The following is a 47,930-nucleotide window of genomic DNA, read 5'->3' as shown; positions in this document are numbered from 1 at the left end:
GCCGAGATTGCCAAATACCACTACGTCTTCAACACCCTCCCGACCGCCACTAACACCTCAACCACCACCACTCGCACCCTTGCCGCCGACTCCTACGCTACCCAACAGGGCTTAAACACTCTCTATGTGGTGGCGGAGGATGTGATCGGGAATGCTGACTACACTAACTATGCCTCGGTGGATTTTTATGTCACAACCGAAGCGCCCGATACGCCAGTCATTATTGAAACTTTTGATGCGAGCAATCGCGTTTTGCAATCGTATAAGGTGGCGATTACCTGGACGGAAGCAGACGTAGCCGATGAGTCGGGTTTTGGAGGCTATACCGTTGAACGTTCAACTGATTGCGTAACGTATGAGCAGATCGCGACGACCTCAAACGTAAGTTACGTTGATTCAGGCCTAGAATCCCGCCAATACTGTTACCGTGTTCGGGCGCGCGACGATGCCGGCAAGGCGAGCGCCTATTCAACGGTGACCACGATTACCCCAACGGGCCGGTACACGACGGCGCCGGGGTTAACTGAAAAACCGATCGCGACCACCACTTCGTTTGCCGCCACGATTAAATGGGAAACCGATCGCGAGGCCGCGAGTTTTGTGGAGTATGGCGTCACCCAGGATAAAATCGGCCAAAATAGCGGCGGTTATACTCAAGGCAAGCTCACTCGCACCTTGAATCATAGCGTGACCTTAACCCTCTCGCCTTCGACAACTTATTACTATCGCGCGGTTTGGCGCGATGAGGATGGGAATGAGGGCAAAAGTGATATTTTTGCTCTAACTACAGGCGCCAAGCCGGCGATTACCGACGTGCAGATTTCCAATATTACGCTTGCGAGCGCGACGATTAGCTGGGCAACTACGACCGTCGCCAGTTCAGAAGTGCGCTATGGCAAGTCGACAGCTTATGGTCAGGTGGTGGTTGATCAATCGGGTTCCACTTCTACTAAGCACTCATTAACGCTCACCGACCTTGATCATTCCTCAACCTATTTTTTTCAAATTATTGGCACGGACGCGGATAATAATACGCTGGCGTCTGATGGTTATACCTTTGCGACTCTTATTAAGCCTGCAATTAGCGGTTTGAGCGTGGAGCCGGTGGCGGATGCGGCAAACTCAACTCTCAAATTGACGTGGACAACGAACGTGCCAACGACGAGCGTTGTCAACTATCAGGCAAGCGGCACCGCGGCGCTTTCAAAATCGAGCCCGGATTATGCTACTCAACATGAGATTGTAGTCTCGAATCTGGCCGATCAGAGCACTTACCGTTTGACTGCGCGTGGAGTCGATGAGCACGGGAACGAAGCGGCAAGCAATGAAATTAACTATACGACACCCAACGATACCCGCTCGCCGAAAGTGAGTAATTTACGGATTGAGATTCGTTCGACTGGAGTGGGAGAGTCGCAGAAGGCCCAGATTGTCGCCAGTTGGGAAACGGATGAGCCGGCCACCAGTCAGATTGAGTTTGGGTCGGGAATTTCATCGAATTCATACAGCGCGAGTAGTCAGGAGGATGCAACCCTGACGACCAACCATGTTGTGATTGTTTCGGAACTCGCGGCTTCAGAAATCTATCACTTGCGAGCAGTTTCGCGAGATGCGGCTAAGAACACCGGCTATTCAACCGATACTACCGCCGTTACGGGCAAAACCCAGCGAGATATTATTGGGTTGATTATGAACTCTCTTGAGCGCTCACTCGGTTTCTTGAGCAAACTACCCATCTTCGGCCGCTAAAAACCACCACCTCCCTACTTACACCTACGAGGTGTTCATGAGAGGACTGTCAATGTTTGGGAGATAAGGGCTACTAATGATAAAATTATAAATATGGAGATGAATATATGGCGCTGACGACAGATGATTTTCAAAAGATCAAAGCGATTTTTGACGTGGGAATCAAGAATCTCAAGAATGTTTTTGAAGCCCAAGTATCTGCGCTTGAAAACAAGATGGCAACCAAAGAAGATGTTGCAGGGCTTGAATATCGACTAGTAAATCAAATTAATTCAGTGAGAAAGATGCTTGAGGGCGATCATGCGGCTGTCGTGGAAGATGTAATTGAACTCAAAAAATTTCCCAAACGTGTTCGGCGGATTGAAACAATCTTGGGCATAGTCCCTTCAAGGAAATGATGCGTGAACTCTTTCATAAATTTTCCGCCGCAATTTCAGTGGCTGTTGGGTCGCCTTACGCTTTTGTAGTCGCGGTCGCGGCGATTATCATTTGGTGGTCGCTTGGCAAAACTTTCAACTACTCGGATACTTGGCAACTTGTAATCAACACCGCCACAACAATTATTACATTTTTGATGGTGTTCTTGATCCAAAATACCCAGAATCGCGACGCCAAGGCAATCCATTTAAAGCTTGATGAATTACTGCGCGCCATGAAAACGGCTGACACGAGCCTCGTTAATTTAGAGGAATTTACCGATGACGAGCTCGAAGAAATCCATAAGCACTTCGAAACTTTGGGCGCAAACGCCGCGCCGCACTCGGTGCATGCGCTTGGCAAGCGTATCCGTGCGGTCCGCACCGCCCGCACGGGTAAAAATGGATCGGAATAAATATATCTATCGTGTCGGAAAGAGCCGGCCGATTTTTGTGGCCGCTTCAGGCCGACGAATTGCCAGAGCGAATCTACCGGCACACTTAGCACATCTAGCGGTACCGCCTGCTTGGACGGATGTTGAGCTTGTCACGAATCCTCGCGCCAAAATTTGGGCGACCGGTCACGACGAGGCTGGGCGAAAACAGTATATTTATAATCCGACCTTCCGGGCAAAACGTGAAGCAGAGAAGTTTGATCGGATTATTCTCTTTGCCGAACAGCTCTCGCCGCTTCGTGTCACGACTCGTCGTCACCTTGCTCTCGAAGACCTCTGTCGCGAGCGCGTTCTAGCCTGTATGGTGCGCTTACTTGATCGTGCGTATTTTCGGGTTGGAAATCGGGAGTACGCGTGTGAAAATAAAACCTATGGCCTGACGACTTTGCGAAGTCGCCACCTGAAGATTCGAGGTGATAGCATCATCTTTGAGTTCATTGGCAAACACGATGTCGAACAAAAACACGTTGTGGCCGACAAAAAACTCGCCGAGATTTTGCGAGAACTTTCCGAGGTGCCTGGTTATCATATCTTTAGCTATTTCACCAAGGCAGGTGATAAAGTTGATGTAGCGAGCGAGCATCTCAACGAATACATTCGAGAACTGATCGGCGAGGAATTTAGCGCTAAGGATTTTCGCACCTGGGCCGGAACACTAATCGCCGCCACCACGCTCGCTGACAAGTCTGAACCAGAAGATGAGAAAGCGCGAGCGCACAACATCGTTCTGGCTGTTGAGCAAGTAGCCTCCAAGTTAGGCAATACGCCAGCCGTTGCTCGTTCTTCGTATATCGATCCAAGAGTGTTCGAATTTTATGGAGAAAATGTGACAATCGGGGCTTTTATGCGCAAAAATGTTCGCGCTCACGAACGCTTACTCAAGCGAGAACTTAATCTTAAAGAACTGGCCCTCTGGCGGATGCTAAAAAGCGCGTAGTAAGAGATAGAAGCCAGTGAACTCATTGCATAATTATGTTGGTAGCTGCAACGGTTTCATGCGGGTTACACGCCGAAAACGACTCGTCACCGATACGGTGGCATCGTCTCCTCACCGTTGCCAGCGTTCGCACCGCCCGAATCCATTTCGCTCCTAAAAGAATTATGCAATGAGTTCAGTGTGTAATTATATTGTAAAGCCCTCGATCCGCACCAATTCGCGATATTTTTCTTTAAGCGGCGCGAGTTCTTTGATGAGCATTGGGAGCGAAAAGCCAGGACTGGCAATCGGAATTAAAAGCAACTGCTTTTTGTGGGTAAATTTTTTGCCCCAACCATGATCGCCAAAGGCAATCTGGGTAGCAATTTTCATCTCTGAAAGCGGTTGATCGGCGGCCGTATGGAGCGATCGCGTGATTCCAAAGCCCAAAGGAAGTTCCGGAACTTTTAAGGGATTAAACGTTCCGGTTGTGTCGTAGTAGGCCGCCCAAGCGGTGTGTTGATGGGCTGGCCGCGTCAATTTGTCGATCTCAATGTGGCCAGCGTAATTGAGACCGGCTTTTTGGGCGATCGCTTGCACATGGTACGCGCCATACTGATCGGCGTCTGCTATCGGCCAGCCATTTTGTTTAGCAGAGAGCTTGGCGGCGCCGCAATTCGAATGACTCATGAGGCCTTTGATTTGATTTTGATGCAGAAGCTCAATCAGCTCATCTTCATTCTCAAATAAGATGCCTGAGCCGGCCAAATGCACACCGCCAGGCGTTCCCTCGTCGATACAACGCACAATGCCGTCGCTTGGCGCAAAGGCCGGCGCCACGTCGATTGTTTCGAGAAAATGCTCAAGCGCCATTCCATTTTGAAGTGGATGCGCTTCTATCTCTTCCCAAGTTTCGTACATTTTTTCCTTTCAACCTTCCGACACTGGCACTCTGACATTAAGTATCGGTAGTGGCGGTAGCCAGGTGTCGATAGTTACCTCAACAATTTAATGAACACATCCGAGGGTATGTCGACTTTCCCAAGTTTGCGCAAGCGTTTTTTACCCGCTTTTTGTTTTTTGAGGAGTTTGTCTTTGCGCGTTCGGTCGCCGCCGTAAAGTTTGGCCGTTACATCTTTGCGCATCGCTGGGATTGTCTCGCGGGCGATAATTTTGCCTCCGATTGCCGCCTGAAGGGCGACTTCAAATTGCTGTCTGGGAATGAGGGTTTTTAATTTGGTCACGAGCGCCTGCCCGCGCTCAAACGCTTGCGTCCGATGGACGATCTGGCTCAATTCTTCAATCGAATCACCCGCGATCAGAATGTTGAGTTTAATTAAATCCTCTTCGCGATAATCGAGCGGACTATAGTTGAGTGAAGCATAGCCTGAAGAGACGCTCTTTAAGCGATCGTAAAAATTTACAATGACCGATGCGAGCGGCAGTTGATAACGTAAAATAACTCGTTCGCGTTCGGCATTTAGATCGCGCAAGTATTCGGTTTCCTGTTCCTGATAAATTCCGCGTTCAATTTGGGCAAGTTCCATCACCGGCCCGATCCAGCGCGTCGGCACGATGATTTCAGTCTTCACCCAAGGCTCGGCGTAGATTATTCGGCCGCCTTCGACGCGTTCATGGTAGGCAACAGAGGGCGTTGTCACGATCAATTCCAGATTATATTCACGTTCAAGACGTTCGGTGATAATCTCTAAGTGCAGGAGGCCAAGAAAACCGCATCGAAAACCGAAGCCAAAGGCCTGCGAATGATCCGGCTCGTATTGGAGCGCGGCGTCGTTGAGTTTAAGTTTAGAAAGCGCCTCGCGGAGCGCTTCTGGCTCACCGTTAGTCGAGAAAATACCCGCATAGACCATGGGCGTAATTTCTCGGTAACCGACAAGCGCGGTTTGAGCGCGAGGCAAACTGGTGAGAGTATCACCCACTCGCGCTTCCGAGACATTTTTCACTCCAGTGACAACGTAGCCGATGAGTCCGGCTGAAAGTTCAGAGGCGACTTTGAGCGCGGGTGTAAATATGCCTACCTCGAGCGCTGTATCACATCTTTTCGAATGCATTAGTTCAATCGGTGCGCCCGCGGCCAGCGTTCCTTCCATGACGCGCACGTAACTGATCACGCCTCGGTATGCGTCGTAAACCGAATCAAAAATGAGCGCCCGGAGCGGTTGGTCAGTCTCGCACGCCGGGCTTGGGACGCGTTCAATAATTGCCTGCAAAAGCGCCGGCATGCCTTCGCCGGTTTTACCCGAGACAAACAGAATCTCATCGAGTGAACAGTTAAGTATCTGGACGAGTTCTTGCGCCGTCTGTTCGGGTTCAGCGTTTAGTAGATCAATTTTATTCACAACTGGAATGAGCGTCAGGCCGGCGTTTTGCGCTTGGTGCAAAGTGGTTAGAGTTTGCGCTTGCACACCTTGGGTTGCGTCGACCAGCAAGATCGCGCCTTCAACTGCCGCGAGCGAGCGTGAAACCTCATACGTAAAATCAACGTGGCCAGGAGTGTCAATTAGATTTAAGACATAACCTTGATATTCCATCTTGACTGGTTGAAGTTTAATCGTAATGCCACGTTCTCGCTCAAGTTCCATCGTATCGAGGAGCTGGGCGCGCATCTCGCGCTCGGAAACAGTTTGGGTTGCCTCAATAAATCGGTCGGCAAGCGTGCTTTTGCCGTGATCGATATGGGCGATAATACAGAAGTTGCGAACTTTACCCTTTACAAAATTTTGCATACAATAAATTTAATTATGTTAGAGTTAAACTGATAACGCAAAAGGAGGATGAATGCTTCGGCGGAAGATGCTGTTGTTTGTTGTCGTGACGCTGGCGTTTCTAGGCGGCGTTATTCTGCTCTATGGCCAACGAACTGGCAAGCTCACAATTTTTGGCGATGTGCCGAACGTGCCTGGCCAGCTGACTATTTCAAGCCCGGTTGACTTGCAAAAAGGCATTGATGCGGGCGATAAAAATCTTGAGCTCGTTGAAAATATGATCAAGCTCAAAAAAAATACCCAGTTCTCTAAATGGACAAATTTGGGCGTTCAAAACCCAACCGAGTTCATGGTTTTTTCCGGTTTTAGAGCCTATCCTCTAACAACGAGTTTTGATGAAGTGGGCAAGAAGTTTTTTGTTCATCGCAAAATGGATGTGTACACATTTGACTCTACCGGCAAGAGTTGGCAGAAGGTGGGAAATAATGTGGCATTCTGGGCTTCGTGGTCTAACAAGCTCAAACGCATCGTTGGCTTGCAAGGCACTGGTAACCTGCAAACACCTTCAAACGTTGTTTCACTCGACGCGAATGGTGGTGGCGCCCAGGTACTTGGAAGCAATCTTGGCTTTATGCCCGAGCATGCCGAAGCGCTTTATCACGATTCTGTTTCCGACATGCTGGTGGGGGTTGGCCAAATAAACGTCGCCGCGACAGGCGAGTTTGACAGCGCGCTTGGATATACCGGAGGCGCCTGTTTGCCAGGTACGCCAACGACGGGGATTTCTTGCGGCACACCTGTGTATCCTAAATACGTTCATTGGTTTGACATTGGTTCCAAGCAATACAATGTTTATCAGGCGCAATCCAGCGATGCTTGGCCAGAACCTAGGGTGGGCGGCGCCGCGGCCTATGATCCGGTTAAAAAAGAAATCCTATTTTTTGGCGGTTTCACCGTTGGCGCGCCGAATTTTTCGAATAGAGGATTGACTCACTATACTCTTGCGCCGGCCTCTTTACTCTGGGCATTTGACACTAACACTAAAACCTGGTCGCAACGAATAGCTTCAAATCAACCACCTGGTCGCGCGTTTTCGAAAATTACCTATGATCAAAAAAATAAGCGCTTTGTCATGTTTGGCGGATTGACAAATTTATCAGTTGTCCCAGGCGGTGGGTTTGGCGTCAAAACAACTACTTTTTCGACAAGCAATGATCTCTGGGCTTATGATCCAGCCGCCAATACTTGGCAACAGGTCAATATAACAACACCGCCAGAAGCTCGTTTTGGCCATGGCTTCGGTTACGACAGCGTTAACCATACCCTGCTCGCCTTTGCCGGCCAAAAAGGCGCAACTACTCAAGCAACCAATATTGGTCCGCCTCAAATCAACGATGCCTGGCAGGCTTCGGCGAGCGGGTATCCTACTAGTGGCACCTGTCAATTGGATTTAGGCGGCGCTCAAATCACTAAACTTTACCGCATCCGAACGATCAAGCCGGCTGATTTTCCGGCGAGTACGGGTATTAAGCTGGCCTTTGCCGGATCTTTAGACGGTTTAAGCTACAGCGGTTTTTCGACACCGGTTACGCTTGATTCGGCGCAAAATGTGGCTGATTCCTTTGAACTTGCGAACCTTATTCCAGCCAATAGTCGTTTTGTGCGCGTTCAATGCACACTAGAGAGTTCCGATCCGACTGCCACACCTTCGCTTGGCGGTTTGATCCTGGATTACGAGTCGGGCGCGACACCACCGCCACCTGGGACACCGAATGCAACTTTGAGCACTTCAAAGAGTGTTTATGCGCCAGGCGAGACGGTCGCGTTTACATTTACCAATACAGGCACAACCGATTTAACCTGCCCAAATAAAGATCCGTACGTTGTCAGGCAGGGCGAGACTAAAATTTTTGAGCCAGCCATTGCCGCCGCTGATGATCCAACTCTCTCGCCAGCGGAAACGCGGAGCTGGAACTGGGATCAAAAGAATACAGCCGGCGTCCAGGTGCCGGTCGGCGCCTATATTTTAACTGTGACTTGTGACCAAATTACTCGGAGCGCCGCCTTCACGATTGCTGATAATACACCCCCGCCACCGCCCCCCGGAGTCTTTAAGGTTGAGCCAACGAGCGGAGTCGCGCCGCTTGAAGTGACGGCGACATATACTGGCACCGAAGCCAATTTGGTCTGGGATTTTGACGATGGCGCCACGGTTCCCGTTGCGAAAGGCCCATCAACCCAAAAACACACTTTCAGTCGACCTGGTATTTATAATGTGACTTTGCGTGGCGCAACGCTCCTTGGACGGCAAAGTGTCACGGTGACTGCGCCAGCCAGTCTTAGTGGTGGAACGAGCGCTGGCGGTGGAACGAGCGCCGTGCTTATCAATGGCACAACCCCGGGAACAAACGCAACGCTTGCCAACTCAACGACCGCGACCGATGCCACCAAGCCCACGACGTTGGTTTCAACCGGCAATCCAGCGTGGCTAATTGGTTTAATCGCCCTTTGGATCGCCGCCACAGTCACGATTTTTGCCAGCCGCCATAAAATTCAAGGTGCGTAAATGTGAATGGCGCTGTTCTTCGAACATTTCTCACTTTTTTGGCGGCCGGTTTAGTCGCTTATTCAGTTCTAACCGCGCCAACCTATTGGAAACGTTTTCAATATTGGCGCGAGCATCGAGGCGCACCCAATATTGCTGAACGTGTGATCGCGACCGACCTTGAAGGCAATTCGTTTTCAGCCGCTGTTGGCGCCGCTCTAACTCAGCCCACGTTTGCCAAGGCGCCTCTTGAGGAAACTCCAAAAGAGCAAGTCTCAACAGTTGAGACGCTTGAGCTTGGAGAGAATATTCTTTTAGTGCCTAAAATCAAGGCGCGGGCGCCGATCGTTTGGCGCTCCTCTTCGGATGAAAAAATTATGCTTGAAAACCTCCAGTCGGGCGTTGCGCACTATGGTTTTACGGCATTGCCAAATGAAGAAACCGGCAATGTTTTTATCACCGGTCATTCGAGTTACTACTGGTGGGATAAGGGCAAATATAAAACCGTCTTCGCCTTGCTGGATAAATTAGTGGCTGGCGACCAGGCGTTAATTCAATTTGAAAATAAAGTTTATGTTTATGAGGTGCGCGATTCGGTGGTTGTCAAGCCAGCCGATGTCAGTGTAACGGATGCGACTGAAAAACCCATTCTATCGCTCATGACATGCGTGCCGGTTGGCACCTCGCTTAATCGGTTAATTGTGAGATTTGACTTGAAGCGAGTCTATCCAGCTGAAAGCGGCGTTATAACCGCGCCCGCGTCAGTTGAATCGGACCTCCCATCTGCTGTGCCCGCGGAGCAATCTGAAGATTATGTGCCAACTGAACGCGATATTATTAAATTAATCCCAGGCTTATGAATTAAGATGTAGTAAGTTATTCTTGTTCTGGTAGGATTGCTTTGGCCGAAAGTGCTCCGGTCTGAAAATCAACACCAGAAATTCCAAACGGAGTGAGGTCGAGGGAGGTTGGCATTCGCAGAGTTTCCGCAACTGATCGAGCAATTTCGATCGGCAAATTCAGATTACCCAGATATAATTTTTTAAGTTCTAAACTGTTTCCAGTCCTGCTCGGCACAACAATTGCTCGCACGATCATTGGTTGATTGGCCACAAGAGTAACTTGACCATAAATTTCAGCTTGGTCATCATCAATTGACACTTGGCCCTGCTTGAGCGCCAATTCACCACTCTGACTTGGCTCGCGCAGAGCAGCAGTTATTTCCTGTTCGGTAAGAATGAGCTTGCCAGTTTTCAGACCATTCATGAGTTTTTGTTCAATTAGATCATCGATATTTTCCGTTCCAGCCGGTGCGACGACTCGAATTGGCGTTGGCGGTTTGTAAACCAGTTTCGTCATCAAAGGTACTTCAAACCCAGTCAGGGCAATCACAAAGAGAATGCCGGTGATCGCGGCGAGCAAAATCAGAATTAAGATTCCCAAACAGCCCGAGCAGGAAAAACAAGTAAAACGTTTTTTGGCGCGATCGAGGTCGGCGTAGAATTCTTTATCTTTCTGACCTTTATTCCTTCTCTTCGGTTCGGCTGTCGGATCGAATGACTGTTTAACAACTACCATTTCGCTCCTTATATGAGAATCATAATCAGGCCTATGCCCAGGATAAGCAGTGTACCGAAGAGCAAGAAAAAACTCCAGACTGTACAGCATGAACCCCGGCCTTGGTTTTTGACCGTATCTAGATCAGCGTAAAATTCTTTATTATCACCGTCCGCCATTTAAGCGAGTCCAAATAAATTTTGGCACCTTCTGAATTTCAGTCACTCCAAACCAGGAAAGGACCAGACTATAGCTGATGCTTCCGGCGAGAATCGCACCCAGAGTCTGTGCGAGGACTCCCCAAAATCGATCCATGTCGACAACGCTGGCGAGACCTTCCTTGGTAAATTGCACGCTCACAATGAGCGCTAAAATTGCGGCGGCGAGTTGGCCAAATAGAACCAGGAAGTCTCCCTCATATTCTTTGAGAATCGGAGTCTGGGCCCGGAGTTTGCAATACAGCAAAAGACTGCTCAAGAGATTGCCGAGCACAAACGCTAGAGCGAGGCCGGGCACGCCTAGATTGAGGCCCTCGGGACGAGTCAAGAAGTAGCCGGAAACAATGGCGCAACTGTAGCCCATCACCATCAGGAGAGTTGGAGTGCGGGTGTTGTGGAGGGCGTAGAACGCTCGCGAAAGAAGTATGGTTAGGGCATGAAAGATCAAACCAAGAGCAAATAAACCCAGCGTGTCGGCCGTGGCGATGGTCGCTTCCCAGCCGAAAAACCCGGTGCCAAGGATTAAACGAACGGTTTGCGCTCGCAGAAGAATCAGTCCGATCCCTGCCGGAACTAAAATCACAAATAAATAACGGATGCCGTCGGTTAAGAGTTGGCTGAAACGTCTTTTGGCAAGTTGCGTAGTTGATTCAGAGAGGGTTGGGTAGAGCGCGGTGATAAACGCCAAGCCGAAAACGGCCGTTGGCATAGTTTGAATGTTATCTGCCAAATTATAAACCGCCACTGAACCACTGCCGAGCGATGAGGCGATGGCTGTGAAGGCGATCAGCATGAGCTGTAAAGCGCCTAAGCCAATGGAACGAGGAATCATTAAGCGGACGATCTTGCGGACCGCTGGATGCGCAAGAGAAAAATTTAAGGCTGGGACAAAGCCCACTCGGCAAGCCGCCAAAAATTGAATGAACATGTGTAAAAATGAACCTATAACGACGCCCCAGACGGGCGCATAAACTCCAAACTGATCCGCAAATAGAACCGTGGCCAGAATGATAACACTCGTATAAACCAGTGGCGCCAGGGCATAAACAAAGAAACGCTTAAGCGCATTTAAGATGCCTGAAAATAGATAAGAGAGACCAAAAAAGATCGGTTGGATTAAGAGCAAGCGTGTCAGTTCGAGAGTAAGCCGTTGTTTTTCGGGTGAAAATTTGGGCACGATCAGCGGGATAAGCCAGGGCATGGCGATGCCAAGAAGAAGGGCGAGTATAATTAGGACAATAATGCTAATAGTGAAGATGCTTTGGGTAATCCGCCAAGCTTCGGCCTCGCTTTTTTTGCGATATTCCAGAAAAACTGGAATAAAGGCGGCGGTGATCGAGCCCAAAATTAAGAGATTAAAGATAAGATCCGGAATTCTGAAGGCGGCAAAGTAGGTGTCGAGAAGGTCGGTTGGAATTTTTTGGGCGAAAAAGCGATCTCGTAGAAGGCCGAGAAAATTTGAAGCGAGCGTTGTGCCAACCAAAAGCAGAGTCGCTCCCAAGAGAGAATTTTTATGCGTAACTAAAGATCGTAAAGCTTTTAACATATTTTTTTAAGAGCGTTTCGAAGCCGATTCAAACTTTTTGCGCGGCCAAGTGCCCAGAGGCATTCCGCTGGCGCCGGTGAACGTTCAGCGCCGGTGAGCGCTACGCGGACTGGCCAGAAAACGTCGCCGTTCGCGAGTTGGGTTTGCGAGACGACTTGGTCAAGAAGCGAGGCTAACTTGGGTTCAGCTTGCCAGGTTGCGGGTGCGGTTTTTTCGAGTGCGTCAGACGCGGCTTGCAAGCCAGTGCGTGTATTTTCGCGAGTTGATTTTCGAAAAACCAAGAGTTCGGGTGGATATTCGGACAGTGTCAGAAACGAGGCAATGAAACTGGGAAAGTCAGCCAGTGGCCCCATGCGATTTTGGGAAATTGTAATGAGTCTGCTAAGGAAGGCTGAATCGATTGTTTGAGGCAAAAAAGTTTTGAGCTGGTCGGCGAGTTTTTCAATCGGATAGGTCCGAACATAATGGGTTTGAAAGGCATCAAGCTTTTCTTGGTCAAATTTAGCGCCGGCGAGGTGGATACGCTCAAGGGAAAAAGAATTGATCAATTCTTCCAGGGTAAAAATTTCTTGGTTGCCGCCCGGATTCCAGCCGAGCAAGGCAAGATAGTTAATCAGCGCTTCCGGCAGATAACCACGTTCGCGATAAGTCGCAACCCAAACTGAAGCGCCATGCAGACGCTTGCTAAGTTTCTTGCCATCGGGCGCCAAGATTAAGGGGAGATGCGCGAATTCAGGCAAAGACCAACCCATCGCTTCATAAATAAAGAGATGCTTGGGCGTGCTTGAGAGCCATTCTTCCGAGCGAAAAACATGGGTGATCTTGAGATCATGGTCATCTGTCATTGCGGCCAAATGATAGGTTGCCAGACCGTCGCGTTTAAGTAAAACGGTATCATCAACCGTAGAGTAATCAAAAGTTATCTTGCCTCGAACTTGGTCCTTGAGCATGCAGGCGCCTGATTGAGGTATCTTAAGACGGATTGCAAAGAGCGCGTTTTGGGCTTTTTCCTTAGCCTCTTGAAGTGGCAAATCGCGATCTTGGCCGCGGTAGACGCCGCGACCTTGGCGATATTCAAGGTCGGCATGTTTTTCGCCGGCGCCTAATCCCTCTGAAAAATCGTAATAAGCCGCGCCGCGTTCAATTAGTTCCTGCGCAACCTCCAAGTGTCGGTCGCGGCGTTCCGATTGGATATATGGTCCCTCATCGGGTTTTAAGCCAAGCCAGGCTAAGTCCTTGAAGAATCGCTCCATACTGCCTGGCACATAGCGTTTTTGATCGGTATCTTCGATGCGAATAATAAAAACGCCTTGATTTTTTTTGGCAAACAAAAAATTGTAGAGCGCGGTGCGCGCGCTTCCAAGATGCAATTCACCCGTCGGCGAGGGGGCAAATCTAACTCGAACCTGACTGGCATGTTTTTTCATCGCTCACATGGTATCACGTTATAACCCGCCTCGCATTTTGAGCGCGCGGGCAACGCGCTCAATAGCAACCAGGTAAGCGGCTTTGCGCAGAGAAGTTTGATGACGTTTGGCGGTTACGAGCAGGGTTGCGAGCGCTTGCTCCATTTTTTGCGTTAAGCGCTCGAATACCAGCTCGCGCGTCCAAGAATCGCCTGTTAAATTCTGAACCCACTCAAAATAGCTCACCGTCACGCCGCCAGAATTTGCGAGAATATCCGGAATCACCGTAACATTTTTCCGAGCAAGAATCGCATCGGCTTCGGGCGTTGTCGGTCCGTTGGCGAGTTCTAAAATGATCGAAGTTTTAATCCGCGCCGCATTTTCTCTGGTGATTTGATTTTCAAGCGCCGCCGGAATCAAAATGTCGGTCTCAAGTTCCAGTAAGTCGGTGTTGCTGATTTTGCGACTTTTCTCAAATGCGCTCACACTTCCATGCGTTTGTTTTGCTTTTTTAATTGTTGCTAGGGTTTCAAGATTGAAACCCTCGGTTGCATAGATGCCGCCTTTTGAATCAGAAACGGCGATAATTTTCATTCCTTTTAAAGTTAGAATTTGAGCGGCGTGTTCGCCAGCATTGCCAAAGCCTTGGATGACAACTCGCAAACTCTGCGCTGATCGTTTGAGTGTTTTTAAGTACGCCAGTAAAACCTCGACTCCGCCTTGGGCTGTGGCTATGTCGCGCCCAAGCGAGCCGCCTAATTCGAGGGGCTTGCCAGTAATGACGCCAGGCGTAAACTCTCCTTGGAGTTGGCTATACTCGTCGACCATCCAAGCCATGATTTGACTGTTGGTGTTCACATCTGGCGCCGGAATATCCCGTCGCGGGCCGATGACGGAGGCTAGGGCGCGCACAAACGTTCGACTCAAACGCTCTTTTTCAGCGGCTGATAATGTTTTCGGATCAACCACGATGCCACCCTTACTACCGCCGTAAGGAATATCGGCAACCGCGCATTTCCAAGTCATCCAGCCGGCGAGCGCCTTGATCTCGTTCTCGTTGACGTCGGGATGAAAACGCAGTCCCCCTTTATAGGGTCCACGAACGTTAGAATACTGGACGCGGTAACCTTGGTAGATATTTACCTCGCCGGTGTCGCGGCGGAGCGGGAGGCTAACATGAATCACACGCTCCGGAACGAGCAGGTGTTCGAGGATTCCAGTTTCAAGTTTAAGAGTTTGAGCCGCTTCGCGCACCAACTCGCGCATACTTTCAAATGGATTTTCACCCGCCATATTCCTCCTTGAATTCAAATATATTATTGAATGACTAGAATTCTCTCTTGACCAAGTTGTTTTTGCAACACTGATAAAAGTTCATCTGAAACCGCGACCTGGAGATGGGTATCTAATCGACGAGCATGTTTGCCACTTAATGTGCAATAAACCGGCGTTTGGCCCGGAGTTTGAGAGAGCGTCTCTTTGAGCGTTGCAAGCGACATTTTGTCTACGTTCGTATCAAGTATAAGATGAAGTTCGCGTGCCGCACCGCTCATTGCTTGCGTTGGCGCAACACTCGTCGGCAAAGTTTTTTTCTGTCTAGTTCGAATGATCGCTTCTGACAGATCGGTTGCGCTCTCAACTAAAATTTTCTTTTGGCCATCTTTCTCATTGATCTTGCCTCGCACTAAAAGCAGACGATCTACCCGCCAGATAGTTAGGTTTTCCTTATAGGTTCGCGGAAAGACGACTAATTCAACGTTTCCGGTGTAGTCTTCTAGCGTGGCGAACGCCATTGCATCGCCTGCCCTCGTCGTTATTTGTTTAACGGTCGTTAAAATTCCGCCGATCGTTATTTTTTCCTCAACTTTTTTACTTGCAAGATCGCTGATTTGAGTCTCTACTTTGGCCAATTTTTCCTTGAATTCATCTAGTGGGTGTTCGCTTACATAAACCGAGAGAAGTTCTCTTTCCCAGGCGAGTCGTTGCTGTTTGGGCGCTGGTGTGCCGGCTACAAATTGTAAATGGGCGAGCGGCGCCGAATTATCTTTTAATTCTCCAAACAAACTCACTTGAGTACTTGAACGCTGTTTTTCAAGTGTGTTAACAAATTTGAGAATCATGTCGACGTTGTCGAGAATTTGTTGGCGTTCTCCCAACTCATCAAGTGCGCCGCACATCGCAAGCGTTTCCAAGGTCTTACGGTTGATTGAATTTGCGCCCAAACGACTTGCAAAGTCTTCTAGACTCGCATAGCGATTACTCTTCTTACGTTCGTTGACAATTTGTTCGGCAACGGCATCGCCAATATTTTTTATGCCAGCTAATCCGAAGCGAATCACTTCTCGCTTTCCTTCGCTCACAACACCGAACTCCACAAAAGATTCATTCACAGATGGCGGTAAAACTTTCAAGCCCATTTTTTCAGCCTCGGTGATTTCAATTGAGATGCGATCGAGGTTATGAATGTCCGAAGTCATCAGCGCCGCCATAAACTCGGCGGGGTAGTGAGCTTTGAGATAAGCAGTTTGATAAGCGATTAAAGCATAACAAGCGGCATGACTTTTATTAAAACCGTAGCGGGCCCAAGCTAGCCATTCTTGCCAGAGCTGTTCGGCTTGAGCGCGTGTTAGATAACCAACTTTAATGCAACCCTCGATAAACTTGGATTCAATTTTATCGAGCAAGGCCTTAATTTTTTTACCAACGCCTTTGCGGAGCGTGTCGGCCTCGCCTTGAGTGAAGCCGGCTAGGAGGCGCGAAAGATTCATCATCTGCTCTTGATAAATCATAATGCCGTAAGTGGGTTTGAGAACAGTTTCCATACTTGGATGAAGATAATTTATCGCTTTGCGACCATGCTTACAGGCGATAAAATCCGGAATGAAATCCATCGGACCGGGGCGATAGAGAGCGCACATCGCAATAATATCCTCAAACTCACTTGGTTTAAGCTCCTTGAGATAGCGCTTAATGCCCTCTGATTCCAGCTGAAACACACCGGTTGTTTCACCGCGCGATAGGAGTTCGTAAGTTGGCTTATCGTCGAGCGGCAAATTATCGATCTCGACTTCAATTCCGCGGCGTTTGCGAAGAATGCGCAGAGCGTTTTTAATGACGGTTAAGTTCGAAAGTCCGAGAAAGTCCATTTTTAAGAGACCAATTGCCTCACAGTCTTTCATGCCAAATTGAGTTAGAGCCTGCATGGGCCCCTTCTGATTGGTGGCAAGCGGGAGATATTCAGTCAGGGGTTTGTCCGCAATTACGACGCCGCAGGCATGTGTGGAGGCGTGGCGCGCAACGCCTTCGAGTTTCATCGCCATATCTAGGAGGTGTTTCATTGGCGGCTCGGCGTCGTAGATTGCTTTAAGTTCTTTAACATCGGCCAGAGCGCCTTTAAGAGTTGTACCTGGCTTACTTGGGATTAACTTGGCGATTCGATCGCCGTCGGCGAATGTAAGACCAAGCGATCGCGCGACATCGCGCACTGAACCGCGCGCCGCCATCGTGCCAAAGGTAATAATTTGCGCCACTCGATCTTGGCCATATTTATTTTGCACATAAGTAAGCACTTCGTCGCGTCGATCGTCGGCGAAGTCGATATCGATGTCCGGCATTGAGACACGATCGGGGTTTAAGAAACGTTCAAAGAGTAAGTCATATTTAAGCGGATCGAGGCTGGTAATGCCCAGACAGTAAGCGGCGATCGAGCCGGCAACTGAACCTCGCCCCGGGCCGACAACGATGCCGTTCTGCTTCGACCAATTAACAAAATCTTGAACAATCAAGAAGTAGTCGGCAAAACCCATTCGTCCGATCACGCCAACTTCATATTCGAGTCGATCGGCGGCGGTTTGATTTTTTTGACCATAGAGGCGTTCAAGCCCTTTCCAAGCCAGTTCTTTGAAGTAGGTTTGTGCTTCGATTTGCTCTTTAGGCAGGGGAAACTTCGGCAAGATATTCTGCCCAAGCTCAAACTGGAGATTAACTGATTCGGCAACTTTAAGCGTATTTTCAACCGCTCCTTCGAAACCTGAAAATTTGGTTTTCACCTCGTCAAGGCTGGCAAGCGAAAGGTCGACATCTTTGAGCGACATGCGATCAGCATCGTCGGCGTCTTTGCCGCCTGTTGAAACCGCCAGTAAAATTTCATGCGCCTCTTGGTCGTCGTGGTTTAAGTAATGACTGTCACCCGTAGCGACAAGCGGCAGTTTTAATTTGCGGCTCATTTCCGCCAAGACGAGATTAACTTTAATCTGATCTTGCAGGGCAGGGTGATGCTGGATTTCAAGATAAACATGCTCGCGGCCAATCGATGTCATGTAGTATTCAAGGAGTTCTCGAGCGGCTTCGAGCTGATTGTCGATGATTAAACGCGACAACTCGCTGTTAAGACATCCTGTCAGTACAATAATACCTTCAGCCGAGTGGGCGAGTAGATCTTTATCGATCCGCGGCCGATAGTAAAAACCCTCTAAATGGGCGATTGAGATCATTTTGATCAAATTTTTATAGCCGGTTTCATTGCGCGCCAGTAAGGTTAGATGGTGGGGTCGGCTGTCGAGTCGCGCCTCGCGATCGTGGAGCGTGCGCCGCGCCATGTAGGCCTCAACGCCGATGATCGGTTTGATTCCCGCCTGGGTTGCCTTCTGGTAAAATTCGATCGCTCCATACATTACGCCATGATCGGTTAGCGCGAGCGCCGGCATGCCAAGATTTTGAGCACGTTCAATCAGGCCATCAATTTTTGAAAGGCCGTCGAGGAGTGAGTAGTGGCTGTGAGTATGCAGGTGGACGAAGCTCATATTTTTATCAAAATGATCAAAGATACAATCAACGATTATATTATTTTGCCGGGTCGAGTACCACGGCTTTCGCTCGAAGAAATTCGAGCGATGTTGCGTGTGAGTCGATTGCCGATTTCTAATCTCACGCTAACAAGCGACATCATTCGCGTCAAAACGCCTCGCGTTCTGGATACTGAATGGTTTGATGCATTAGGAGGCGCCGTTAAACTTGGGCAAGTTGAGGCAATTACTTCGTCGAATCTCGCTTCCGTTCTTGTGGCTTTGGCTAAAGTGCTCAAGAAGCCGGGTCGAACTCTTGGCGTCTCAATATTGCACTCTAAGTTATCGCCTCAAAAAATCGGTCTTGGCTTGAAGAAACTAAAACTCATTCATGCCTTTAAACTGCCTGCTCGCGGCGCACTCATTTCGGCGGCGCAGGCAAAAAGTTGTACTGAAGAAGTGTTAATTCTGGGTGAAGCTCAAAGCGCGGTGATTATTTTAATCCAAGCCAATCAAGATATTGATGCTTTCACGAAGCGCGATCGCGCTTTACCGCGCATCGATGTAAAGCGTGGGATGTTACCCCCAAAGCTTGCCCGTATTATGGTTAATCTTGGCCGCGGTCTAGTGTCGAACCAAGCCCAGCCATTCGTCCTTGATCCCTGTGTCGGCGCCGGACGAATCTTAATTGAAGCGCGACTCGTCGGCGCCCAGATTTTAGGCGCGGATAGCGACCCACAGGCGCTCCAAGACACTCGCGCAAATTTAAGTTGGCTCTCGAAAGAATACCACCTGTCGCTACCGGGTGAATATCTGATTCAGGCAAGAGTTGAAAAACTGTCGGAGGCGCTTTCATCGCAATCAGTCGATTTAATCATTACTGAACCGTTTTTAGGCGCTCCCCGGCGCTCGTTGCCATCACTTGAAGAACAAAATCGGATTTTAACCAAACTTGAACCGTTATTTACAAATCTCCTACGCGCTGGTCAGAAAATTTTAAAGTCTCAAGCCGGGGCGGTCATCGTTTTTCCCGCCTTTCAAACTTTGTCGCTTCTCGATCGCTTCATTGACAAGTTTTCTCGGTTTGGTTACCATATGGTCGATTCATTTCGGGTGAAACGCTCAAATCAAATTATTGGTCGGGACATTGTTAGGTTAATCTATGGCACATAAGAAAGCGGCTGGCTCAACTCGACTTGGTCGCGATTCAGAATCGAAACGACTCGGTGTCAAGCGTTTTGGCGGTCAACAAGTGAATGCAGGCGAAGTGCTTGTCCGTCAGCGTGGCACTAAATATCATCCTGGTAAGAATGTTTTGCGCGCTGGCGATGACACATTGGTGTCGCTCGTTGCCGGCACAGTAAAATTTGAACGCAAACGCCAACACCGTTTTACCGGCGCCTTGCATTCTGTTCAATTAGTAAATGTAGAGTCTAAATCGGGGGGAAATAATGCATGCTAAGCTACTTGCGCTGGTTAGCGCAAGATCGCAAAAAAAGAATACCCCAACCTTGCGCGCTGGCGATGTAGTGCGAGTGCATCAAAAAGTGCGCGAAGGCAACAAAGAACGCATCCAAGTTTTTGAGGGTTTAGTTTTGCGTGTTCGTGGTGGCCGGGGTATGGATGGCACTTTCACGGTGCGGCGAATTTCTGGAGGAATCGGCATTGAACGCACCTTTCCGCTCCACCTGCCTTCAATTACCAAAGTCGAAAAAATTAAACACATCAAGTTCCGCCAGGCGCGTCCTTATTACGTGCGCAATCTCACCACCCGTCAAATTACTCGATCCGCCAAGGGCGAGTTAGCCGAATTCGTTGCTTGGGAAGAGAAGGAAGCCGAGGCCGAGGAGGAAAAAATCAAAGCTCAACACGAGACTGAAGCGAAGGCGCGTGTGGAAGCTGAAAAACAAGCTGAAGCCGAGGCAGAAGCTAAAGTTTCCGCCGCCAAAGCGAAGCATAAGTGAATAGTAGCGCCCTTGCATTTATTTAAGCGACGTGTAAAGTCGAAAGTAAGAGAGGATGGGAGAATAGATGAGTTCAACAACTTTACGCATCCTAGCAGTGACAAGTATTGCAACGCTTGCTTCATTTGGGATTGGACTCGCCCGGGCCGATAATTATCTTGAGACCAGAAGTCGAGTTGATGATTTTTTGTACGCAACTCGAATTTCCGTGCCTCAAGCAGCGCCGATTTTAGAGTTAACATTATCTTTGCCAGAACCAACGCGTGAAGAAAAAGTGCCCGAAGTTCAAGCAGAAGTCTTGGTCACAGATATCTCTGAATCACAGGAAAACCAAAGTTCTGTAACGGAAAGCAAGGAAATCAGTGTTTCAGCCGGTGGCGAACAGGCAGAAACCCAGGTTGATGTTAAGGTGAATGGCGAGTCGATCCCGCTTGAAAATATCGATGAACACGGCATCTCGATTGATGTCGATAACAGCAATACTCTTGAAGATTCCCGCAACGAGACAACGGTTGATGTCGATATAAACAGAGAAGTTTCCATAACTGATGACCCACCAGTGAATGAAAACACTTCCAGCTCGAGGAGTAATACCGATGTCGATCTAGATATCGATGTCGGCGGCAACAAATTTAAAGATATTGAAGACGGCGGCAGTATCACGCCTGGTAAAGTCAAAATTGATCTCAATTTTAACGATGAGAATTAACAGTCAAGAATGTTCTCGAAATGTAGGATTTGGCCGCGGTCATCAACATTTAGAGCATCAAGACGGATTTGTTTATTCGGGTAGCGACGAACTAGGTTCTTGGCGAGCGCCCGAAGTTTGGCTCGTTTTTTAGCGCTGATTCTTTCAGCGGCAAGACCATACCGACCAGTTCGGCCAGCTTTAACTTCGACCAGAATTAAAACATCATCTTTTTGAGCGAGAATGTCGATTTCGCCGTTCTTGAGGCGTAGGTTTCGAGTAATAATTTTATAATCGTGCTCTTCTAGGTATTTGGCCGCTTCATTTTCACCCTCTTGGCCAATTAAGATATTATCCTTCATTCATACAACTTCTATTTGTTATCAGAAAATCGGACTCGTCGGAGGAGTTGGGCGTTGATTGCTACGATGACTGTGCTGGCGCTCATAAATAAAGCGCCCAACCACAAAGGCAGGATAATCCCTTGGCCCGCCAAAACGCCGGCCGCGAGCGGGATTGCGATAACATTATAGCCCGTTGCCCAGATAAGATTCTCAATCATTTTGCGGTAGGTGGCGCGCGCCAATTCGATAATTTTCACAATATCGCGCGGGTCGCTTTTAATTAAAATTATACCTGCCGATTCAATCGCGACGTCAGTGCCAGCGCCGATCGCGACGCCCACATTGGCGCGCGCGAGCGCCGGCGCGTCGTTGACGCCATCGCCGACCATAAGAATGGTGCTCCCATCTTTTTGCAGTTCCCTCACCTTTTGATCCTTATGTTCCGGCAAAACTTCGGCAAAAACTTCTTTAATTCCAAGCTCTTTAGCAACCGTTTGGGCAACATCATTTGCGTCGCCTGTAACCATTGCTACCCTGACGCCGAGTTTGTGCAATGAACTGACTACGCTTTTTGATTCAGGTCGAATCAGATCAGCGAGAGCAAGTAGCCCCAGTGGCTGATTGTTTTTAAGTGCCACCACTACGGTTTTTCCAGCCGCTTGGTCGGTTTTCATCTGTTGCTGAAGAGTGGCCTCGAGCTGAATCCCTCGTTCTTTAATAAGTTGTGGCCCGCCGATAATAATTTCAGCTTGTCCAACTTGACCGCGAATGCCACGGCCGGCTAGAGCCTCTACGTTCGTAGCTTTTTTGCCGATAGAGCCTGCGCGTTTCAAAATCGCTTGAGCGATTGGATGCTCACTTGTTGCTTCGACAGCCGCGGTAAGTTCAAGGAGTTCGGTTGCAGGAACTTTAGCCGCTGGCCAAATGTCACTGACTCCAAACTGACCAGTGGTCAGCGTGCCGGTTTTATCGAAAAGAACAACATTTACGTTTCGGGCGGCCTCGAATTGCTTGCGATCTCGAATTAAAAGTCCGCCTTGCGTCGCAATCCGCGAAGAGATCGAAACTACAAGCGGGACGGCTAAGCCAAGCGCGTGCGGGCAAGCGATGACAAGCACTGAAACTGCCCGTTCAAGAACAAAGGCCGTGGCCGCGCCGGCCGCTAACCAGCCAATCGAGGCGCCGATACTTGCAAAAATCGCGATAAAAGTTAGGTAAAAGGCCGCGCGATCAGCGAGAAGCTGGGTGCGCGATTTGGAGCGTTGTGCTTCGGCGACGAGGCGCATGATGCCAGCCAGCGCTGTTGCTTCGCCAACTTTAAGCACTTCAATCGTGAGAACACCATTTCCGTTTAGAGTGCCGCCTATGACTTCATTGCCCACTCCCTTTTTAACAGGCTTCGATTCACCTGTAACCATCGATTCATTGAGATTTGATTCGCCTTCAAGGATCCGGCCATCGGTCGGCACTTTAGCGCCCGGTCGAATTAAGAGGCGATCGCCAACGCGCAATTCAGAGAGAAGGACTTTTTTAGGCTCACCATTTTCTAATCTTTCGGCGGTGTCTGGCAAGAGCTTGGCGAGTTCATCAAGCGCACTGCCAGCGGCTGAAACTGATTGCATCTCAATCCAATGTCCGAGGAGCATAACTAAAATTAAGGTTGAGAGTTCCCAATAAAATTCCGAACCTTCTAAAATGAAAGTTGTGGCGATTGAATAAGTATAAGCCGCTGTAATCGCAATCGCGATCAAGGTCATCATGCCTGGTTGTCTAGCCTTAAGTTCTCCCCAGGCCGAACGCAGAAAAACGATGCCGCCATAGAAGAAAATAAATGTGCCAAGGATTGGAGCGAGCCAGTCACTGCCAGGAAAAGTTGGCAGAGAAAATCCGAGCAAAGTTTGGAGAGATTCAGCGTAGAGAATGACGGGAATAGTAAGAATGAGTGTAATCCAGAACCGATCGCGGAACATATTAACTGAATGGCCACTGTGCTTGTTATGCGATTCACGTTCGTGAGATGTGTGTTTGCCCGGATGTGTTGCCGCTGGTTCAATTGGTTGGTGGTGTTCGCAGACAAAGTGCGTGATGCCTTGCGCATCGCAAAAAGCATGCGTCGCGAGCATGCCGCACTTTTCACATTTGGTGCCCGTTGGGATGGTTATGGATTCATGAGCCATAGTAAGAGTCCGATGCCGCTAATTAACATAATGAGACCAAGGATGCGACTTGCTTGTAAAACATGTCGATGTTGCCAGTTTTCGATTCGTTCCAAGACTTTTGGTCGCCCGACAACTACCAGAATAACTACAAGCGGAAGAATAAAAATCAAGTTATAGAGCGCTAGATAGCCAACCCCTTGCCAGAATGTAACAGTTTTAGCCAACAAGCCGACGATTGCTAAATACACTGCGCCGCTACAAGGAAATTCGCAAATCCCCACGAGTGCGCCAAGAATTAAACCGCCGATCACCGCGCCGCGTTCAGCTTGAGCGCGATAGTTTGACGGCACCTTGCAGGTCATCAACCAGCGAAGTCCAGGAATTTTTGCCGCCCAAAGTGGATTTAGGTGGCCAAGTCCAAAAACTATCAATAAGAAGGCGGTCAGCCACCCAAAAAAGTTATGTAAACCGAAAAGGTGAATCGCCTTTAAGAATCCCAAGCCGATTGAAAAATAGGTGATATAGACGCCAAGCACATACGCCAAGCCGAAAATAATTACATAGCGTCGAGCATGCCGGGCGCTGACAATAAAAGCGATCAGAAGCAGAAGAACACCGATTGCACATGGATTCCAAGAATCAGCGACAGCGCCGCCCAAAACAGCAGTCAGAGTGAGTGAATTCATTCTACCTCGGCGCTGAAAGCTAACTGTAAGCTTGGCGTGACTGGATCATCGGTGTGGATAAGCGCCGAGCGCTCAACTTTACCTTTGACTGGCATGACACTTGGTCGGTAGATAAGTTCGGCCGTTGCTGATTCGCCGGGCGCGATTTTGCCCGTCCAGGTTGTTTTGCCGTGCATGCTGAATTCTGGCGAAGCAGTGCCGTCGGCTAAAGTTAATTTTGCAAAAGTGCAGTCGCAGGATGTTGTCACTTCTTTGATTTCAAGCGGCGCCTTACCGTCGTTGCGCAGGGTGGTCGTTGCGGTTCGCTCTTCGTCGGTTCGCATCTTGCCAAAGTTGAAATTTGTTTCAGATGCAACCAAAATTGGCCGGTTTGGATCATCGGCAGAATAAGCAGAACTCATCGAGGGAGTTTTACTTGCGATCAATACCAAACCGGCGAGCAGAACACCGGTCAGACCAAGAATTATCCAAACGGTTTTATCCATAATCTTTCGCTATTTACTTTTTTGATTCCAAAGCCAAGCGAAAAGGGCGCTACCAAGATAAGCGACGATATTCCAAAAAATAAGACCTACGAAGAAACCCGGAAAAGTCAAACGTGCTCGGTCGAGATCGCCGACTTGCGCCAAGTGAAAGGTCATCCGACTCACCCATAAAGCGAAACCGGGGAAAAGCGCTACAAACGCACTACAAACAAGGTATGTAATCGTTGTCCATTGGATGGTGACGCTAGTCACTCTATTTGTATCTAACATAAATTCTCCTTAATTATGACCTTGCTTCCAAGTCATATAATTGGGTTAATTCTTGAACCATTTTTTCCGTCTCTCCCGTACGCACCTGATCGACCGCGCAGTGCTCAAGATGGTGGGCAAGTAGTAATTTATTCAAACTCTTTAGGCCCGACTGAACAGCTAAAGATTGAGTCATAATTTCAATACAATAGATATCCTTCTCAATCATATCAGCAATCTTCTTAAGATGCCCCTGGATAATTTTAATGCGATGCAAAGCGCGTTCTCGCGCAGGCTTTTTCATGCTCCAATCATATCCCCCTATAGGGGATTTGTCAAGAGGTTCTTAATTTTCTCTTTAAGGCTGTTAAAAACATTCTAGTCGTTAGGAATTTTTCATCAAAAATACAATAGAGACTTTCCGTCTTCTCTGGTTTGCCAATGAGTACTAAATGTTTACCAAGGCCGTAGGCGATACCGGCTTCAATGTGGCAGGATTGGCCGGCTGGTAACAGCAAGATAAAATTGCGCGCTTGTTTGAGCGCCTCTAGATCGATTTGAAAAATTTCCTTTATGGCTGGATCGGTTGGTGAACGGGCTTCAAACTCTTGCATTACTATCTCACCATTACTGTCTGCGGCGCCGACATACGCCAACGAAGCACGTGATTCGGCAAAGAAATAAACTGAATAGTCACGTTGCCTTAGGGCTCGAACCAACTCTGATGCGAATTCTTTATTTCGATACCTTGCAGAAATAAAATAATCAAAATTCATTCGATGTGTTCCTCAATAATTTTATGAATGCAAGATAACTTTGTCAGCGCCGGTCGAATCCTTGATCGTGCCGCAAACAATAAAAGTGCATGGCGACTCAACCATCCTTGTCACCCGATGAACCTCACCTGGCTCAACCATCAACACCCGACTTGAATCAACACTGATTGATTGACCACCTACTTCGATCTCCAGCGCGCCTTCTAAAACTAAAAAGTATTTGTAGCCGGTTTTACTGTAGTGGCGCGGTTCGACGTCAAGTTTTTGATCGGTTGTGGCTCGCACATAGGAAATTCCATGAGGATTTTCCCCTAACTCACCAAAATAATAATGGTTGCCGTTGCGATCATCCTTCTTTTTCTTAGCCATAAGGTTATCTTAGCATGTTTAAAGTTTGGACAGGGTTGATGCAAAAGTTTTAATCAATTGAGATTTTCTGTTATTGTTTTGCGTATGCGGTGAATCAAAGAAGAGTTTCTCAACCAGCTTGAACGCGTGTTCAAACTCAAGAAGATGTCGGTACTGGAAGTTGGCTGCGGTGATGGTTCTCGGTCGCTAAATCTTGCGCGCCGCTGCGAGCGACTGACCGCGATCGATCCCGAGATCGACAAAATTCGCGAGTCTAAGCTAGACCAAATTCCTAACACTGTTTTTGAAGCTGGAAAAACCGAGGATCTCAAATTTAAGAACCGATCATTTGATGCAGTCATCTTTACTCTTTCCCTTCACCACGTACCGATTCCCCAGATGACTACTGCCATCAATGAGGCAATCCGCGTCGTCCGACCCAACGGCTACATCGCGTTTCTCGGACCAACTGAAGATGGTTCATTCTTTGAAGCCGAACTGAAATTCGATGCTTGCGACGGTGATGAGCGACCAGAAAAACAGGCTGCTTATAGTGCTATTAGTAACCATCATGGCTTGCGCCAACTCACCGAACTTGATGATGAAACTGTTTTCGAGTTCGATTCAGTTGATGATTTTATTAACTCGATGGATCCAAAAAAAATACAAACAAGATTAAAACGTTTCTAGAATCATCCAACTTTATTTTGCGAGCAGAGCGGCGAATCAATATTTTTAAGCTGGCGTAGATCTCTGCATCACGTTACCCCGCGTCGCTCGAGGTGCTTGAGTATCCTTTCTTGACGGCGTCGCTTCCAGAAAGTGATCGGGTGGTCAGGACCGAGCGGATCGACCAAAATTGTGTACAAACCCAGACGATTGCCTCCTCGGATGTCCGAGAAGATTTGGTCACCGACGATGACGGTACTCTCCGGCGTTCCGCCGATCAGCGACATCGCTTGCTGAAACGGCTTGGGCTTGGGTTTAATGTTGGGCCAGCAGGCACACACATAATGTGGCGTATCAAGCATTTCTGCAATCTGCCGGATACGCGCCACACCGCCTCGTGTCCAGACACCAATGTTTGAAATGAGAGTAAGTTGTTCAATCGCTCCTTGTTCACGCATTGCCTTCAGATAATCTACCGCGCTTGCCGCCACAGCAGTGTCGTTGCGCAGGCATAGTGTGTTGTCAACGTCTAATAGGACGTGTCTGCGTCCCATTTCGGCTAATCGCTCAAAGTCAACTGCGCAGATGTTTTCCACCCATGCATTTGGCTGAAGCTCCAATTTAATTGCATTTCCTTCTAACTTTGAATTATCCCACTCCCCAGCTTTTGCTCTACAAATTGGGAGAATGACTGCAATTTCGCTGATGTGTTCGCGGACAGTTGTCAGCTGATGAGAGGTATCTTTAATCCTTTGTTCGCTGACCGACTGCTCTTTCGTCAACTGATCTGCGCCAACATCAATCTGCTCTTCGACTAATTCTTCATTAGTTTCTGTTAGCTCTTCAATCAGTTGCAGGTCAACAAAATTTGCCACAGGATTTTCTGTGGTCGGTGTCGGCGCATTGGTTATTACTGGTGCCTCACTGCCACTGCCACCTTCGGCCTGATTGCTTATTGGAACCTGTTTCTCCATAAACTCTTTCATAGTTCAATCCTACTTCGCTCCAATTCAGAGCACTGACCAAGGGTCAGTGCTCTGAATTGGAGGGCCTGGTGGGAATCGAACCCACTACACGAAGCTTAAAAGGCTCCTGCTCTACCAATGAGCTACAGGCCCGTGAATAGCAAATTGTACTCGAGTATTCTCGATTCGACAAGCAACGCTAGGTACTAGAAACCTACTCTCGTGAGAAAACTATGAGAGCGGTGGCAATGAGATTGAAAATCGCATGTGTTATCATTTGGCTTGTTGGCAAGCCAGCGAAGAGTATATACAAATGCGTCACCCCAACGATCAAGATTCCGATCCAAAACATCCATTTTTTCATTTTTGCTCCTTTCTTGAGCCATTTATTGTCTACTACTTAATAATTATGCACTTACAAAGGGATGGCGATTCCAGCCAAAAAATATTAACGAGGCGATTGGCAGGGCCAGCCACCAAGTATGGTGATTTACTAGAAAAGCAACCATACTTGATTGAGTCATCATAGCCGCGCGCGCTTCGTCGGGCAAGAACGAGAGCAGGGTCGTCACGATTAGAGCCGTATTCAAGAAGCTATACACAAAAACCTCAAACGGTGAAAGTAGGCCTGTGCCACGATCGCCGTTGAGGCCGCCTTTAGTGATGACGAGAATCATGAGACCGATGAAGAGCGACGCTTGAATTGTAAATGGCGAAACTTGTGAACTGACAAAGAAAGAGTTGATGGTTTTTTCACCGGCAAAGAATTGAGAGATAGGTGCTGTCAGCACCTGGGTTATCACGAGAGCAACATAAACCGCCACAAGCGTCACGACGGTGCGCTCGCGTTGAAGCATCATGCCATAGGCAATGCCAACAATGAAGAGAATTGTGAGAAACAAATCCCAACTTGGTGTCACAGGTTATCCCTCCTGATTATTTATCAGTATACCACAAGTCAGCGGACTGTAAGCGCAGAAAAGAGAAGAGTTGTGGGTAAGATGAGAACGTTGCATTTAGATTCCTTCTTGTTGAAGTTGTTCGACGAGTTCCCGTTGTTTTTTAGAGAGACGTTTGGGATAGGCGATGCGCACCGTTACTAGCAAGTCACCCTTTCCGCCTCGGTAAGGAGCGCCTTTGTTGGCAAAGCGAAAGGTTTGGCCATCTTGTGTGCCAGGCGGCAATTTGAGCTCAATTTGTTCACCCTGATTAGTTTGTAGATTGAGGGTATCACCAAGCAACGCTTGAGTAAGTTTAATTTGCACCTCAACTTGGATTTGTGAAAAAGCCCGGCCGAAGAAACTTTCGAAAACATCTCCAAAACCGCCAAAGCCAAAATCGGCGCCGCCGAAGATGTCTTCAGATCGATAATTGCCGCCGCGGCCACCAAAATCAGTCGTGCCAAATTGATCATACTGGGCGCGCCGGTTTACGTCTGAAAGCGCTTGGTAGGCCTCGTTAATTTCTTTAAATCGCTCGGAATCCCCACCTTTATCCGGGTGATGCTCTTGGGCAAGTTTGCGATAGGCGCGCTTAATCTCATCTTGGGATGCAGATCGAGAAACACCAAGAATGCTGTAGTAGTCTTTAGCCATAATCTTGAACTATACCCGTCTCGTGAACGTTCTTCAAGATTAGAGGCTAGTCTCGGCCGGTCCGGTAGCATCTTCAGCGCTTTCAGTTGAAGGTGAAAGCTCATTGCCGTTTTCATCGACAACTTCGCCTCGATTCGGATTGACAAGGAGCGTGAAGCTCTCGCCCGAGGGCGCCTTATATTCGACTGACCACCAGAGCCAGCCGCGGGGCGCGCGTTGAGAGAGAAAGAGCGTCACACGTGTGCCCGTATTCGCAAGGCGAAAATCGTTTCCGCCGTTATCTTCAGCCAGTTGCAAGGCTTCAACATGATTCATCTTCCAATATTCAAGGTTAACCGGCGTTAATTCGGCGCCGAGAAAATCTTCTTTTGGAATAATTGCTCGTACAAATTTACCTGTTTCTTGGGAAAGCGAGTAGGTCCACCAGTTACCAGTATCTTGCGCTGATCCGAACACATAAACTTCATTTCCAGAATCAAGCGCCAGTGAGGCCGGCAGTTCAATTGAAACGTAGGTCAGCGCAGCATCAGGATGCCAGGCCTGGACCGCATTTCTGGCTAGATTTAGATGAGTCTCAAGTGTGGTGTCAACACTTGAGGGTAAAATCGTTGTCAGGTCGTCGGCTGTGCTTGAAGTCTCGGTCTCATCAGCTGTTTCGGTCGCGGTCTCGCTCGTTTCATCACTCGATTTAGAGTTCTTGCAACCGGTGAGCGTCACCGCAAGTCCAAGAATCACAAGCCAGAAGTAATGCCGCTTCATTCCCATTCCCCTCCTCAAAGTTTTACGTGACAAGCTTTATTTTTTCTCGTCAGTTTTCTGGTCAGTTGATTTTTCATCTCCACTTGGTTCGGAAGTTTGTTGGTAGAGTTCAGCGCCAACTTCGTTTAATTTTTGTTCGAGCGTTTCGACGTGCTTTTTCAGTTCTTCAGGATCATTTTTTCCAAGCGAACCTTTCACCGCCAAAATTGCGTCTTCCACAGCTCGTTTCCCCTCGGGCTTGACCTTGCCTTCAGCGTCTTTTAAGGTCTTTTCAGCAGTATACACCATTGTATCGGCGCGATTTTTAAGCTCAATCAGTTCCCGTTTCTTTTTGTCTTCGTCTGCATGAGCCTCGGCATCTTTCTTCATGCGTTCAATCTCTGTTTCTGAAAGTCCGGAGGAAGATTGAATCATGATTTTCTGCTCTTTACCAGTTGCTTTGTCTTTGGCTGAAACGTTTAAAATGCCGTTAGCGTCGATATCGAATTTAACCTCGATTTGGGGGAGACCGCGCCGCGCGGGCGGGATGCCATCCAAAATAAAGCGGCCAAGCGAGCGATTATCTGTCGCCATCTGCCGTTCACCCTGGAGAACATGAATTTCAACTGAAGTTTGTGAATCAGCGGCGGTGGAGAAAATTTGTTCCTTACTCGTTGGAATTGTGGTGTTGCGCTCGATGAGAGGCGTTGCAACGCCGCCGAGAGTTTCCAAGCCAAGTGTCAGCGGCGTGACATCTAAAAGAAGCAAATCCTTAACTTCGCCGCCCAATACTCCAGCTTGAATCGCCGCGCCGAGCGCCACAACTTCGTCGGGGTTAACGCCTTTATGTGGCTCCTTGTCAAACATTTCAGTGACAAATTGAGTAACCTTTGGCATGCGGGTTTGGCCGCCGACTAGAATTACCTCCCCAATGTCTTTATTTGAAAGCTTGGCGTCTTTGAGCGCCTGCTCGATTGGTTGGCGCGTGCGCTCAATGAGATCATCAACCAGCGCCTCAAGTTTGGCGCGCGTCAAGCGCATCACTAAATGCTTCGGGCCGCTGGCGTCGGCAGTAATAAAAGGCAGATTAATTTCCGTTTCCAAGTTTGATGAGAGTTCGATCTTAGCTTTTTCAGCCGCCTCCTTAATACGTTGGAGCGCCATGGTGTCTTTAACAAGATCAATTCCTTCAGATTTTTTAAATTCGTCGATAATCCATTCCATAACTTTTTGATCGAAATCATCACCGCCAAGATGAGTGTCGCCCGCCGTTGACTTGACCTCAAAAACACCGTCGCCAATCTCGAGGATCGTTACATCGAATGTGCCGCCACCCAGATCGTAAACGGCAATTTTGCCTTCTTTGCTTTTGTCGAGACCGTAAGCCAAGGCGGAAGCCGTTGGTTCATTGATAATGCGTTTCACTTCCAGGCCGGCAATTTTGCCCGCATCTTTAGTCGCCTGGCGTTCTGCGTCATTAAAGTAAGCTGGCACCGTAATCACCGCCTCGGTTACCTTGTTGCCTAGATAAGCTTCGGCATCGGTTTTAAGTTTTTGCAAAATAAAAGCTGAAATTTCTTGCGATGAGTAATCTTTATCGCCCATTTTAACTTGAATTGCGCCGTCGGCGCCTTGTTTGAGTTCGTAGGGCACGAGACTCTTGGTTCTTTGGACTTCAGCTTCATCGTAGCGTCGACCGATGAAACGCTTAACCGAATAGATAGTATTTTTAGGGTTTGTAATCGCTTGACGCTTGGCGATTTGGCCGACGAGTCGTTCATTGGTTTTACTCAACGCAACAATTGAGGGCGTGATATTGCTCCCTTCGGCCGAGGGGATAACTTTCGGCTTGCCACCCTCCATCACTGCGACAACTGAATTAGTTGTACCAAGATCAATCCCGATAATTTTACTCATGATTCCCTACTCTCTCCCCTGTTTGCTTCTCGGCGCTGACTACCACGCGCGCTGGTTTCACTATTTTACCATTATATTCATAGCCTGCCTCTATCTCACGGATCACGGCGCCTGGAGGATAGTCAGTCGTTTCTTCTTCGGTAAGAGCTTCGTGCTTGGTTGGGTCAAAAGTTTCACCCAGGGTTTGGATCCGTTTGAGATTGTGAGCTTTAAAAACTTCTTCAAATTGTTTTTGGATATGTTGAAAACCGATTGCCCAGGTCGTTTCTTTGGCGGGCAGATGCTCAAAAGCACGTGTGAAGTTATCGAGTATGGGGGCAAGTTCGAGGAGAATATCGAGCACGGCCCATGCACGCATGAATTTCCGTTCTTCTTCATGTCGACGTCGAAAGTTTTCAAAATCAGCCTGTGTGCGTTGCCAGCCCGCTTTGAGCTCGGCGCATTCAGCTTTTAGTTTTTCCACCTCTTCCCGATTACCTGTTTGCGAACTTTTTTTCATTCTTAGCCTCCCTCTCGCCTATAAAACATTCGATGTTACACTAGTTTTAGCCGGAGGGTCAAGTTCAACTCTGAATTTGAAATTATGAAGGAATCAAATAAATTTTAAATCCTATCCATTACTCATAACGAGCGCGTGTTTACTCGCGGGTCTTTTCGCGGGCACATTTTTAGCTCAAAAACATCTGCCGTTGATCGCTGTTCTCGGTGCGATTGCGGCGCTTTTGGCGTCGGCTTTAGCTTTGCACAACGCCTATTCTTGGGTGCAGGTACCGTTGGCAATTTTAATTCTTTTACTTGGAATCGGCTTCACTCTTTGGCGTCAGGCCGCGCTCCCGATCATTCTTGAAGAATCTGAATATATTGGGCGAATTATTATCCAGTCGGAGCCGGGGCCAGCCGGGCGACAGTTCGCCGCTTATGGTGAATTAGATTCGGGGCTTCGCGTCCGACTCGTGTTTGCGCCATCACTGGAGACAGAAGTGCATTATGGAGATGAGCTGTTAATTACCGGCGCCTTGCGCCCACCCGAATGGAATCGAGAGTTTAACGAACGTGGTTTTCTCCTAGCGCATGGCGCTGTTGGTGTTTTAGAAAACGAAACGATTGAAAAAACTGGCCAGAACTTGGGTAATCCAATTATTGATAAAATTTTTCGTCTGCGCGCGTGGCTCTTAAAGCATCTCTCTCAAACGCTTGAGCCCCCGAATGATACGCTCATTGCTGGGATTCTCTTAGGCGCCAGAACAGAACTCGCGGCGAATCTCAAAGAGGCGTTTCAGCGCACCGGACTAACCCATATTTTAGTTGCGAGCGGTTCAAATGTTTTAGTGCTAGCGCTAGCGGTTCAATTTTTGCTTCTGCCGTTCGGCCGCCGCTTGAGTTTGTATGTAAGTCTTGCATTAGTGGTTATCTTCATGATTCTTGCGGGGCTCGACGCGTCAGTGGTCCGTGCCGGTATCTTTTATGCTTTCACGGTTCTTGCGCTCTTGATGGGTCGTCAAGTCCATCTTCCGACCACACTTTTGAGTGTTGCTGGTTTGCTTGCCCTTATTAACCCATGGGCGCCGCGCTTTGATATCTCATTCCAGTTATCTTTTGCTGCTGTTGCGGGTCTATTCATCTTCACGCCAGTTTTTTTGAAATGGCTACCTGCCTGGTCCGGTCGGGAGTATCTTGCGCCCACCCTGGCGGCTGAACTGGCAACTCTGCCAATTATTCTCTATTACTTTAATGAAGTCAGCATTGTCGCGCCGTTAGCGAATGTCCTTGTTTTACCTTTTGTGCCGGCGCTTATGGGCCTTGGCTTCCTGGCGCTAATTTTGGGCTGGTTGCCAATTATTCCTTGGGTAACTAATGGCATCAGCACAGTTATTCTCACAGTCGTCTCATTTTTCAGCGCGCAAACTTGGGCGAGCGCTGATTTAATCTCGGCTTCGGCAAAGTCGATCTTGCTCATAATTTTACTGGGAATGATTGGAATTATGTCGGTCATTAGAATTAGATTAAATTTCCAGGAGGTTGTGGGTGATGAACGCTAGGCGCGTTCGCGCCACTCGCTTTAATCTTTTTTTCTTGACCGCGCTGATTGTGGTTGGTTTTGTTGTCCAACTTCTCCGCCAGCCAATCGAAGCCAGCGGTCAACTCATAGTCCGTGTTTTGGATATTGGTCAGGGGGATGCGATTCTCGTCACAACCCCAGAGCGAGATCAGATTTTAATTGATGCCGGACCCGGCGCTGAAGCCGTGCCGGTGATTTTACGCTTTTTGCCTGCAAAACGCTTAACTCTAGTCGTTGCAACGCATAACGATGCCGATCATATTGGCGGTTTTCCAGGGCTATTTGAACGTATCCAGGTTGATGAGGTCTGGCTTTCGGGTGCGATCCACACCACGCAAACTTTTCAGGCCTGGTTGCGAGCAGTGCAATCTTCGGGTGCGAAGGTTCAAATTGTTAAAGCAGGCGTTGAACGCTTAATTGGAACGACTCGCCTCATAGTTCTCCATCCTTTCGAGGATTTTACCGGTCGTCGGCCGGACGAGAATCATGACGCCACGCTAGTTGTTAAGCTCACCTATGGCTTAACGAGCGCACTTTTTACGGGCGATTTGGATGAAAAACAGGAAGCGGCGCTTGTAGCCAGAGATTCGGCGAGTTTAGGGGCAACGCTCTTAAAGGTTAGCCATCATGGCTCTGAACATGGCAGTACGGATGCGTTTCTTGAGGCCGTGCATCCAAAATATGGGGCAATTTCAGCTGGCGCCGAGAATCGTTATGGCCACCCGCACGCTCAAGCGCTTGAACGCTTGGCGGAGCATGGCATTGAGACCTATCGCACCGATTTACAGGGGACTTTAACATTTGTGAGTGATGGTCTATCGTTCCACGCAAGCAGTGAAAAATAAAATTTTTCATAGTTATTGGCTCTTTACTCTTCACACGTAACCAATTACCCTTCAGTTATGTCTGGTCACTCCAAGTGGGCGCAGATTAAACGCAAGAAGGGAGCGACTGATGTCAAACGAGGCGTTCTCTTTGGCAAACTCGCAAAACAAATTACCGTGGCCGCGCGTTTAGACAGAAATCTTGAAATCGCCATTAACACCGCGCGCGCCGCCAATATGCCTAGGGAAAATATCGAGCGAGCGATTCAACGCGGCGTCGGAAACGTGGCGGGCGAAAATCAAATTGGAGAAGCGCTCTATGAGGCGTACGCGCCAGGTGGAACGGCGCTACTGATCACTGTTTTAACAGATAATTGCAGGCGCACTCTTGGAGCGCTTCGGGCGATATTTAATAAATATGGAGTCAATCTTGCCCAAGCTGGAGGGGTGCGACATCTGTTTGATTATCGTGGGATCGTTGAAGTCGCGCGGGGAGAAGATCCCGACGCAACCCAGCTTGCGCTTATTGAGGCCGGAGTTGATGACGTTTTGATTGAAGATGAACGGGTGATTGGTTATACAACGCCTCAAAATTTAGAGTCGGTCACCCAAATGCTTAAGTTGCAGACCATCGTGCCGTTGGAAACTAGATTCGCCTTTGTGCCTAAAATGACAATCGAGATTGATGAGCCAACACGCGACAAGCTCCTGACACTTCTTGAACAGATCGATGATCTGGAAGATATAGATTCAGTTGAAACGAACGCCACTTTATGAGAGCGTGGGGCACTGAATAAAGGAGGAATATGAGAATTCTCGTGTCGGGTGGAGCGGGTTTTATTGGGTCGCATATCGTTGAAGCATATCGATCGTTAGGGCATGAGCTTGCCATTCTCGATAATTTCTCAACAGGATTGCGTGAAAATGTGCACCCGGACGCCAAACTTTATGAAGTTGATTTAACCGATCAATCGGCCGTAGAGCGCGCCGTGCGAGAATTCGAGCCCGAACTCATCAATCATCAAGCGGCTCATCTTTCAGTGCCTGAATCAGTGAAGAAGCCGCAGTTCAACGCCACGGTCAATATCTTGGGCTTTCTTAATTTAATGGAAGCCGCTCGTAGATCGGTTAAGCGCGTAATTATTGCCTCAACCGGCGGCGCGCTCTACGGCGACACCGATCAGGTGCCGACACCCGAAACCCATCCGACTTTGCCAGTTTCGCCTTACGGCGTGACTAAATTGACAGCCGAACAGTACTTGCACTTTTACCATACCGAGTACCCCGAAATTAACTGGGTAGCGCTTCGGTATTCCAATGTTTACGGCCCACGGCAAAATCCTAAAGGCGAAACCGGTGTGATCGCGGTTTTTCTCGAGCGAATGATGACTGGGCAAGCGGCCACGATCTATGGTGACGGTTTGCAAACGCGTGACTATGTTTTTGTTGAGGATGTGGCGCGCGCGCATGTGGCGGCTCTCGATAAGGGCAATGGCGCCTATAACATCGGCACTGGCCAGGAGACAAACGTCAAAGAAATTTATGCTTTTCTTCAAAAAGCGACTGATCTTATTCAAGAAGCACAGTTTGGACCAGCGCGTCCGGGTGAACAAAAGCGCTCGGCGCTTGACTGCGCACGCGCTAAAACTGAACTTGATTGGGAACCGATGATTGAACTTAAAGAAGGCGTTCAACGCACAGTCGATTGGTATAAGAATCGAAAAAGCTGACATGCGGATTCTTGGTATTGATCCAGGGATTGGAACGACTGGTTGGAGTGTGGTTGAGCCAAGTGGCCACCAGGCTATACTTGAGGCCGCAGGTACGATCACAACAACGCTTGGGCTTGCCACGGCCTATCGTTTAGCTGAACTTTGTCGAGAAATTCGCACCCTAATTAAACGTTTCAAGCCGCGTGAAATGGCCGTTGAGCGACTCTTTTTTAGCCGCAACGTAACCACAGCGCTTAAGGTGAGCGAGGCGCGCGGGATTGTTTTACTGGCGGCTGCGGAATATAATCTGCCAATCTACGAGTACACCCCGCTTCAAGTTAAATTAGCCGTTACTGGTTATGGCAAGGCCACTAAACAACAAGTCGGACGTATGTTGCTTCATCATGTCCAAGGGGCGGCTATCCCTAATCAAGATGATGCCGCCGACGCGGTGGCGGTGGCCGTTACTCATGTCACCAGCCGAACTACTATTAGTCTGCAAAATTTAGTTGGAGTTTAGATGCCACAACTGCGTCAAAACATTGTCACTGGCGAGTGGGTGGTGATCGCACCCGAGCGCGCCAAACGCCCAACAGATTATATTGTCAAGCGAGCGGTGCGCACTGACGCCGCCGCGGAGTGTAATTTTTGTATTCATGGCTCGGCGTATCTCGAGCGCCTGCCAAGTTTTGAGACTGAACGCGTGTATGTTATTCCCAACAAATACCCGGCATTTCTTGAGGATTCAAAGCGGTGCAGTTCGCGTTCGGCGCAGATAGAGAATGGATTTTATACGGTTCGGCCGAGCACAGGTGGTCACGATGTCGTGATCATTAAGGAGCATGCAATAAACTTGCCGGAATTTACTCCAGAGGTCTGGCATGATCTGAATACAATGATTCAGAAGCGAGTCGAGTATTTTTATACGACTTGCAACGTCGTCAGCGTGATGCCGATTTATAATCATCGCAATGAAGCTGGGGCGTCAATTTTGCATCCTCATGCGCAGATTTTTGCTTCAAATGTTGTGCCGAACACAATTGGCCATGAACTTCATGGCGCCAAACAGTACTTCGAAAAAAATGGCGCCTGTGTTTTTTGTGATTTAATTACTCACGAACGCGAATTGTCTAAAAGGATTGTTTTTGAGAGCGAGACGTTTATCGCTTTTACATTCTATGCCGCTCGTTTCCCATTTGAGATTTGGCTCCTACCCAAAGGCCACTCTTCCCGTTTTGAGGGTATCGACGGGGGGAAATTGGCCGCCTTCGGAGAGGCGATGCGTCAAACGCTCGGCGCTCTTGATCAGACGCTTGACGATCCGCCGCTTAACTATGCTATTCATACCTTGCCCGCCAGCGTTGAAAGCGCTGACCATTACCATTGGCACGTTGAAATCACTCCTCGTCTTTCAACCTATGGCGGCTTTGAGATCGGCAGTGGCATGATTATCGATGTGATGAGCCCCGAAGACGCGGCAAAGTATCTCAAGGATAGTAATTAGTAGTTCCACTGCTATACTAAACATTCTGATTCTGATTATCAGAGAAAGTGAGGCCTTCAGATGCGCATCTTATTCCTATTACAGTACCCTTTATTTGGGAGTGGTAGTGGGACCTACGTGCGCAAGCTGTCTGAGCATGTTGCGGCACGATTCTCTGATGATAGTGTTGCTCTTCTTTGCCCCAATGAGGCAAACCATACGTTGCGTGGGGTCAAGCTGTATGCGCTTAATCTTCCAATAAGAGTCGTTGCAACATCGCATCCTGATTGGCCCGATGCGAAGCGATTTTCAGATCTCACAAATGCTGAGATTGTTCAATTATACTCTTCAGCTTTCAGGCAAATCCTACAGGTGGTGAATGAGTTTAAGCCAGATGTTATCCATGTGAATCATGCTTCTTATTTCACCTGGATCGCCCAATACATCAATGCGATCTACGGCATAAAATACCTGGTCACCATTCATGGGACGTCATTAATTACCGCTGCCGAAGATAAGCGATGGATACCCTTAACAAGATCAGCGTTGAAGCACGCCACGATCATCAACACAGTTTCTGGGCATACAAAGAAATGGTTTCTTAAAACGTTCGGGAAGGCGGGGATAGCGCATAAAACAAAAGTTATTACTGGAGGGATTGACCTTCAAACGTATCCGAAAGAACTCCCCATAAAGATTATCAACGGAAAATACCATCTCGGTAATAAAAAAATTGTGATTTTCGTTGGAAAACTCAGTGAACACAAGGGTGTAAACTACCTCATTAAAGCTGCGCCAAACATCAAAGCAGAAATTTTTATTTTAGGGAGCGGGGAAGGTAGAAAAGATCTTGAAAAATTGGCCCAGGATCTCGGTGCGGATAACGTACATTTCCTTGGATATTTTGGCAAAGAGTATCTGAACGAGCTCAGGGAATTCTATCGGAGAGCAAGCGTGTTTGTTTTCCCCTCCGTTGTTGATGAGGCGCTGGGTTTGGTCGCGCTTGAAGCAATGGCGTCGTACACCCCTGTCGTTGCAAGTAGGAAAGGCGGCATTCCGTTAGCAGTGAAGAACGATGTCACTGGGTACTTAGTCCGAGCGAGAAGCGCAAAAGCAATTGCCGAACGAGTAAACTACATTTTAGAACACCCAGAAGTAGAAGAGCGCCTGGGTAAGGCCGCGCGTGAGCTTGTTGAAGACAGGTTTGATTGGAAAAAAATCACAGACCGTTTTCACGATTATTATGAACAGACTGTGCAACTAGGGATTGAGCACCGGAAGCGAAGAAAGCTACCGATCAATGTTGAGTTTGAGACACTTGAGATAAAGAAAAAAGGGCTCGACTACATATAGACTGGCTATTATGAAGATTCTTGTTCTCTCCCGTTATTATTCTCCGGTCGTTGGTGGAGCCGAATTGGTCGCTCAGCAGCTAGCGGAAGAAATGGCGCGCAGAGGCCACCAAATGACTGTCGTCACCGGTAGCGAAACGGCGCGTCATAATCACCAATTGAATGGTGTCACCGTAGTATGTTTACCGAGCTTCCATCCTAAGCAGATTTCAATTGAATCCCGGAAGCTCTTTGAAAGAGATATGGAGGCTATACTGGAGCAGTCGGCTCCTGATGCCCTACACGGGCATAACATGGCATTACCTTTTGATATAGATCGGTCGCTTGTCGCCTTTCGACTTAGTCAGAAGTTCCAGATTCCTTTCATACTTCATGCACACGATGCGCAGGCTCGTGAACCTGAAAAAACCCAGAAAATTGCTCAATTGCGTTGGGGAAAAATTGTTACGGTGAGCCAGTATGGTAAGGATGCATATCTTCGACAAGGAGCCAACCAGGCCACAGTTCAAGTCATTTACAATGCCGTGGACCCAGATGCATTCCATCCAAGAGTGCAAATTCAGCATCCTTTAATTCGTTCTCTTAAAGAGCAATTAGGTGGTAGGCTGTCCGTGTTGTTTCCTGGCAGGTTGGCCAGCATGTCAACCGGGAAATACCAAGAACAGAAACGTTTTCGCACCGTTCTTCGAGCTTTGCCTGCAATTGTTGAGCAATATCCCACCATCATGTTGCTCGCGCCGGTGAACAGGCAAGATGTGCCGAGTGAACAGCTAGAAAAAACCCTGGCTGATTTCCGGCACGAAATCGTTTCGCTTGGACTAAAGAATCATGTACTCTTTATAGAGCAGGTCGCTCATGAATTCGTGCCACAATTACTGCAACTTGCACAGATTTCTTGTCTCCCTTCGTTTCGCGAAAGTTTCGGAATCGCACATGTGGAGGCAATGAGTATGGAGAAAATTGTGTTTGCTGGGAATTCAGGTGGACCAAAAGAAATAATCACGCATGGTAAAACTGGATACCTTGTTGACAGTGATGATCATGAAGGTCTTGCCAGAATACTTTGCAAAATTATCGAAACCTTGCCTGCTCAAAAGGGCGTGGGGAGAGCAGCGCGAACATCAGTTCTCCAGAGGTTCTCAATAGGTCGACAGGCAGATCAATTCGAAGCTATCTACCGGGAAGTCATACAAAGAGGGGTGTTCGTATGAGAATTGGAGTTTTGCCGCTTGAGAGCAGAAACTTATTCACAAATGAAAAAGCGATTGCAGCGCCTACGACATTGGCGGGTACAATTGCTGAGGGGCTGGCTGCTCGTGGGCATGAGGTCGATGTGTACGCAGCCAGCGACTCCCAGCTTCAAAATGCAACGCTCAAATCCTTCGGTCTAGGGTCAATCTATGCCCAGTATGCTGAGAAATTGAACAATGACCCAGCATATTACACGAGGCTCATGGTTGAGTACGAGCTCTATATGGCCTCGGCAATTATCGAAGCAAGCGGACAGTACGATATCATCCATGCTCACGACCCTGCTCGACTTATGTACTTTTCTTCTTTTGCCCAGTGTCCCCTTGTATACACCTACCACGGCTCAGAGCCTATCACCGATCACCAAGAGCCAATACAGCAGGCAAGATTGAAGCGGTTTCATGCGAGTAGCCTTTTTGTTGCTATTTCCGACTACCAGAGGTCTGAGCTCCAACCATCATTCCAAGTTGTAGATCGAATTTATCATGGCATTGACCTTCAGCAAGTGCCGTTTCAGCCAATTGGAAGTGATGAGATTTTATTCGTTGGTCGCCTCGGGACACAAAAACAGCCCGACCTTGCCATCAGAGTAGCGCAAGAAGTAAAAAAGCGTATACGCTTGATAGGAGAGTTGAGTCGATCAGTCAGTAACGCGGCATATGTGAAGCAGTTAGAGATATTATTGAAAGATTCAATGGTTGAATATGTCGGAGTATTGAGTCAGTCAGAGGTATATACAGCATACCAGGCGCGACTTCTCATCCACCCGGTGAAATTCGAAGAAGGTTTCGGTATGGTACTCATAGAGGCAATGGCAACAGGGACACCCGTGGTAGCATATGCGCGAGGTGCGATTCCCGAGGTCATCGAAGATGGAGTTACTGGATTTATTGTGAATCCTTCACTCGAGGGACGTCGTGGGAACTGGATAGTTCAAGCCACAGGAAAAGCTGGTCTCTGTGAGGCAGTTGAACGCATTTATGCGCTTTCGAATGATGCTTACAAAGCAATGCGCCAAGCCTGTCGAAAGCGTGTCGAAGACTATTTCAGCGCCTCGCGCATGCTGGATGATTACGAGCGCCTCTTCGTAAAACTTGTCGCTTAGCGCAGTTAGGGAAGTATATGAAGATCGGCATTTTTGGTTCAGCAACGTTGAACGCACCATATACACCTGGAAAAATCAATGCATCGCTGAAGCTCTGTTATGAATTGGCTGAATGGTTGCAAAGCAATGGTCACGATGTGAGGTTTCTTGGGATCACTGACCGCGAGCCAGAATTTCATGTTGAGACGTTTGGGACACTGCCAGGGGTGTCGGCAGATGCTACCAATGAGGAGAAGCTTCAAATTGACAGCATTATTTTTGAGCGTGCACTTGCGTACGTCGAACGAGAGAAGTTGGATGTAGTCCTTGGGTGGGATCCACGTGTTGTCTTGCCGGCCATCGCTCAGTATCCCGGAAAGAGAAGTGTCCCCCTAGTTATGAGTTTGCACGACCGAACAAGTGTCCAGCAGGCTCGACAACTTTGTGAAGCTCATGGTCGGGAAGAAGTGTACTTCGTAACGAATTCCAAAGATATGCAAGCGTACTGCCGTTCACTTGGTGACGAGCTTGAACCACTCTTTGTCGCGACTAATGGTGTAAATGTTCATGAAATTACATTCGTGAAACAGCCAAAAGAGTACATTGCTTGGGTCGGACGCATTGTTCCTTCGAAAGGCCTTCACCACGCTCTTGACGCTGTTTCGACAGTCGGTATGCAACTCAAAGTTGCGGGTCCATCTTCGCCAAATCATGAAGCATACTTCGCCAGGGAAATTGAGCCTCGCCTGAAAGCGTTGCCGAATGTAGAGTATCTTGGGCGTGTCACGCAGGAAGACGCTATCACCCTGATGGCAAACGCGCAGGCACTTCTTTTCCCATCTGATGGTCTGGAGCCATTCGGCATGGTAGTTGTTGAAGCGATGGCAGCAGGGACGCCAGTCATTGGCCCCCGAATGGGTGCGTTTCTTGAGACGATCGTTCACGGGGAAAGCGGCTATCTTTATAATGATGTCTCTGAGATTCCTCAGCTTTTGAGTCATGTGGCCAAAATATCTCGGACGTTCTGTCGTGCGTATGTAGAAGAGCATTTCTCGACTGCAACAATGGCGCGTAAGTATGAACTTTGTTTTAGGGAAATTGCGACAGGTAAAGTATGATCCGGACATTGCGTGGCGAGATGACACATCACTTTCCAGTTGGGGTGGTGATTGAGGTGGCGGGGGTTGGGTACTTGGTGGCGGTACCGGCGCGGTCGGTGCCACAGATAGGGGAACAGGTGTTTCTGTTTACCTATCAACATGTGCGCGAGGACGAGTTGGCGTTGTTTGGGTTTGCAACGCTTGCTGAACTCGAACTTTTTAAACTTCTTCTCACCGTGCCGAGTATTGGACCGAAGCTCGGTCTGACGATTCTTTCGACCGCGACTCCTGACGAGATCGCGGCGGCGGTAGAACGGGATAATCTTGGTTTTTTTCAGTCAATTCCAGGGCTCGGTAAAAAGGGCGCGGCTAAAATTATCGTTGAACTCAAAGGCAAGATTGTTGCAGGCAGAGAAATAACCATTCCTGGTGGCGGCAGTGAGCTCTACGATGCGCTTGTCACACTTGGGTATGCGTCTGCAGAAATTCAGGAAATCTTGAAGAGACTACCTAAGGAAAAAACGTCGCTCGAAGAGCAAGTCGCTTGGGCTTTAAGAGAGGCCGCTCAAGTTTGATATGTCGGTTTCTCAAGCTATCCCGCCGATCTTACTTGAACGCCCAGTGACAATTTTACCGAGGGTTGGTCCGGCGATCGCGGCAAAGCTTGCTCGGATTAACATCACGACCGTGAATGATTTGCTTTTACACTGGCCTCGCGCTTGGCTTGATTTACGTTCGCCTCAACCATTTGAATCAATTCGCAGAGATGAGCTTGTTGTCGTTGAAGGCTCTCTTCGTCAAATTCACCACGAACGTAGAATTGGTAAACGCAAGAGTCGAATCACAGCGCTTTTGAGCGACGGCAAGGGCAATGAACTGCCGATCGTTTGGTTCCAGCAAGATTATCTCGCTCGCACACTTAAGGCAGGCAAGAAGCTTCTGCTTGTTGGTTATGCGCGTTGGGATTGGCAAGAAAACCGAGTAACACTTGTGAATCCTCAACGAGAATCAACGCGTGGAATGCTTTCAATTTATCCGGAAACTGCCGGCATCACCTCGCGCTTGATACGCTTACTTATTCAACCCCTGGTAGAGCAACTATCGATTCCAAATCCGCTCCCCGATCTGTCGCCGCAACTTAATGAAGCAGTGTATGCACTTCATCGCCCGCAAGATCCAAAACAATTAGCTTGCGCTCGTAAACGAATTGCTTTGGATGAACTCCTCTTTTTACAATATGAACTCATGCTTACTAAACAGAATTTTAAGAGAACCAGAAGTCCGATTATTAGAGTGAATGAAAAAATTCTTCGGAAACTTCGTGATGTTTTACCCTTTACTTTAACAGATGGCCAGAGGCGAAGCGCATGGCGCATCGTTCAGGAAATGTCGTACGGCAAGCCGCTCAACTATCTTTTGCAAGGAGATGTGGGAAGCGGGAAAACGATTGTTGGACTTTTTGTCGCATTGACTGTTTTAGATAACAAACAGCATGTTTCTTGGATGGCGCCGACGCAAATTTTGGCGCGCCAGTTGCATGATCGAATCCAATCACTTTTGAGCCAACTTAAGATTCAATCCACGCTTGTTGTCGCTGGCATTCAAACGCCAAACTTAATTCAGCCAACTTTGGTTATTGGCACTCACGCGCTTCTCACTCGCGACTGGCAGGCTCCGTTTGGGCTAATCATTATCGATGAACAACATCGTTTTGGCGTTGAGCAACGTGAAGTGTTAAAACAAAAATCTAACGGACGTGTGCCACATACACTAATCATGACGGCCACACCGATTCCTAGATCCTTGGCGCTAAGTCTTTATGGCGAGACAAACGTTAGTCTGCTCAAAGAGAAGCCTTTGCATCAACAGCCCATCCGATCAGTGTTCTTGCAAACGCAGAATTATGCATCGGTTTATCGCGAGCTTGAAAAAACATTCATTTCCGGTAGCCAGGGTTTCATTGTCGTACCCAGAATCAATGCATCGGTTGAATCTCAACTGGAATCAATTCAGGAAGTTTGCGAGCGGTATAGAAAACAACTTCCTTCGGCTCGAATTGAGGTTTGTCATGGGCAACTCCCACTGAAAGTTCAGCAAACAGCAGTCGACGCATTTCTTAAAGGAGAGATTCATTTTTTGGTTGCAACGTCAATCGTCGAAGTCGGGATCGATGTTCCGAATGCAACCTTGATAGTGATTGAATATGCCGAACAGTTTGGTCTGGCGCAACTTCATCAACTTCGTGGTCGAGTTGGTCGTGGTAAAAACGCCAGTACTTGCATTGTGATTTCGAGCAATGCCGTGGCGAGTGAACGCTTGGAAGCGTTTGTTCGCATCGAGGACGGATTTGCGCTTGCCGAGCTTGATCTAAAACTTCGTGGTCCAGGCGATTTGCTTGGTATAGATCAAGCGGGTTTGCCACCGTTGAGACTTGCCTCGCTCACTGATACGCTCAAAATGGAACAAGCAAGAGTAATTGCAAAAAAGTGGTTAGAAGATCCGCCTCAAGAGCTTGAAGCTTGGCGCGCCTGGCACAGGAGGGAAGGTGAAAAATCAGCTGATTGAATGGATTCGTGAGTATCGTTGGCCGCTCTTTTTTCTATTTTTGGCATTAGCGTCGAGTAGTTTTGCGATTGCCTATTGGGAGCGGAATGTCGCCACAAAACCTCAAACTGCTGAATTGAATCCCGAAATCTTACAAGCGCTCGAATCATTACATGAAGAGAATAACGGCATTCAAGCAGAATTGAATCAATTAAAAGAAGGGCAAGCCAAGCCGGTTGTTAAGGGCGTGAGAACTGAATTCGAACCAGAAGAAGATTCTAAAACTGCTCCCATGGCAACTAACGGTAAAATCAATCTTAACACTGCTTCTGTTGAAGAGCTGGATACTCTGCCTGGCATCGGACCAAGTAAGGCCCAAGCGATTATCGATTACCGCCAAGCCAATAATGGTTTCCAAGCAATCGAGGAGCTCCTCGAAGTGAAGGGCATTGGCGATAAAACCTATGCTCAACTCGAACCACTCATTACCGCACCCTAGGATTGGCTCTAGAAAACCAAGGTAAAATCTGTTAAAGTAGCTCACCTGCCCGGGTGCTGGAACTGGCAGACAGGCATGGCTTAGGACCATGTGCCCTCTGGGCGTGGAGGTTCGAGTCCTCTCCCGGGCACCAGTAGTAATTATACACTTTGCGCGAACCTTTTTTGAACGAAACGGCAACTGATTCGCTCCGCCGCCGCTCGCTGACGCTCGCCAGCCAGCAAAAAAGTTTTCTCTGCTTTTCTTTTGCGCGCGCCGGATTTTTTCTTCTAAAAGGAAAGGAAAACTTTTTTGCTGGGTTCGGCTCTCTCCGAGCAGGGCGGCGGGCTTGGCCTCTGTTTTTTGCAAGAACACGGCGGAATTCCCCCCACACCCCCCTTCCGCCGTGTTCTTGCGGGGACGGACGGAATTTTTGGCGGTGGCATTATTCTTTTCCTTGCCCCTCCCTCCCTGCGCGGAAAAGGTAAAGGAACTCCCTAATTTGTTAAAAGAATGGAAAGTTGATATTATTGATATGCAAGCCATACAAGTATTATATCACTTTCCATACATTATAATCTACTATGTCCACAATAGGCAAGAACATAAAACGATTTAGACAAGACAAGGGGCTTTCGCAAGATAAGCTCTCAAAACTTGCTGATTTGTCGCTCAATACGGTTGTTAAGATAGAGTTGGATGAAAGCCCCAACCCGACTATTGAGACAATCCAAAGGATTGCGAAAGCCCTTGATGTGTCTGTTGATGATCTTTTGAAAAAATAAAACTATGTACGACAACACAATCGCACAAAAAATAGCAAAGCAATATAATCAGCAACCGCTGACCGATTTTGCGAGTGTAAAACCGGAAACCGCCCTTGAAACATTAAATTTGAATTGGCGCGAGAGCGATTTGCCGGAATATCAGAGAACAAAGCATGTTCATCGCTTACATCCTTATCTCGGTAAATTCATTCCACAACTTGTAGAGATATTTTTGCGGAAATATAAACCAACCCTTGTTTATGATCCGTTCGCGGGAAGCGGAACGACTTTGGTTGAGGCAAATGCTCTCGGCATAGATTCGGTCGGCACCGACATATCTATTTTTAATGTTTTACTTTCAAAAGTTAAAACTGCCGATTATGATGTTCCGCTTCTTGAAAAAGAAATTTACGATATTTTGAAACGCCTTGATACTTACAAAAGTAAATTTTCCAAAGACGAGAAGGTAAATAAGTTGTTTTCGACCAAAAACGAATATATACAAAAATGGTTTGCGCCGAACACGCAAAAAGAGCTTTTATGTTATTCGCGATTGATTAAGGATTATACTTACCAAGATTTACTAAGAATTGTTTTATCTCGTTCGGCGCGTTCTGCTCGGCTCGTTACACACTATGACTTAGATTTTCCCAAAGAGCCGCAGATAAAACCGTATCAATGCTATAAACACCAACGAACTTGCCAACCAGTTGAAGAAGCATATAAATTCTTATCGCGCTACACTATTGATACTCTAGATCGCGTTAAAGAATTTTCTAAAATTAAGACAAAAGCAAAAGTAGTTGTAAACCATGCGGATTCGCGCGAGGTTGAGCTACCGAAGGGCATTGATATGGTTTTTACTTCTCCCCCCTACATTGGTTTAATTGATTACCACGAACAGCATAAATACGCTTACGAATTACTTGGTCTAAAAAATAACGAGACGAAAGAAATCGGGCCTGCAAAAAATGGACAGTCCCAGCAAGCAAAACAGGGCTATATCAAAGGCATAAATGACGTTTTGCTCCATACTCGTAAATATATGGCCCCAAAAGGTTTGGCTCTCATTGTTGTAAACGACAAATACGGACTTTACAAAGCAGAAGACGCGGGATTTAAGGAAATTGGACGTGTTGAGCGTCATGTGAACCGCCGAACTGGAAGACGCGAAGGTGCATTTTACGAAAGCATTTTAATTTGGCAAAGAATATGATTACCAAAGAAGTCAGAAACACAATCAAGGGCTATCTTGAAGGATTTATCCAAGGGATGGTTGATGAAGCCAAGCAAAATGGTTTCGACCCTAAGCAATTGCGTCCGTTGCGCAACGAATCGAAAGCCGGAGATCTCAAACCATTTCACGAATCGCTTT

The 47,930-nt window shown here is 48.1% G+C and carries 49 protein-coding genes and 2 tRNA genes (1 of these 51 cut by a window edge); 28 read left to right on the top strand and 23 right to left on the bottom strand.

The genetic code is table 11. From position 1 onward, the window contains the following. The 4 genes from HYW32_02130 to HYW32_02115 all read left to right on the top strand — a co-directional run. The coding region (locus HYW32_02130; protein ID MBI2589799.1) for a fibronectin type III domain-containing protein at positions 1–1,749 on the top strand (1,749 nt) is incomplete at its 5' end. A 107-nt stretch (positions 1,750–1,856) separates the two neighbouring features. Further along, on the top strand, positions 1,857–2,147 hold the full coding sequence (locus HYW32_02125) for a hypothetical protein (GenBank protein MBI2589798.1): 291 nt from the start codon (positions 1,857–1,859) through the stop codon (positions 2,145–2,147). Further along, entirely contained in the window at positions 2,144–2,581 is a 438-nt protein-coding gene (locus HYW32_02120) for a low affinity iron permease family protein (GenBank protein MBI2589797.1), read from the top strand. Before HYW32_02125 ends, HYW32_02120 begins: the two co-directional genes overlap by 4 nt. Continuing rightward, complete coding sequence (locus HYW32_02115; protein MBI2589796.1) at positions 2,568–3,557, top strand: DNA topoisomerase IB; 990 nt, start codon at positions 2,568–2,570, stop codon at positions 3,555–3,557. The genes HYW32_02120 and HYW32_02115 overlap by 14 nt, the downstream gene beginning before the upstream one ends. A gap of 186 nt (positions 3,558–3,743) precedes the next feature. Here HYW32_02115 and HYW32_02110 read toward each other — a convergent pair whose 3' ends face one another. Both HYW32_02110 and lepA read right to left on the bottom strand, forming a co-directional pair. Then, entirely contained in the window at positions 3,744–4,457 is a 714-nt protein-coding gene (locus tag HYW32_02110) for a hypothetical protein (protein MBI2589795.1), read from the bottom strand. A 74-nt stretch (positions 4,458–4,531) separates the two neighbouring features. Next, positions 4,532–6,283, bottom strand: coding sequence for an elongation factor 4 (gene lepA / locus HYW32_02105; protein MBI2589794.1), 1,752 nt, complete (start codon positions 6,281–6,283; stop codon positions 4,532–4,534). Positions 6,284–6,335: 52 nt separating this feature from the next. On the opposite strand from lepA, the gene HYW32_02100 reads away from it, so the two are divergent. After that, positions 6,336–8,828, top strand: a complete 2,493-nt coding sequence (locus tag HYW32_02100; GenBank protein MBI2589793.1) for a PKD domain-containing protein — start codon at positions 6,336–6,338, stop codon at positions 8,826–8,828. Between the two features lie 2 nt (positions 8,829–8,830). Then, positions 8,831–9,667 (top strand): sortase, encoded by an 837-nt coding sequence (locus HYW32_02095; GenBank protein MBI2589792.1) that lies wholly within the window; start codon positions 8,831–8,833, stop codon positions 9,665–9,667. Positions 9,668–9,683: 16 nt separating this feature from the next. Here the strand turns inward: HYW32_02095 and HYW32_02090 are convergent, their stop codons facing one another. The 5 genes from HYW32_02090 to HYW32_02070 form a co-directional block, all read right to left on the bottom strand. Then, complete coding sequence (locus HYW32_02090; protein ID MBI2589791.1) at positions 9,684–10,385, bottom strand: hypothetical protein; 702 nt, start codon at positions 10,383–10,385, stop codon at positions 9,684–9,686. A 144-nt stretch (positions 10,386–10,529) separates the two neighbouring features. Then, positions 10,530–12,128: a murein biosynthesis integral membrane protein MurJ gene (gene murJ, locus HYW32_02085; GenBank protein ID MBI2589790.1), complete on the bottom strand. Its 1,599-nt coding sequence runs from the start codon at positions 12,126–12,128 to the stop codon at positions 10,530–10,532. After that, on the bottom strand, positions 12,122–13,555 hold the full coding sequence (locus HYW32_02080) for a glutamate--tRNA ligase (protein ID MBI2589789.1): 1,434 nt from the start codon (positions 13,553–13,555) through the stop codon (positions 12,122–12,124). The genes murJ and HYW32_02080 overlap by 7 nt, the downstream gene beginning before the upstream one ends. Positions 13,556–13,573: 18 nt before the next feature. Then, entirely contained in the window at positions 13,574–14,827 is a 1,254-nt protein-coding gene (locus tag HYW32_02075; protein ID MBI2589788.1) for a Glu/Leu/Phe/Val dehydrogenase, read from the bottom strand. 23 nt (positions 14,828–14,850) lie between these two features. Then, positions 14,851–18,336: a DNA polymerase III subunit alpha gene (locus HYW32_02070; protein ID MBI2589787.1), complete on the bottom strand. Its 3,486-nt coding sequence runs from the start codon at positions 18,334–18,336 to the stop codon at positions 14,851–14,853. On the opposite strand from HYW32_02070, the gene HYW32_02065 reads away from it, so the two are divergent. The 4 genes from HYW32_02065 (at position 18,322) to HYW32_02050 (ending at position 20,991) form a co-directional block, all read left to right on the top strand. Then, positions 18,322–19,491, top strand: coding sequence for a hypothetical protein (locus HYW32_02065; protein ID MBI2589786.1), 1,170 nt, complete (start codon positions 18,322–18,324; stop codon positions 19,489–19,491). The two genes, HYW32_02070 and HYW32_02065, sit on opposite strands and share 15 nt — an antisense overlap. Further along, positions 19,481–19,780, top strand: coding sequence for a 50S ribosomal protein L27 (gene rpmA / locus HYW32_02060; protein MBI2589785.1), 300 nt, complete (start codon positions 19,481–19,483; stop codon positions 19,778–19,780). The genes HYW32_02065 and rpmA overlap by 11 nt, the downstream gene beginning before the upstream one ends. After that, positions 19,770–20,282 (top strand): 50S ribosomal protein L19, encoded by a 513-nt coding sequence (gene rplS / locus HYW32_02055; protein MBI2589784.1) that lies wholly within the window; start codon positions 19,770–19,772, stop codon positions 20,280–20,282. Before rpmA ends, rplS begins: the two co-directional genes overlap by 11 nt. Positions 20,283–20,349: 67 nt before the next feature. Then, complete coding sequence (locus tag HYW32_02050) at positions 20,350–20,991, top strand: hypothetical protein (GenBank protein MBI2589783.1); 642 nt, start codon at positions 20,350–20,352, stop codon at positions 20,989–20,991. Here the strand turns inward: HYW32_02050 and HYW32_02045 are convergent. The 8 genes from HYW32_02045 to HYW32_02010 are packed head-to-tail and all read right to left on the bottom strand — an operon-like array spanning position 20,988 to position 26,038. Further along, positions 20,988–21,332: a YraN family protein gene (locus HYW32_02045; protein ID MBI2589782.1), complete on the bottom strand. Its 345-nt coding sequence runs from the start codon at positions 21,330–21,332 to the stop codon at positions 20,988–20,990. The two genes, HYW32_02050 and HYW32_02045, sit on opposite strands and share 4 nt — an antisense overlap. Positions 21,333–21,343: 11 nt before the next feature. Continuing rightward, positions 21,344–23,437 (bottom strand): copper-translocating P-type ATPase, encoded by a 2,094-nt coding sequence (locus HYW32_02040; protein ID MBI2589781.1) that lies wholly within the window; start codon positions 23,435–23,437, stop codon positions 21,344–21,346. A gap of 35 nt (positions 23,438–23,472) precedes the next feature. Beyond that, positions 23,473–24,159, bottom strand: coding sequence for a hypothetical protein (locus tag HYW32_02035; protein MBI2589780.1), 687 nt, complete (start codon positions 24,157–24,159; stop codon positions 23,473–23,475). After that, positions 24,156–24,644 (bottom strand): DUF1573 domain-containing protein, encoded by a 489-nt coding sequence (locus HYW32_02030; protein MBI2589779.1) that lies wholly within the window; start codon positions 24,642–24,644, stop codon positions 24,156–24,158. Before HYW32_02030 ends, HYW32_02035 begins: the two co-directional genes overlap by 4 nt. A 9-nt stretch (positions 24,645–24,653) precedes the next feature. Further along, complete coding sequence (locus tag HYW32_02025) at positions 24,654–24,914, bottom strand: hypothetical protein (protein MBI2589778.1); 261 nt, start codon at positions 24,912–24,914, stop codon at positions 24,654–24,656. Between the two features lie 13 nt (positions 24,915–24,927). Beyond that, positions 24,928–25,197, bottom strand: coding sequence for a metal-sensing transcriptional repressor (locus HYW32_02020; GenBank protein ID MBI2589777.1), 270 nt, complete (start codon positions 25,195–25,197; stop codon positions 24,928–24,930). Between the two features lie 31 nt (positions 25,198–25,228). Beyond that, positions 25,229–25,669 (bottom strand): hypothetical protein, encoded by a 441-nt coding sequence (locus HYW32_02015; GenBank protein MBI2589776.1) that lies wholly within the window; start codon positions 25,667–25,669, stop codon positions 25,229–25,231. Between the two features lie 21 nt (positions 25,670–25,690). Then, the gene (locus HYW32_02010; GenBank protein MBI2589775.1) at positions 25,691–26,038 is read right to left on the bottom strand and encodes a hypothetical protein; all 348 of its coding nucleotides are present in this window, start codon (positions 26,036–26,038) and stop codon (positions 25,691–25,693) included. A 144-nt stretch (positions 26,039–26,182) separates the two neighbouring features. Here HYW32_02010 and HYW32_02005 point away from each other — a divergent pair, with 144 nt between their 5' ends. After that, positions 26,183–26,707 (top strand): class I SAM-dependent methyltransferase, encoded by a 525-nt coding sequence (locus tag HYW32_02005; GenBank protein ID MBI2589774.1) that lies wholly within the window; start codon positions 26,183–26,185, stop codon positions 26,705–26,707. Between the two features lie 68 nt (positions 26,708–26,775). Here the strand turns inward: HYW32_02005 and HYW32_02000 are convergent, their stop codons facing one another. From HYW32_02000 to HYW32_01965, 8 genes are all read right to left on the bottom strand, one after another. After that, the gene (locus HYW32_02000; GenBank protein ID MBI2589773.1) at positions 26,776–27,672 is read right to left on the bottom strand and encodes an HAD hydrolase-like protein; all 897 of its coding nucleotides are present in this window, start codon (positions 27,670–27,672) and stop codon (positions 26,776–26,778) included. Positions 27,673–27,729: 57 nt separating this feature from the next. Continuing rightward, a tRNA-Lys gene (locus tag HYW32_01995) sits at positions 27,730–27,804 on the bottom strand. 61 nt (positions 27,805–27,865) lie between these two features. Further along, on the bottom strand, positions 27,866–28,015 hold the full coding sequence (locus HYW32_01990; GenBank protein ID MBI2589772.1) for a hypothetical protein: 150 nt from the start codon (positions 28,013–28,015) through the stop codon (positions 27,866–27,868). Between the two features lie 43 nt (positions 28,016–28,058). Beyond that, the gene (locus HYW32_01985) at positions 28,059–28,571 is read right to left on the bottom strand and encodes a hypothetical protein (GenBank protein ID MBI2589771.1); all 513 of its coding nucleotides are present in this window, start codon (positions 28,569–28,571) and stop codon (positions 28,059–28,061) included. A gap of 96 nt (positions 28,572–28,667) precedes the next feature. Next, positions 28,668–29,249 (bottom strand): DnaJ domain-containing protein, encoded by a 582-nt coding sequence (locus HYW32_01980; GenBank protein MBI2589770.1) that lies wholly within the window; start codon positions 29,247–29,249, stop codon positions 28,668–28,670. Positions 29,250–29,285: 36 nt separating this feature from the next. Next, a complete protein-coding gene (locus tag HYW32_01975) occupies positions 29,286–30,011 on the bottom strand; it encodes a hypothetical protein (GenBank protein ID MBI2589769.1) in 726 nt (241 codons plus the stop codon). Between the two features lie 30 nt (positions 30,012–30,041). Then, entirely contained in the window at positions 30,042–31,901 is a 1,860-nt protein-coding gene (dnaK, locus tag HYW32_01970; GenBank protein ID MBI2589768.1) for a molecular chaperone DnaK, read from the bottom strand. Then, on the bottom strand, positions 31,894–32,400 hold the full coding sequence (locus HYW32_01965; protein ID MBI2589767.1) for a nucleotide exchange factor GrpE: 507 nt from the start codon (positions 32,398–32,400) through the stop codon (positions 31,894–31,896). The genes dnaK and HYW32_01965 overlap by 8 nt, the downstream gene beginning before the upstream one ends. A 190-nt stretch (positions 32,401–32,590) precedes the next feature. Here HYW32_01965 and HYW32_01960 point away from each other — a divergent pair, with 190 nt between their 5' ends. From HYW32_01960 to HYW32_01880, 17 genes are all read left to right on the top strand, one after another. Continuing rightward, positions 32,591–33,940: a ComEC/Rec2 family competence protein gene (locus HYW32_01960; GenBank protein ID MBI2589766.1), complete on the top strand. Its 1,350-nt coding sequence runs from the start codon at positions 32,591–32,593 to the stop codon at positions 33,938–33,940. Beyond that, on the top strand, positions 33,930–34,805 hold the full coding sequence (locus HYW32_01955; protein ID MBI2589765.1) for an MBL fold metallo-hydrolase: 876 nt from the start codon (positions 33,930–33,932) through the stop codon (positions 34,803–34,805). Before HYW32_01960 ends, HYW32_01955 begins: the two co-directional genes overlap by 11 nt. Before the next feature lie 57 nt (positions 34,806–34,862). Then, entirely contained in the window at positions 34,863–35,561 is a 699-nt protein-coding gene (locus tag HYW32_01950; protein ID MBI2589764.1) for a YebC/PmpR family DNA-binding transcriptional regulator, read from the top strand. Between the two features lie 29 nt (positions 35,562–35,590). After that, the gene (locus HYW32_01945; GenBank protein ID MBI2589763.1) at positions 35,591–36,514 is read left to right on the top strand and encodes a GDP-mannose 4,6-dehydratase; all 924 of its coding nucleotides are present in this window, start codon (positions 35,591–35,593) and stop codon (positions 36,512–36,514) included. Position 36,515: 1 nt separating this feature from the next. After that, entirely contained in the window at positions 36,516–37,016 is a 501-nt protein-coding gene (gene ruvC, locus HYW32_01940; GenBank protein MBI2589762.1) for a crossover junction endodeoxyribonuclease RuvC, read from the top strand. Then, positions 37,017–38,000 (top strand): galactose-1-phosphate uridylyltransferase, encoded by a 984-nt coding sequence (gene galT / locus HYW32_01935; protein ID MBI2589761.1) that lies wholly within the window; start codon positions 37,017–37,019, stop codon positions 37,998–38,000. Positions 38,001–38,117: 117 nt separating this feature from the next. After that, positions 38,118–39,332 carry a glycosyltransferase family 4 protein gene (locus HYW32_01930; GenBank protein MBI2589760.1) on the top strand — a complete coding sequence of 405 codons (1,215 nt, stop codon included), beginning with the start codon at positions 38,118–38,120 and terminating at the stop codon, positions 39,330–39,332. 10 nt (positions 39,333–39,342) lie between these two features. Then, positions 39,343–40,542 (top strand): glycosyltransferase family 4 protein, encoded by a 1,200-nt coding sequence (locus HYW32_01925; GenBank protein MBI2589759.1) that lies wholly within the window; start codon positions 39,343–39,345, stop codon positions 40,540–40,542. After that, complete coding sequence (locus HYW32_01920) at positions 40,539–41,687, top strand: glycosyltransferase (GenBank protein MBI2589758.1); 1,149 nt, start codon at positions 40,539–40,541, stop codon at positions 41,685–41,687. The genes HYW32_01925 and HYW32_01920 overlap by 4 nt, the downstream gene beginning before the upstream one ends. A gap of 17 nt (positions 41,688–41,704) precedes the next feature. After that, positions 41,705–42,784 (top strand): glycosyltransferase, encoded by a 1,080-nt coding sequence (locus HYW32_01915; GenBank protein ID MBI2589757.1) that lies wholly within the window; start codon positions 41,705–41,707, stop codon positions 42,782–42,784. Next, complete coding sequence (gene ruvA / locus HYW32_01910; GenBank protein MBI2589756.1) at positions 42,781–43,341, top strand: Holliday junction branch migration protein RuvA; 561 nt, start codon at positions 42,781–42,783, stop codon at positions 43,339–43,341. Before HYW32_01915 ends, ruvA begins: the two co-directional genes overlap by 4 nt. Position 43,342: 1 nt before the next feature. Continuing rightward, positions 43,343–45,331, top strand: a complete 1,989-nt coding sequence (locus tag HYW32_01905) for an ATP-dependent DNA helicase RecG (GenBank protein ID MBI2589755.1) — start codon at positions 43,343–43,345, stop codon at positions 45,329–45,331. A gap of 271 nt (positions 45,332–45,602) precedes the next feature. Next, on the top strand, positions 45,603–45,809 hold the full coding sequence (locus HYW32_01900; protein ID MBI2589754.1) for a helix-hairpin-helix domain-containing protein: 207 nt from the start codon (positions 45,603–45,605) through the stop codon (positions 45,807–45,809). Between the two features lie 47 nt (positions 45,810–45,856). Next, positions 45,857–45,942, top strand: a tRNA-Leu gene (locus HYW32_01895). A 430-nt stretch (positions 45,943–46,372) separates the two neighbouring features. Next, the gene (locus tag HYW32_01890; GenBank protein MBI2589753.1) at positions 46,373–46,573 is read left to right on the top strand and encodes a helix-turn-helix transcriptional regulator; all 201 of its coding nucleotides are present in this window, start codon (positions 46,373–46,375) and stop codon (positions 46,571–46,573) included. Between the two features lie 4 nt (positions 46,574–46,577). Continuing rightward, the gene (locus HYW32_01885; protein MBI2589752.1) at positions 46,578–47,771 is read left to right on the top strand and encodes a class I SAM-dependent methyltransferase; all 1,194 of its coding nucleotides are present in this window, start codon (positions 46,578–46,580) and stop codon (positions 47,769–47,771) included. Next, positions 47,768–47,930 carry the beginning of a TdeIII family type II restriction endonuclease gene (locus HYW32_01880; GenBank protein MBI2589751.1) on the top strand. 653 nt of this gene lie beyond the right edge of the window, so 163 of the gene's 816 nt are visible here — the first part of the coding sequence; its start codon is at positions 47,768–47,770; the stop codon falls past the right edge of the window. The genes HYW32_01885 and HYW32_01880 overlap by 4 nt, the downstream gene beginning before the upstream one ends.

It is taken from the genome of Candidatus Berkelbacteria bacterium, assembly GCA_016187225.1.
GTDB lineage: Bacteria > Patescibacteriota > UBA1384 > JACPKC01 > JACPKC01 > JACPKC01.
This window is presented reverse-complemented; position numbering and strand designations above follow the sequence as displayed.

Bases quoted from the DNA above. Each gene is read 5' to 3' on its own strand.
- HYW32_02125 (MBI2589798.1), top strand. From the start codon at position 1,857: ATGGCGCTGACGACAGATGATTTTCAAAAGATCAAAGCGATTTTTGAC.
- HYW32_02120 (MBI2589797.1), top strand. From the start codon at position 2,144: ATGATGCGTGAACTCTTTCATAAATTTTCCGCCGCAATTTCAGTGGCT.
- HYW32_02115 (MBI2589796.1), top strand. From the start codon at position 2,568: ATGGATCGGAATAAATATATCTATCGTGTCGGAAAGAGCCGGCCGATT.
- HYW32_02110 (MBI2589795.1), bottom strand. From the start codon at position 4,457: ATGTACGAAACTTGGGAAGAGATAGAAGCGCATCCACTTCAAAATGGA.
- lepA (MBI2589794.1), bottom strand. From the start codon at position 6,283: ATGCAAAATTTTGTAAAGGGTAAAGTTCGCAACTTCTGTATTATCGCC.
- HYW32_02100 (MBI2589793.1), top strand. From the start codon at position 6,336: ATGCTTCGGCGGAAGATGCTGTTGTTTGTTGTCGTGACGCTGGCGTTT.
- HYW32_02090 (MBI2589791.1), bottom strand. From the start codon at position 10,385: ATGGTAGTTGTTAAACAGTCATTCGATCCGACAGCCGAACCGAAGAGA.
- murJ (MBI2589790.1), bottom strand. From the start codon at position 12,128: ATGTTAAAAGCTTTACGATCTTTAGTTACGCATAAAAATTCTCTCTTG.
- HYW32_02080 (MBI2589789.1), bottom strand. From the start codon at position 13,555: ATGAAAAAACATGCCAGTCAGGTTCGAGTTAGATTTGCCCCCTCGCCG.
- HYW32_02075 (MBI2589788.1), bottom strand. From the start codon at position 14,827: ATGGCGGGTGAAAATCCATTTGAAAGTATGCGCGAGTTGGTGCGCGAA.
- HYW32_02070 (MBI2589787.1), bottom strand. From the start codon at position 18,336: ATGAGCTTCGTCCACCTGCATACTCACAGCCACTACTCACTCCTCGAC.
- rpmA (MBI2589785.1), top strand. From the start codon at position 19,481: ATGGCACATAAGAAAGCGGCTGGCTCAACTCGACTTGGTCGCGATTCA.
- rplS (MBI2589784.1), top strand. From the start codon at position 19,770: ATGCATGCTAAGCTACTTGCGCTGGTTAGCGCAAGATCGCAAAAAAAG.
- HYW32_02050 (MBI2589783.1), top strand. From the start codon at position 20,350: ATGAGTTCAACAACTTTACGCATCCTAGCAGTGACAAGTATTGCAACG.
- HYW32_02045 (MBI2589782.1), bottom strand. From the start codon at position 21,332: ATGAAGGATAATATCTTAATTGGCCAAGAGGGTGAAAATGAAGCGGCC.
- HYW32_02040 (MBI2589781.1), bottom strand. From the start codon at position 23,437: ATGCTCGCGACGCATGCTTTTTGCGATGCGCAAGGCATCACGCACTTT.
- HYW32_02035 (MBI2589780.1), bottom strand. From the start codon at position 24,159: ATGAATTCACTCACTCTGACTGCTGTTTTGGGCGGCGCTGTCGCTGAT.
- HYW32_02030 (MBI2589779.1), bottom strand. From the start codon at position 24,644: ATGGATAAAACCGTTTGGATAATTCTTGGTCTGACCGGTGTTCTGCTC.
- HYW32_02025 (MBI2589778.1), bottom strand. From the start codon at position 24,914: ATGTTAGATACAAATAGAGTGACTAGCGTCACCATCCAATGGACAACG.
- HYW32_02020 (MBI2589777.1), bottom strand. From the start codon at position 25,197: ATGAAAAAGCCTGCGCGAGAACGCGCTTTGCATCGCATTAAAATTATC.
- HYW32_02015 (MBI2589776.1), bottom strand. From the start codon at position 25,669: ATGAATTTTGATTATTTTATTTCTGCAAGGTATCGAAATAAAGAATTC.
- HYW32_02010 (MBI2589775.1), bottom strand. From the start codon at position 26,038: ATGGCTAAGAAAAAGAAGGATGATCGCAACGGCAACCATTATTATTTT.
- HYW32_02005 (MBI2589774.1), top strand. From the start codon at position 26,183: ATGTCGGTACTGGAAGTTGGCTGCGGTGATGGTTCTCGGTCGCTAAAT.
- HYW32_02000 (MBI2589773.1), bottom strand. From the start codon at position 27,672: ATGAAAGAGTTTATGGAGAAACAGGTTCCAATAAGCAATCAGGCCGAA.
- HYW32_01990 (MBI2589772.1), bottom strand. From the start codon at position 28,015: ATGAAAAAATGGATGTTTTGGATCGGAATCTTGATCGTTGGGGTGACG.
- HYW32_01975 (MBI2589769.1), bottom strand. From the start codon at position 30,011: ATGGGAATGAAGCGGCATTACTTCTGGCTTGTGATTCTTGGACTTGCG.
- dnaK (MBI2589768.1), bottom strand. From the start codon at position 31,901: ATGAGTAAAATTATCGGGATTGATCTTGGTACAACTAATTCAGTTGTC.
- HYW32_01965 (MBI2589767.1), bottom strand. From the start codon at position 32,400: ATGAAAAAAAGTTCGCAAACAGGTAATCGGGAAGAGGTGGAAAAACTA.
- HYW32_01955 (MBI2589765.1), top strand. From the start codon at position 33,930: ATGAACGCTAGGCGCGTTCGCGCCACTCGCTTTAATCTTTTTTTCTTG.
- HYW32_01950 (MBI2589764.1), top strand. From the start codon at position 34,863: ATGTCTGGTCACTCCAAGTGGGCGCAGATTAAACGCAAGAAGGGAGCG.
- HYW32_01945 (MBI2589763.1), top strand. From the start codon at position 35,591: ATGAGAATTCTCGTGTCGGGTGGAGCGGGTTTTATTGGGTCGCATATC.
- ruvC (MBI2589762.1), top strand. From the start codon at position 36,516: ATGCGGATTCTTGGTATTGATCCAGGGATTGGAACGACTGGTTGGAGT.
- galT (MBI2589761.1), top strand. From the start codon at position 37,017: ATGCCACAACTGCGTCAAAACATTGTCACTGGCGAGTGGGTGGTGATC.
- HYW32_01925 (MBI2589759.1), top strand. From the start codon at position 39,343: ATGAAGATTCTTGTTCTCTCCCGTTATTATTCTCCGGTCGTTGGTGGA.
- HYW32_01920 (MBI2589758.1), top strand. From the start codon at position 40,539: ATGAGAATTGGAGTTTTGCCGCTTGAGAGCAGAAACTTATTCACAAAT.
- HYW32_01915 (MBI2589757.1), top strand. From the start codon at position 41,705: ATGAAGATCGGCATTTTTGGTTCAGCAACGTTGAACGCACCATATACA.
- ruvA (MBI2589756.1), top strand. From the start codon at position 42,781: ATGATCCGGACATTGCGTGGCGAGATGACACATCACTTTCCAGTTGGG.
- HYW32_01905 (MBI2589755.1), top strand. From the start codon at position 43,343: ATGTCGGTTTCTCAAGCTATCCCGCCGATCTTACTTGAACGCCCAGTG.
- HYW32_01900 (MBI2589754.1), top strand. From the start codon at position 45,603: ATGGCAACTAACGGTAAAATCAATCTTAACACTGCTTCTGTTGAAGAG.
- HYW32_01890 (MBI2589753.1), top strand. From the start codon at position 46,373: ATGTCCACAATAGGCAAGAACATAAAACGATTTAGACAAGACAAGGGG.
- HYW32_01885 (MBI2589752.1), top strand. From the start codon at position 46,578: ATGTACGACAACACAATCGCACAAAAAATAGCAAAGCAATATAATCAG.